Annotated in this window: 52 protein-coding genes (2 of these 52 running past the window's edge); 26 read left to right on the top strand and 26 right to left on the bottom strand. The window is 71.1% G+C overall.

All coding sequences use genetic code 11. From position 1 onward, the window contains the following. The 3 genes in view from ABD156_RS18705 to ABD156_RS18715 are tightly spaced (at most 24 nt apart) and all read right to left on the bottom strand, a layout consistent with a single transcriptional unit that may run on beyond the window. Nucleotides 1-856, bottom strand: partial view of a hydantoinase B/oxoprolinase family protein gene (locus ABD156_RS18705; protein ID WP_344274692.1) — the beginning only. Its footprint begins 1,118 nt before the window's first position; the window shows 856 of its 1,974 coding nt (coding positions 1-856); the start codon lies at nt 854-856; the stop codon falls past the left edge of the window. Next, entirely contained in the window at nt 856-2,967 is a 2,112-nt protein-coding gene (locus ABD156_RS18710) for a hydantoinase/oxoprolinase family protein (RefSeq protein WP_344274695.1), read from the bottom strand. The genes ABD156_RS18705 and ABD156_RS18710 overlap by 1 nt, the downstream gene beginning before the upstream one ends. Nucleotides 2,968-2,991: 24 nt before the next feature. Then, nucleotides 2,992-4,473: an aldehyde dehydrogenase family protein gene (locus ABD156_RS18715; RefSeq protein ID WP_344274698.1), complete on the bottom strand. Its 1,482-nt coding sequence runs from the start codon at nt 4,471-4,473 to the stop codon at nt 2,992-2,994. Nucleotides 4,474-4,656: 183 nt separating this feature from the next. On the opposite strand from ABD156_RS18715, the gene ABD156_RS18720 reads away from it, so the two are divergent. Continuing rightward, on the top strand, nt 4,657-5,448 hold the full coding sequence (locus tag ABD156_RS18720; RefSeq protein WP_344274702.1) for an IclR family transcriptional regulator: 792 nt from the start codon (nt 4,657-4,659) through the stop codon (nt 5,446-5,448). A 138-nt stretch (nt 5,449-5,586) separates the two neighbouring features. Further along, nucleotides 5,587-8,019 (top strand): FxSxx-COOH system tetratricopeptide repeat protein, encoded by a 2,433-nt coding sequence (gene fxsT / locus ABD156_RS18725; RefSeq protein ID WP_344274705.1) that lies wholly within the window; start codon nt 5,587-5,589, stop codon nt 8,017-8,019. 52 nt (nt 8,020-8,071) lie between these two features. Here fxsT and ABD156_RS18730 read toward each other — a convergent pair whose 3' ends face one another. Genes ABD156_RS18730 through ABD156_RS18745 form a run of 4 tightly spaced genes read right to left on the bottom strand, consistent with a single transcriptional unit; the run spans nt 8,072 to nt 11,912 of the window. Further along, nucleotides 8,072-9,331, bottom strand: a complete 1,260-nt coding sequence (locus tag ABD156_RS18730; RefSeq protein WP_344274708.1) for an FAD-dependent oxidoreductase — start codon at nt 9,329-9,331, stop codon at nt 8,072-8,074. Between the two features lie 9 nt (nt 9,332-9,340). Continuing rightward, the gene (locus ABD156_RS18735) at nt 9,341-9,943 is read right to left on the bottom strand and encodes a maleylpyruvate isomerase family mycothiol-dependent enzyme (RefSeq protein WP_344274711.1); all 603 of its coding nucleotides are present in this window, start codon (nt 9,941-9,943) and stop codon (nt 9,341-9,343) included. After that, nucleotides 9,943-10,773, bottom strand: coding sequence for a fumarylacetoacetate hydrolase family protein (locus ABD156_RS18740; protein WP_344274714.1), 831 nt, complete (start codon nt 10,771-10,773; stop codon nt 9,943-9,945). The genes ABD156_RS18735 and ABD156_RS18740 overlap by 1 nt, the downstream gene beginning before the upstream one ends. After that, nucleotides 10,770-11,912, bottom strand: a complete 1,143-nt coding sequence (locus tag ABD156_RS18745; RefSeq protein ID WP_344274718.1) for a cupin domain-containing protein — start codon at nt 11,910-11,912, stop codon at nt 10,770-10,772. Before ABD156_RS18745 ends, ABD156_RS18740 begins: the two co-directional genes overlap by 4 nt. Nucleotides 11,913-11,978: 66 nt before the next feature. On the opposite strand from ABD156_RS18745, the gene ABD156_RS18750 reads away from it, so the two are divergent. Further along, nucleotides 11,979-12,737: an IclR family transcriptional regulator gene (locus ABD156_RS18750; protein WP_344274721.1), complete on the top strand. Its 759-nt coding sequence runs from the start codon at nt 11,979-11,981 to the stop codon at nt 12,735-12,737. 3 nt (nt 12,738-12,740) lie between these two features. Here ABD156_RS18750 and ABD156_RS18755 read toward each other — a convergent pair whose 3' ends face one another. The 4 genes from ABD156_RS18755 to ABD156_RS18770 form a co-directional block, all read right to left on the bottom strand. Then, complete coding sequence (locus tag ABD156_RS18755) at nt 12,741-13,109, bottom strand: hypothetical protein (protein ID WP_344274724.1); 369 nt, start codon at nt 13,107-13,109, stop codon at nt 12,741-12,743. 21 nt (nt 13,110-13,130) lie between these two features. Further along, the gene (locus ABD156_RS18760) at nt 13,131-14,306 is read right to left on the bottom strand and encodes an AI-2E family transporter (protein WP_344274728.1); all 1,176 of its coding nucleotides are present in this window, start codon (nt 14,304-14,306) and stop codon (nt 13,131-13,133) included. Then, the gene (locus tag ABD156_RS18765) at nt 14,303-14,461 is read right to left on the bottom strand and encodes a hypothetical protein (protein ID WP_344274731.1); all 159 of its coding nucleotides are present in this window, start codon (nt 14,459-14,461) and stop codon (nt 14,303-14,305) included. Before ABD156_RS18765 ends, ABD156_RS18760 begins: the two co-directional genes overlap by 4 nt. Nucleotides 14,462-14,591: 130 nt before the next feature. Further along, entirely contained in the window at nt 14,592-15,230 is a 639-nt protein-coding gene (locus ABD156_RS18770; protein ID WP_344274734.1) for a TetR/AcrR family transcriptional regulator, read from the bottom strand. A gap of 132 nt (nt 15,231-15,362) precedes the next feature. On the opposite strand from ABD156_RS18770, the gene ABD156_RS18775 reads away from it, so the two are divergent. The 4 genes from ABD156_RS18775 (at nt 15,363) to ABD156_RS18790 (ending at nt 19,333) form a co-directional block, all read left to right on the top strand. Next, entirely contained in the window at nt 15,363-16,922 is a 1,560-nt protein-coding gene (locus tag ABD156_RS18775) for an FAD-dependent monooxygenase (protein ID WP_344274737.1), read from the top strand. Between the two features lie 11 nt (nt 16,923-16,933). After that, nucleotides 16,934-17,845, top strand: coding sequence for a VOC family protein (locus ABD156_RS18780; RefSeq protein ID WP_344274740.1), 912 nt, complete (start codon nt 16,934-16,936; stop codon nt 17,843-17,845). Then, a complete protein-coding gene (locus tag ABD156_RS18785; RefSeq protein WP_344274742.1) occupies nt 17,845-18,669 on the top strand; it encodes an alpha/beta fold hydrolase in 825 nt (274 codons plus the stop codon). Before ABD156_RS18780 ends, ABD156_RS18785 begins: the two co-directional genes overlap by 1 nt. A gap of 127 nt (nt 18,670-18,796) precedes the next feature. Beyond that, nucleotides 18,797-19,333 (top strand): PLL family lectin, encoded by a 537-nt coding sequence (locus tag ABD156_RS18790; RefSeq protein ID WP_344274745.1) that lies wholly within the window; start codon nt 18,797-18,799, stop codon nt 19,331-19,333. A gap of 23 nt (nt 19,334-19,356) precedes the next feature. On the opposite strand, the gene ABD156_RS18795 is transcribed toward ABD156_RS18790, so the two are convergent. Continuing rightward, nucleotides 19,357-19,695 carry a hypothetical protein gene (locus ABD156_RS18795; protein ID WP_344274748.1) on the bottom strand — a complete coding sequence of 113 codons (339 nt, stop codon included), beginning with the start codon at nt 19,693-19,695 and terminating at the stop codon, nt 19,357-19,359. Between the two features lie 397 nt (nt 19,696-20,092). On the opposite strand from ABD156_RS18795, the gene ABD156_RS18800 reads away from it, so the two are divergent. Next, complete coding sequence (locus tag ABD156_RS18800) at nt 20,093-20,809, top strand: GntR family transcriptional regulator (RefSeq protein WP_344274751.1); 717 nt, start codon at nt 20,093-20,095, stop codon at nt 20,807-20,809. Nucleotides 20,810-20,821: 12 nt separating this feature from the next. Here the strand turns inward: ABD156_RS18800 and ABD156_RS18805 are convergent, their stop codons facing one another. Next, entirely contained in the window at nt 20,822-21,823 is a 1,002-nt protein-coding gene (locus ABD156_RS18805; RefSeq protein WP_344274753.1) for an ArsR/SmtB family transcription factor, read from the bottom strand. A 689-nt stretch (nt 21,824-22,512) separates the two neighbouring features. Between ABD156_RS18805 and ABD156_RS18810 the strand changes: the two genes are divergently transcribed. From ABD156_RS18810 to ABD156_RS18860, 11 genes are all read left to right on the top strand, one after another. Further along, nucleotides 22,513-22,902 carry a hypothetical protein gene (locus ABD156_RS18810; protein ID WP_344274756.1) on the top strand — a complete coding sequence of 130 codons (390 nt, stop codon included), beginning with the start codon at nt 22,513-22,515 and terminating at the stop codon, nt 22,900-22,902. A gap of 85 nt (nt 22,903-22,987) precedes the next feature. Continuing rightward, nucleotides 22,988-24,340, top strand: a complete 1,353-nt coding sequence (locus ABD156_RS18815; RefSeq protein ID WP_344274759.1) for a B12-binding domain-containing radical SAM protein — start codon at nt 22,988-22,990, stop codon at nt 24,338-24,340. After that, a complete protein-coding gene (locus ABD156_RS18820) occupies nt 24,337-25,410 on the top strand; it encodes a TOMM precursor leader peptide-binding protein (RefSeq protein ID WP_344274762.1) in 1,074 nt (357 codons plus the stop codon). Before ABD156_RS18815 ends, ABD156_RS18820 begins: the two co-directional genes overlap by 4 nt. Continuing rightward, on the top strand, nt 25,410-26,744 hold the full coding sequence (locus tag ABD156_RS18825; protein WP_344274764.1) for a YcaO-like family protein: 1,335 nt from the start codon (nt 25,410-25,412) through the stop codon (nt 26,742-26,744). Before ABD156_RS18820 ends, ABD156_RS18825 begins: the two co-directional genes overlap by 1 nt. Before the next feature lie 9 nt (nt 26,745-26,753). After that, the gene (locus ABD156_RS18830) at nt 26,754-27,554 is read left to right on the top strand and encodes a SagB/ThcOx family dehydrogenase (RefSeq protein WP_344274767.1); all 801 of its coding nucleotides are present in this window, start codon (nt 26,754-26,756) and stop codon (nt 27,552-27,554) included. Next, nucleotides 27,547-29,613: a tetratricopeptide repeat protein gene (locus ABD156_RS18835; protein WP_344274769.1), complete on the top strand. Its 2,067-nt coding sequence runs from the start codon at nt 27,547-27,549 to the stop codon at nt 29,611-29,613. Before ABD156_RS18830 ends, ABD156_RS18835 begins: the two co-directional genes overlap by 8 nt. Continuing rightward, nucleotides 29,559-30,458 (top strand): Rieske 2Fe-2S domain-containing protein, encoded by a 900-nt coding sequence (locus ABD156_RS18840; protein WP_344274772.1) that lies wholly within the window; start codon nt 29,559-29,561, stop codon nt 30,456-30,458. Before ABD156_RS18835 ends, ABD156_RS18840 begins: the two co-directional genes overlap by 55 nt. Then, nucleotides 30,459-32,006 carry a S53 family peptidase gene (locus ABD156_RS18845; protein WP_344274775.1) on the top strand — a complete coding sequence of 516 codons (1,548 nt, stop codon included), beginning with the start codon at nt 30,459-30,461 and terminating at the stop codon, nt 32,004-32,006. Next, nucleotides 32,003-32,308, top strand: a complete 306-nt coding sequence (locus tag ABD156_RS18850) for a hypothetical protein (RefSeq protein WP_344274778.1) — start codon at nt 32,003-32,005, stop codon at nt 32,306-32,308. Before ABD156_RS18845 ends, ABD156_RS18850 begins: the two co-directional genes overlap by 4 nt. Nucleotides 32,309-32,336: 28 nt before the next feature. Further along, nucleotides 32,337-32,681 carry a hypothetical protein gene (locus tag ABD156_RS18855; protein ID WP_344274781.1) on the top strand — a complete coding sequence of 115 codons (345 nt, stop codon included), beginning with the start codon at nt 32,337-32,339 and terminating at the stop codon, nt 32,679-32,681. Nucleotides 32,682-32,699: 18 nt separating this feature from the next. Continuing rightward, entirely contained in the window at nt 32,700-33,413 is a 714-nt protein-coding gene (locus ABD156_RS18860; protein ID WP_344274784.1) for a class I SAM-dependent methyltransferase, read from the top strand. Between the two features lie 92 nt (nt 33,414-33,505). Here ABD156_RS18860 and ABD156_RS18865 read toward each other — a convergent pair whose 3' ends face one another. After that, nucleotides 33,506-34,684, bottom strand: coding sequence for an amidohydrolase family protein (locus tag ABD156_RS18865; RefSeq protein WP_344274786.1), 1,179 nt, complete (start codon nt 34,682-34,684; stop codon nt 33,506-33,508). A 105-nt stretch (nt 34,685-34,789) separates the two neighbouring features. On the opposite strand from ABD156_RS18865, the gene ABD156_RS18870 reads away from it, so the two are divergent. Then, the gene (locus ABD156_RS18870; protein WP_344274788.1) at nt 34,790-36,241 is read left to right on the top strand and encodes an amidase; all 1,452 of its coding nucleotides are present in this window, start codon (nt 34,790-34,792) and stop codon (nt 36,239-36,241) included. A 228-nt stretch (nt 36,242-36,469) separates the two neighbouring features. On the opposite strand, the gene ABD156_RS18875 is transcribed toward ABD156_RS18870, so the two are convergent. The 4 genes from ABD156_RS18875 to ABD156_RS18890 form a co-directional block, all read right to left on the bottom strand. Next, nucleotides 36,470-37,675 carry a cytochrome P450 gene (locus tag ABD156_RS18875; protein WP_344274791.1) on the bottom strand — a complete coding sequence of 402 codons (1,206 nt, stop codon included), beginning with the start codon at nt 37,673-37,675 and terminating at the stop codon, nt 36,470-36,472. Nucleotides 37,676-37,767: 92 nt separating this feature from the next. Then, entirely contained in the window at nt 37,768-40,830 is a 3,063-nt protein-coding gene (locus ABD156_RS18880) for an AfsR/SARP family transcriptional regulator (RefSeq protein WP_344274795.1), read from the bottom strand. A gap of 29 nt (nt 40,831-40,859) precedes the next feature. Continuing rightward, nucleotides 40,860-41,684 carry a DUF4097 family beta strand repeat-containing protein gene (locus tag ABD156_RS18885; protein ID WP_344274797.1) on the bottom strand — a complete coding sequence of 275 codons (825 nt, stop codon included), beginning with the start codon at nt 41,682-41,684 and terminating at the stop codon, nt 40,860-40,862. A gap of 112 nt (nt 41,685-41,796) precedes the next feature. Beyond that, nucleotides 41,797-42,357, bottom strand: coding sequence for a CGNR zinc finger domain-containing protein (locus ABD156_RS18890; RefSeq protein WP_344274800.1), 561 nt, complete (start codon nt 42,355-42,357; stop codon nt 41,797-41,799). 60 nt (nt 42,358-42,417) lie between these two features. On the opposite strand from ABD156_RS18890, the gene ABD156_RS18895 reads away from it, so the two are divergent. The 3 genes from ABD156_RS18895 (at nt 42,418) to ABD156_RS18905 (ending at nt 45,359) form a co-directional block, all read left to right on the top strand. Further along, entirely contained in the window at nt 42,418-43,248 is an 831-nt protein-coding gene (locus tag ABD156_RS18895) for an alpha/beta fold hydrolase (RefSeq protein ID WP_344274804.1), read from the top strand. A gap of 167 nt (nt 43,249-43,415) precedes the next feature. Next, a complete protein-coding gene (locus ABD156_RS18900; RefSeq protein ID WP_344274807.1) occupies nt 43,416-44,879 on the top strand; it encodes a hypothetical protein in 1,464 nt (487 codons plus the stop codon). A gap of 195 nt (nt 44,880-45,074) precedes the next feature. Further along, nucleotides 45,075-45,359 carry a hypothetical protein gene (locus ABD156_RS18905; protein ID WP_344274809.1) on the top strand — a complete coding sequence of 95 codons (285 nt, stop codon included), beginning with the start codon at nt 45,075-45,077 and terminating at the stop codon, nt 45,357-45,359. 184 nt (nt 45,360-45,543) lie between these two features. Here ABD156_RS18905 and ABD156_RS18910 read toward each other — a convergent pair whose 3' ends face one another. The 6 genes from ABD156_RS18910 to ABD156_RS18935 are packed head-to-tail and all read right to left on the bottom strand — an operon-like array spanning nt 45,544 to nt 50,418. Beyond that, on the bottom strand, nt 45,544-45,744 hold the full coding sequence (locus ABD156_RS18910) for a ferredoxin (protein ID WP_344274812.1): 201 nt from the start codon (nt 45,742-45,744) through the stop codon (nt 45,544-45,546). Nucleotides 45,745-45,755: 11 nt separating this feature from the next. Then, nucleotides 45,756-46,652 carry an acyl-CoA dehydrogenase family protein gene (locus ABD156_RS18915; RefSeq protein WP_344274815.1) on the bottom strand — a complete coding sequence of 299 codons (897 nt, stop codon included), beginning with the start codon at nt 46,650-46,652 and terminating at the stop codon, nt 45,756-45,758. Next, complete coding sequence (locus ABD156_RS18920; RefSeq protein ID WP_344274818.1) at nt 46,649-47,758, bottom strand: acyl-CoA dehydrogenase family protein; 1,110 nt, start codon at nt 47,756-47,758, stop codon at nt 46,649-46,651. The genes ABD156_RS18915 and ABD156_RS18920 overlap by 4 nt, the downstream gene beginning before the upstream one ends. After that, a complete protein-coding gene (locus ABD156_RS18925) occupies nt 47,755-48,732 on the bottom strand; it encodes a hypothetical protein (protein ID WP_344274820.1) in 978 nt (325 codons plus the stop codon). The genes ABD156_RS18920 and ABD156_RS18925 overlap by 4 nt, the downstream gene beginning before the upstream one ends. Next, nucleotides 48,726-49,790, bottom strand: a complete 1,065-nt coding sequence (locus tag ABD156_RS18930; protein ID WP_344274823.1) for a phosphotransferase family protein — start codon at nt 49,788-49,790, stop codon at nt 48,726-48,728. Before ABD156_RS18930 ends, ABD156_RS18925 begins: the two co-directional genes overlap by 7 nt. Continuing rightward, complete coding sequence (locus ABD156_RS18935) at nt 49,777-50,418, bottom strand: 4'-phosphopantetheinyl transferase family protein (protein ID WP_344274826.1); 642 nt, start codon at nt 50,416-50,418, stop codon at nt 49,777-49,779. The genes ABD156_RS18930 and ABD156_RS18935 overlap by 14 nt, the downstream gene beginning before the upstream one ends. Before the next feature lie 167 nt (nt 50,419-50,585). Between ABD156_RS18935 and ABD156_RS18940 the strand changes: the two genes are divergently transcribed. The 3 genes from ABD156_RS18940 to ABD156_RS18950 are packed head-to-tail and all read left to right on the top strand — an operon-like array spanning nt 50,586 to nt 53,718. Then, nucleotides 50,586-51,713 (top strand): LLM class flavin-dependent oxidoreductase, encoded by a 1,128-nt coding sequence (locus ABD156_RS18940; RefSeq protein WP_344274829.1) that lies wholly within the window; start codon nt 50,586-50,588, stop codon nt 51,711-51,713. Then, nucleotides 51,710-52,453, top strand: a complete 744-nt coding sequence (locus ABD156_RS18945) for a class II aldolase/adducin family protein (RefSeq protein WP_344274831.1) — start codon at nt 51,710-51,712, stop codon at nt 52,451-52,453. The genes ABD156_RS18940 and ABD156_RS18945 overlap by 4 nt, the downstream gene beginning before the upstream one ends. A 20-nt stretch (nt 52,454-52,473) precedes the next feature. Continuing rightward, nucleotides 52,474-53,718, top strand: coding sequence for a cytochrome P450 (locus tag ABD156_RS18950; protein ID WP_344274834.1), 1,245 nt, complete (start codon nt 52,474-52,476; stop codon nt 53,716-53,718). A 36-nt stretch (nt 53,719-53,754) separates the two neighbouring features. Here ABD156_RS18950 and ABD156_RS18955 read toward each other — a convergent pair whose 3' ends face one another. Further along, nucleotides 53,755-54,939: a cytochrome P450 gene (locus ABD156_RS18955; RefSeq protein WP_344274837.1), complete on the bottom strand. Its 1,185-nt coding sequence runs from the start codon at nt 54,937-54,939 to the stop codon at nt 53,755-53,757. Beyond that, on the bottom strand, nt 54,936-56,229 hold the 3' portion of the coding sequence (locus tag ABD156_RS18960; RefSeq protein WP_344274840.1) for a condensation domain-containing protein. Its footprint extends 26 nt past the window's final position; the window shows 1,294 of its 1,320 coding nt (coding positions 27-1,320); its start codon lies off the right edge, out of view — the gene reads right to left on this strand; its stop codon occupies nt 54,936-54,938. Before ABD156_RS18960 ends, ABD156_RS18955 begins: the two co-directional genes overlap by 4 nt.

The following is a 56,229-nucleotide window of genomic DNA, read 5'->3' on the forward strand; positions in this document are numbered from 1 at the left end:
CGCCCGCCCGCGCGCCGTCCTGGTGCGCCACCGCCGACCAGGTTCCGTCCGGCAGCGCACGCAGTTTCGTGCGCAGCTGGGATTCCGCGTCGCCCATCATCTTCTTCATCACGGCCTTGACGGTGTCCGGGCCGTACTTGTCGATGAGCGCGGTCAGCCGGTCCTGCGCGACGTTGTTCGCGCCGATCTTGGCGCGCAGGTCCAGCCCGACCAGCCGCGGCACGCGGGACCGCCGCAGGTACATGTCCTCCATGTCCGAACGCAGCCGGCCGCCTTCGACGATCTTGACCGGCGGGATCGGCAGCGCTTCCCAGAACACGTCGTGGCCTTCGACGGACCAGCTGCCCGGCGATACACCGCCGAGGTCGACCTGGTGCGCGACCGCGCCGGTCCAGCAGAAGAGCTGGCCGTCGTAGAACAGCGGCGCGAGGACGGTGACGTCGTTCTGGTGCAGACCGCCGCCGATCCACGGGTCGTTCAAGAGGAACTGGTCGCCCGGCGCGATTCCCGGGTTTTCGGCGCGATGCTCCAACGTCCAGCGCACCGCCATGTCCAAAGCGGACCCGAGCTGCATGTTGTACAAGCCGACCTGGACGGTTTCGCCGGTCTCGTCCATGATGCCCGCGCCGAAGTCGTTGCAGTCGGTCACGACGACCGAGCCGGACATCCGCTTGATCGCGTCGCCCATGTCGTCGGTGATCGCGACCAGACGGTGCCGGACTACCTCGTAGGTGAGCGCGTCGACGTTCTCGGAGCTGACCCGGTGCAGGTTCAGGTCGCCGAAACGGGCTTCGGGGTCGAGGGGAGCGCCGGACTGGACGAATCGCTCGGATCCGGCGACGGGGATGACGGCCATCAGGAGTGTTCCTTCCGTTCGGGGAAACGGATCACGAGGTTGCCCAGCCGGTCCACCGTGGCCTGGGTGCCCGGCGGCAGGGCGACAGTGGTGGTGGGCGCTTCGACGACGGCCGGGCCGTGAATCTCGTGGCCCGCGCCGAGTGCGCGGTAGTCGTAGATCGCGGCGGGCTGCCGTCCGGCGCGGACGTCGAGCAGGACGTCTCGCTCGCCGCTTGTGGCGGGCGCGCCGGACAACGTGCCGTGCTCGGGCAGTTCCGGCTGGATCTGCAGGATCCCGGTCGCGCGGACGCGGTAGGTGATCAGCTGCAGTCCGGCGTCGGGGAAGCCGGATCCCTTGCCGTACAACGCTTCGTAGCTCGCTTCGAAATCGTGGCCGAGCTGGTCCACCGACTCCTCGGTCAGCTCGCCGCCCGGCACTGGAGTCGCGACTTCGGCGAGTTGCATGGTGTAGCGGATGTCGGCTTCGCGTTCGTAGCTGATCGCGGAGAAGGTCAGGCCTTGTTCGGCCAACCGGCGTTCGAGTTCGCGTTCCAGGCCGGTGAAAACCTCGTTGGCGGTGTCTGCCGCGACCGGCATCGCAACTGGCTGCGACTGTTCGGCTGTCAGCACGATGTCCGAGGCGGCGAGGCCATAAGCGGAGAAGACTGCGGCGGTGGAACCCAGCGGGACCACGACTTCCTTCACGCCGAGGTCGGCCGAGTAGCTCGCGCAGTGCATCGGGCCCGCGCCGCCGAAGGCGTAGAGGGTGAAGTCGCGCGGGTCCTGGCCGGAGTTGACTACGACCTTGCGTACGAGGTCGGCGGTCTGGGCGTTCTGGATCGCGTAGATCGCCGCCGCCGCGTCCTCGACGGACATGCCGAGCGGCGTCGCCACCACCTTGTCGATGGCGTCGCGGGACAGCTGGACGTCCAGTTTCTTGCGCCCGCCGAGGAAATTGTCCGGGTTGATGATGCCGAGGACGAGGTCGGCGTCGGTGACCGTCGGCTCCCAGCCGCCCTCGCCGTAACAGGCGGGGCCGGGACGGGCGCCCGCGCTGCGCGGCCCGACGCGGAGATTGCCGCCCGGGTCTACCCAAGCGATCGCGCCGCCGCCCGCGCCGATGGTGTGCACGTCGACCATCGGCGTGCTGATCGTGTACTGGTTGAGGATCGTGCTCGTGGTGGTCACCGGTTTGCCGTCGACCACCAGTCCGACCAGGAACGTCGTGCCGCCCATGTCGGTGGAGATCACCTTGTCGTGCCCCAGCGACGCGGCCATCCGCGTGCAGCCGACAACGCCGCCGGTGAGCACCGAACCGATAGTGGTGATCGCGTGCGCCGGAGCGTCCGCGGCGGTGACACAACCGCCGGATCCCTGCATCACCAGCAGCGCGCCGGTGAGCCCGCGCGCCCGCAGTTCGGCTTCGAGCGGGCGCAGGTAGCTCCCGAGTCGAGGACCGACCTGGGTGTTCATGATCGTCGTGACATTGCGCGGGTACTCCCGGATGCGCGGGCTGACCTCGCTGGACAGCGCCACGTACACCTCCGGCGCTTCCTCTCGCACGATCTCGCGCACCCGCTGCTCGTGCGCGGGATTGCGGAACGACCACAGGAACGACACCGCGATCGCCTCCGCTCCGTCGGCGAGCAGGCCCCGGACCGCGGTCCGGACACCGTCCTCGTCAAGCGGGACGACGACGCGGCCCTGGTAGTCCACGCGCTCGTCGATCTCGCGGATCCGGTGCCGGGGCACCAAAGACGCGGGTTTCGCGGTGCGGGCCATGTGCTGGATGTCGTCGCTGCCGAGACCGGCGTAGCGGCCTTCGAGGTTCATGATGCTGATCGAGTCCGCGTGCCCGCGGGTGGTGAGGAAGCCGACCTGCGCGACGTCCCCGGTCACCAGCGCGTTCAACGTCGAGGTGGTGCCGTGCACGAGATAATCGGTGCCGGCGAGCAGTTCGCGGACCGGGATGCCGAGTTCCGCGGCGAGCTCGTCGATCGCGGTGAGGAAGCCGGCCGCGAAATCCGGGGGAGTGGACGGGGTTTTGGCCGCGGCGAGCCGGTTGTGCTGGTCGGCGACGAACGCGTCGGTGAACGTTCCGCCGGTGTCGATGCCGATGACGTACGCCATGAGGGCCCCTTTGCCTTCGGATCGTCAGAACATGACGTTGATGGATTTGGTTTCGGTGTAGCTGAGAAGTTCTTCGAGGCTTTCCTCGCGGCCGACGCCGGATCCCTTGACGCCGCCGAAGGGCACGTTGGGGAAATGCCGGGACGAGCCGTTGATCCAGACGAACCCGGCCTCGAACGCGCGGGCGACGCGGTGCGCACGCGTGACGTCGGCGGTCCAGACGCTCGCGGTGAGGCCGTAGTCGACGCTGTTGGCGATGCGGATCGCTTCCTCCTCGTCGGCGAACGGGATAACTGACAGCAGCGGCCCGAACACCTCCTCGCGGGCGATCCGCATGTCCGGGCGCACGCCGGTGAACACCGTCGGGGCCACGAAAAGCCCCTCGTCCACGCCCGCCGGACGACCGCCGCCGGTGGCGACCCGCGCGCCTTCGGAGACCGCGATGTCGATGTAGGACAACGACTTCTCGTACTGCGCCCGGTTGATCATCGTGCCCTGTTCGGTGCGCTCATCGAACGGATCGCCGATCCGGCGCGCCTCGATCAGCTCGACCACGCGGGCGACGAGCGCGTCGTGGACGTCCTGGTGCACAAGGAGCCGCGAGTTCGACCCGCAGGACTGGCCGGACCACGTGAAGTTCATGCCGAACACGGCGCCGGCGGCCGCGGCTTCGAGATCCGCGTCCGGGAACACCACCATTGCGTTCTTGCCGCCGAGTTCGAGGCTGACGTCCTTGACGCCGCTCTCGGCCGCCGCGCGCTGGATGGCGCGCCCAGTGGGTTCGGAGCCGATGAACCCGATCCGCCGCACTTGGCGGTGCCGCACCAGCGCATCGGGCACCGCCGGTCCGTCGCCGACGACCACCGAGAGCACACCGGGCGGGAAGATGTCCTTCGCCAGTTCGGCCAGCCGCAGCGCGGACAGCGGCGCGGCCTCCGGCGGCTTCAGGATCGTCGGATTGCCCGCGACCAGCGGGGCGGCGATCTTGCCCGCGAACATCAGCGGATGGTTGTAGGGCACGATCCTCGCGACAACGCCGACCGGCTCGCGCGTGGTCACGTGCAGGGCGGTGCTGGCGGGGATCGTGGTGCCTTTGAGTTCGAGTGCCTGCCCGGCGAACATGCGCAGCTGCGCCACCGTCACCCCGACGTCGAGGCGCGAGTTCGAGATCGGCGAACCGGCGTCCACCGTGTCGAGCAGAGCCAGTTCTTCGCCGTGGCGCTCGATCGCGTCGGCCAATTCGGCCACCAGCTTCGCCCGCTCTACGGGCAGGGTGTCTCGCCAGACCGCCCGGGCGTCGGCCGCCGCGCGTACGGCCTCGTCGACGTCGTCGGGGCCCGCGTCGGGAACCTCGGCGATCACGGTGCCGGTGTAGGGGGACACCCGGGAGAACGTGGCGCCGGACCGCGCCGGGACGAGCTTGCCGTCGATGAGCAGGCGCCACTCGCGGTCGAGAAGTTCGGCGGCCCGGGTCGGGATTCCCGGGCCGGAATGTGCTTCGAGCATCGTCGCTCCTGCGCTTCCTGAGTCCCGCGGGGACCTGGAGCCCCGCGTGCCGTCGGCTCATGCTAACCCCGCGACCCGGCGCGAAGTCTAGCCTGCGGACTTCAATTCTGTTCTCAAGAAACTGGTCCAACTCTTGTCCTGGAAAACCACCGTAAACGACCTGGTCCAGATACCATGTCTGCTATGCAGACATCCGCTGCCGAGGCCGGTCCCGCGCGGCCCGCTCCCCAGTACCCGATCGAATCCGTGGACCGCGCGCTGCGGCTGCTCCGGATGTTCAGCGCCACGCGAGAACTCCGGCTGTCCGACGCGAGGGACGCGTTGGGCGTGGGCCAGTCGACCGCGCACCGGCTGATGGCGATGCTGGTCCACCACGGGTTCGTCGACCAGGATCCGGCCAGCCGCGTCTATCGCGCCGGGCCCGCGCTGGTCGAGATCGGGCTGTCGGTGGTGAACCAGATGGACCTGCGCGCGGTCGCGCGGCCGGTGCTGCAGTGGCTGTCCGAGACCACCGGCGAGACCGTGCATCTCGGTTCTCTGGAAGGCAATCAGGTGCGCTTTCTCGACGTGATCGAGAGCGACCGGGCGCTGCGGGTGTCCGGCCGGGTAGGGCGCACCTTGCCCGCGCACGCGACGAGCCTCGGCAAGGCGATGCTGGCGCACCTGCCGGACGACCAGATCGCGCAGCGCTACCCGGACGACGTGCTCGGCCAGGTCACCACGAAGACCATGACGAGCCGCAGCGCGCTGCTGGCGGAGATCGAACGGATCCGGCGGCGCGGTTACGCCCTCAACGCGGGCGAAAGCGAGGACGGCGTCAGCTCGATCGGCTGCGCGGTCGCCCGCCCGGACGGTCCGCTGCTGGGCGGGCTGAGCGTCGCGGCCCCGACCGCGCGGATGACGAAAGCCCAGCGGGACGAACACGCGGTCGCGCTGGTGGAGGGCTGCCGGCGGCTGGCGGGGAAGCTGGTCTGACCGGGTACATCCGCGCGGTGGACCAGGTGCTGCTCGACGCTAATGACGAAGCGCGTCGCCGCGGCAGCAACGCCGGGCGGCTGCTCCGATCGGGTCGCTGTCGCCGGATGGCCGACGAGCCGCCGAGATAATCGGCGGGTGAGCCAGGGGCCTGAGCGTCATGCGGGGAGCGCGCGCAATGTCGTGCGGGGTGCGGTGTCCGGGGGCGTGGTGCAGGCAGGCACGGTCGAGGGCGGGGTGCATCTGCACGGGCCGTCCAGGCAAGCGGTCGCGTTGCCGTATCGGGCCGGGATCGCTCCGCCGCGCGCGGTGGCGTTCCAGCATCGGGTGTATTCGCCGCTGTTGGCGGAGATGCTGGATCGCGGCGGCGCGGCTGTGCCGTGCGCGGACGGGCCGGTGCGGGCGTGTGTGGTTTCCGGGTTGGGCGGGGTGGGCAAGACCCAGCTCGTGCTGGACTACGCCGAGCGGTTGTGGGCGGCGGGCGAGGTGGACGTATGGGTGTGGGGAGCGGGGTCGCGGGAGGCGATCGTGTCCGGCTACGCCCGCCTGGCCGCCGATTTGACCGGCATCGAGGACCACGACCCCGAACACGGTGCGCAGCGGCTGCTGGAATGGCTGGCCACGACGACGGCGCGATGGCTGGTGGTCATCGACGACGTGCAATCTCCCGGAGATCTGCGGGGATTGTGGCCGCCGGCCACCGCGGGCGGCCGGGTAGTGGTGACCACCCGGCGCCATGACGCCGCGCTGCGCGGCCCGGCACGTCGAGTGATCGAGGTCGGCGTGTTCACCCCGGAGGAAGCCGACGGCTACCTGCGGGGCGCGCTGGCCGGGCAGCCGCAGTTGCTCGGCGGCGACAGCGACGGGGTCGCGGGATTGGCTCGGGAGCTGGGGTATTTGCCGTTGGCGTTGGCCCAGGCCGCCGCGTACATGCTGGACCGGAACCTGACGTGCGCGGCGTATCGAGGGCGGCTGGCTGATCGCCGGCGCCGGTTGGCGACGCTGGTGCCCGAGGGCGAGGGCCTGCCGGACGAACATCGGGCGACAGTGGCGGTGACGTGGTCGCTGTCGTTCGAGCGGGCCGACCGGCTGGCCCCGGCCGGGCTGGCGGGTCCGTTGCTGGCCGTGGCCAGTGTGCTGGACGCCAACGGCATCCCGTGCGGGGTGTTCACCGCACCCGAGGTGCTCGCGTTGCTCGCCGCGGCCGCCCGCCGGGAGGTGTCCGGGGAGGACGCGGTGGACGGGTTGGGATGTCTGCAGCGGCTGAGCCTGATCACGCTGGATCCAGATTCGCGGAGCCGGAGGGTGCGGGTGCATGCCCTGGTGCAGCGCGCCACCCGCGACAGCCTGCCGCCTGATCGGCTCGCGGTGACGGTGCGGGTGGCCGCGGACGCCGTGTCGCGGGTGTGGCCGGACATCGACGGCAAAACCGCCGTGGGGCAGGTGTTGCGGGGCAACCTCGACGCCTTGGCCGAGGCCGGGAGCCAGCATTTGTGGGAGCCCGACGCCCACCCGGTGCTGTTTCGCGCCGGGCGCAGCCTGCGGGAAAGCGGCGCGCTCGCCCAAACTCGCGACTACTTGCACCGACTGCACACCACGGCGACCGAACGCCTGGGCCGCGACCACCCCGACACCCTGCTCGCTCGCACGAACGTCGCCCTGTGGCGCGGATACGCCGGGGACCCCACGGGAGCGGTCACCGCGTTCGAAGCGCTGCTCGCCGACTACCTGCGCGTGCTGGGCCGCGACCACCCCGATACCCTGATCATCCGCGACTACCTCGCCTACTGGCGCGGACACTTCGGCGACCTCCCCGGCGGGGCGGCCGCGTACGAGGAACTGCTCGCCGACGAGCTGCGGGCGCTGGGTCCTGACCACCCCGACACTCTGACCGCCCGCAACAACCTCGCCACCATCCGCGGGAAGGCCGGGGACGCCGCGGGCGCGACCGCCGCGTACGAGGAACTGCTCCCGGATTTGGTGCGGGTGCTGGGTCCGGACCACCCCAACACTCTGAACACGCGCGCCAACCTCGCCCGGTGGCGTGGACACGCCGGCGACCCCGTCGGCGCGACGGCGGCGATGGAAGAGGTGCTCGCCGACTACCTACGGGTGATGGGCGCCGACCACCCCAACACCCTGACCACCCGCCACTACCTCGCCTACTGGCACGGACATGCCGGCGACCCCACCGGTGCGGCGGCCGCGTACGAGGAGCTGCTCGCTGACGAGTTGCGGGTGCTGGGGCCCGACCATCCCGACACGTTGACCATCCGCCATTACCTCGCGTACTGGCGTGGACACGCCGGTGACGCCGCGGGTGCGGCGGCCGCCTTCGAGGAGTTGCTCGCCGATGAGGTGCGGGTGCTGGGGCCCGACCATCCGGACGCCCTGACCGCCCGCTGCTGCCTCGCCTACTGGCAGGAACGCGCCCGGGACCGCGCTGGCGCGGCGGCCGTATACGAGGAGGCGCTCGCCGAGCGGCTGCGGGTGTTCGGGCCCGACCACCCCGACCCGTTGCGCATCCGCGCCTATCGACGCGAACGGTCGACGGGAGACGCGCCCGCTTGACAGGCCGGAGGTGGTTGTCCCGCCCCGGCTTCTGCTTTGCCGCCGCGCTACGTCAGCTAGTCGCGCTTGTTGCTCGGCGCAGGTCTCCCGCGCGCCCGGAGACGCGGCCGGAGAGCGGCACCGGCTCGAACATCGCCGGTTCGTCCTCCGGGAACAGCGCGGTCGGGCCGTACAACCAGTCCGTGAACGCGTAGTCGTCGATCGCGCGGTCACGCAGCAGGACGTTGCGCTGTTCCCGCTCGACGCCGTCAAGGTGCCACAGGTTTCCCCAGGCACGGGCGGTGAGCACGACTCGGCGGCAGTGTTCCGTCCGGACTGCCTCGTATGCGGCCAGTGCGCCGTCCCAATTCCCGGTGCCCAACCGCTTCGCGTGTTCGGCCAGGACCCAGCCGTCTTCGATGGCCATGATCGCGCCCTGGGCGAGGTATTGCAGGGGCGGGTGCGCGGCGTCGCCGAGCAAGGCCAGCCTGCCGTCGACCCAGGTGGAGATCGGGTTGCGGTCGAACATGCGCCACCATTTGTCCCGCCACATCCGCGGGATCCCGGCCCGCACCTCGTCGCAGGTGGCGGCGAAGGCGGTGTCCAGCTCGTCCGGCGTGCCCCAGTCCTCCAGCCCGGCCACGGCCTTCGGGGATTCGAAAACGGCTACCTGATTGAGCAAATCGCCGCCACGGAGTCCATAGTGGACAAAGTGGCAGCGCGGGCCGACGTACACGACGACCTCGGACAGATCGACCGGGCGGCCGACCTCGGCGATCGGCACGGTGCCCCGGTAAGCGACGTACGCCGACGAAACCGGCTGGTCGTCCGCGAAATGCTTCCGCGCCGCGGAGTGCAGGCCGTCGGCGGCGATCACGACTGGTGCGGTGTGGACGGTGCCGTCGTCGGTCACCGCGGTCGCGGGGTCGTGGGTGTAGGACACGATCCGTTGCTCGGTAAGGAGTTCGACGCCGGCGTCGCGGCAGGCGTCGAGGAACAGCCGGTGCAGGTCGCTGCGGTGGATGACCAGGTACGGGAAGCCGTAGCGCCGTTCGAGGTCGCGCAGGTCGAGCGCGGTCAGGTCGCGGCCGTCGACGGCGTCGCGCATCACCATCCGGTCCGGGACGACGCCGCGCGCCTTCGCGGTGTCCAGCAGGCCGTAGGCGTCGAGGATCCGGGTGCAGTTGGGGGCGAGCTGGATGCCGGCGCCGACCTCGTCGAATTCCTTCGCCTGCTCCAGGACCCGGACCCGCAGGCCGAGCCGGGACAGCGCGAACGCGGTGCTCAGCCCGCCGATCCCGCCGCCGACGACGAGCACGTCAGGGGTGTCCATGGGCTCTCCTCACAACCAGGGGCCGAGGTCGGGGACCCCAGTGAGCGAATGCGGACGTCCGGCGAGGTACGCCGCGACGTCGGGCAGCGGCCCGTCCGGCACCGCGTCGAGACCGCGCTTGGCCCGGATTTCGGCGACCAGCGCGGACAGGAACGCCTCCGGCAGGTCGGCGAAGGTCAATCCGGTGCCGAGATCGACCGCGTGCACGCAGACCTCGCGCGCCCGCAGCCACGTGATCTCGGTGGCGGGAACCGTCCGGCCCTGTGCGGTGACCACTTCGGCTTGCCACTGTGACGGGGTCAGCGCCGCCATCCCGGATGCCAGGGAACGAGCCGAGCCCTGCAGCCAAGACGTGAGCCGGGCTTCGGACAGCTGGGAGCCTGTCGCGATATCGGCGTTGCGCTGGTCCATCGAGGCGTACATCGGGGTGCGTTCGCCGGTCCGGGCCCAGTGCACGAGGTTGCCGAGGGCGTCGGCGTTGGCGGCGACATGGGCGGCGAGGTGCTTGCGGGTCCAGCCGGGCAGCGCGCTCGGCTCGGACCGTTCTGTCGCGTGCGTCAGGAAAAGCTCGGTCCCGAACGCGACCCAGCCGCGCGAATCCTGGGGCGCCATCAGGATTCCTTCACGATCTGGTTCACGCACGCGCCGATCCCGGCGACCTCGGTGACGACGGTTTCGCCGCCGGTGAGATAGACCTTCGGGTCGCGCGCGTGGCCGACGCCCGCCGGAGTCCCGGTCGCGATCAGGTCGCCCGGGTTGAGCTGGACGATCGTGGAGATGTACCGCACCAGGTGCACCGGGTCGAACAGCAGCGTGCCGGTGTCGTCCTGCTGCATGACGCGACCGTCCACAGTGGTCTTCACCTCGAGCGCGGGACGGACGCCGCCGACCTCGTCCGGCGTGACGACGTACGGGCCGACCGGCGTCGAGGACTGCCAGATCTTGCCCTGCGTCCACTCGATGGTGCGGAATTGCCAGTCGCGGACCGAGACGTCGTTCATGACGGTGAACCCGGCGATGGCGGCCGCGGCCTCGTCCTCGCTCGCACGCCGGACGGTCTTGCCGACCACCACGACGAGTTCGACCTCCCAGTCGAGCGCGTCGGTCTCGGGCGGTTTGCCGATCGGGTCGGCCGGGCCGGTCAGGGTGTCCGCGAACTTGGGGAACAGCGTCGGGTACGCGGGCAGCTCGCGGCCCATTTCCTTGATGTGGTTGGTGTAGTTGTGCCCGACACAGACCACTTTGGACGGATTGGGCACGACCGGGGCGAGGTCCGCTCCGTCGGCGGGCCAGGTCTCGCCGGTCGCCTGTGCGGCGCGCGCTTCCCAGCCGTCCTGGGCGAACAACGCGCCGAGGTCGGGGTAGCCGAGGTCGACGAGCACGTTGCCGTCGAGGCGGACGGCGCGCGTGCCGCCGTCGACGCGGAGGGTGGCGAGCTTCATCGGATGGTCTCCTGACGGTTGAGGTGGAGCGCCTCGAAGACGGGCGCGTCCGAGAAACGGAACAGGTCGAGGGCACCGGAGTCGGAATCCGTGGCACCGGCCTCCGACTTCACCGAGAACGGCTGCCACGACGGGACGACGAACAGATCGCCGCGCGCGACCGCCCACGAGGTGTCGCCGACGGTCACCGTGCCGGAGCCGTCGAAGACCTGGCAGACCGACGAGCCGGTCTCGCGCACGGGCGCGGTCTCGGCGCCCCGGGCCACGCGGTGGAACTCGGCGCGGATGGTCGGGAGGACGTCGGAACCGTTGTGGGGATTGCAAAACCGGACCGCCGCGTGACCCGGTTCGACCGTTCCGCCGTAGCCTTCCTTCTCCAGTTGCAGCTGATCGCGCAATGCGGCGTCGGTGTGCTCCCACTTGTACGCCAGCAGCGGCGAACCCGGCGCGACAGTGCCGACGGACAACGGCCGGAGACCCGGATGCGCCCACAGCCGTTCGGATCGGGACCGCTCCGGCGTCGTCCGCTCAGCGTCGCTGATCGTCTCGCGGCCGAACTCGAAGAACTGGGCGTCGATGCCGTACTGGAACGGGATGTCGAGGCCGTCGATCCAGGCCATCGGCTCGCGGGTGGCGTTGTGGTGCGCGTGCCAGTTCCAGCCCGCCTGCGGCAGGAAGTCGCCGCGGCGCATCGGGACCGCGTCGCCGCCGACGACTGTCCACACCCCCGAACCCTCGACGACGAACCGGAACGCGTTCTGCGTGTGCCGGTGCTCCGGCGCGTCCTCGCCCGGCATCAGGTACTGGATCGCGGCCCACAGCGTCGGGGTCGCGAACGGACGGCCTCCGAGCCCCGGGTTGGCGAGCGCGATCGCCCGCCGTTCCCCGCCGCGCCCGACCGGCACGAGCTCGCCGGCCTGCTCGGCGAGCCGGAGCAGGTTCTCCCACTGCCATCGGTGCGGCACCGCCCGCGAGCGCGGGCGGGCGGGCATCAGGTCGCCGATCTCCGTCCACAACGGAACGAGCAGTTCCTGTTCGAAGCCGCGGTAGAGGTTCCGCAGGGCGGGCGTGACCGCGGGCTGGTCCGGTGCGTCGACCGCGGCGAGCTGAACGGGAGTTCGCGCTGGAGTGCTGGTCATGGGGTTATGGTGGGCGCGTCCCGGTCTGCGGAAAACGGGATTCTGGTGTGCGGAAAGGCGGCCCGGATGGACAAACGGTTCAAGGCACCGCCGCCGTATGCGGTGGCGAGCGTCGACAACGCGCTGCGGATCGCGGCGATGCTGCAGCTCGAAGGCCCGTTGACGGTCTCCGAGGTGGCCGAGCGGATCGGCGTCGCGGCCTCCACCGCGCACCGGCTGCTCGCCATGCTCGTGTACCGCGATTTCGCCGTCCAAGACGCGAACCGCGCCTATCGCGTAGGCCCGGTGCTGGAGCTGGCCGCACACTCACAGTCGGCGGCCTCGAAGCTGCGCGCCGCGGCGCTTCCGCATCTGCGGCGGCTGGTGGATCTGCTTGACGAGTCGGTGAATCTGACCGTCCGGACGGGGGACACGGCTCGGTTCATCGCGAGCGTGGAGTGCTCGCAGGCGTTGCGCGTCGGTTCACGCGAAGGGATGGTCTTTCCGGTCCATCAGACGACCGCGGGCCTGCTGCTGCTCGCCGAACTGCCGCCGGAACAGGTCGAGGAGCTGTACGCGGTGGACAAGCCCGGCGAGCGGCCGGACCCGGCAGAGCTTCGGGCGGACCTGGCGCGCGTGCGGCGCAGCGGTTTCGCGCTCAACCAGGGGCGTTCGGAACGAGGGGTGGTCGCGGTCGGAGTCCCGGTGCACGGCGCGGACGGGACGGTGGTCGCCGGGTTGTCGGTGTCGATGCCGAGCGTGCGCTACCAGAAGGATCGGCTGCCGACACTGGTGGCGGCGCTGCGCGCGACGGCGGCCGCGTTGGAAGCGGATCTGCGCAGCTGAGCGCTAATCGAGCGCTGCCGCGAAAGCCGCGTGCACGTTGAGAAATTGCTGCACCGGCAGTTCTGCCGCGATCCCGGGACGTTGCGGGGCCAGTCTCTTGGCCGCCCAAGCACTCCAACGCACGTGCGCCTCGGCGACGCTCAGGTGGGCCGCTTCGGCGGCATGGCGCGCGTTCACGCCGTCCAGAATCGCCTGGTGCATCAACGCGGGTGTCGAACGTTGTTCCCACGCACGCAAGGACGCCATCGAAGAAAGCCGGTGCAGCGTCGAGGACACTGTCGGCGGTGCTGAGCGGGGCAGCGGAAACCCGCGTTTGAGCGGTCCCCGCCGCGGTGTCGCGCCGTCGGCGTTGTCAGTGATCAAGCTCGTCATCAGAGTCCCTCCGACGTGCGGTTACCCGCGTCTGGACGGGCGAAACCTTGATCGTCCGGCGGTGCGGGCGTTGCCGGGCAGCAGCGGGTCGACGTCGCCCGGATCCAGGTGCGGGTCGCGCAGCAGGGAACCGACCGCGGCTTTCGCGACGGCCAGGATCGGCACCGCGAGCAGCGCCCCGGCGATCCCGGCGACCTCCAGCCCGAGCGCGATGCCCAGCACCACGGCCAGCGGGTGCAGCCGGACCGCGCGCCCGAGCAGCAACGGCTGCAGCACGTGGCTTTCCAGCTGCATCACCGCGACGACGATCGCGAGCACGATGCCCGCCGCGACGAATCCGTCGGCGACCAGGGCGATCAGCACCGCGACCGCGCCGGTCACCACCGCGCCGAGGATCGGCACGAACGCGCCGATGAAGATCAGCGCCGCCAGCGGCACCGCGAGCGGGACCCCGACCAGCCAGACGCCGACCCCGATGCAGACCGCGTCCACGCAGGCCACCGCCACGGTCGCGCGCACGTAGCTGACCAGCGAGGCGAACCCGCGGCGACCGGCGACGTCGATCTCGTCCCGGGTGGCGGCGGGCACGATCCGCAGCAGGAAGTGCCAGACCTGATTGCCGCTGTAGAGAAAGAAAACGAGCACGAACAGCGTCAGCAGCATCTCGGTCAGCACGCCGCCGACGGTCGCGGCGGTGGAGAGCACGCGGGCGGAGAGCTCGGCGGTGTTGCCCTGGATCGCGTTGACCGCCTTGTCGAGGAGCTGCTGCAGCTGAGGCAGGTGCAGCGGGCCGTGCTGCAGCCAGTTGTTGATGCGCCCGAGACTGGCCCCGACCTGGCTGCCCAGCTGCGGCAGGCTCGCGGTGACAGTGGTGATCACCAGCGTAAGCACCCCGCCGAGCACGGCGAGCCCGACGACGATCGCGACGAGCGTGGCCAGCGCGCGAGGCACGTGCCAGCGCACGAGCCGCTCCACCAGCGGCGCGAACAACGCCGACAGGAGAAGCGCGACTCCGATCGGCACGGTGACGCTCGCGAGGTAGCCGAGCGTCCACGCGAGGACCCCGAGCATGGTCAGCACGACGAGGAACCGCCAACTGGCCGCCGCCGCGACTCGCAACGACCAGGGCACCGCGTCGGCGGCTTCGCGACGTCGATGGCGGTTCGCGCCCGCGATCCGGCGGGCCGGGACGGTCATCTCGCCACTGCCTCGGCCTTGGCCGGCAGCGGGTCGGCGATCATGATGCCCGCTCCCGGGTGGTGGCCGGAGGCGATGGTGCCGACGAGCATCAGCCAGCGCCAGGACGACAAGGGCAGCCGGTCCATCCGCGCCGGTAAATCGGTTCGCACCACGTCGATCACCTCGCGCCGCGAATTCCCGGCGGAGATCACTCGCAAACGGCGCGGCCGTGACCAGTCGACGGCGCGCGGCACGAACGGAGCAGTCCGGTGCGGTCCATTGTGGATCTTTCGAGCCGTGCGGCTACCCCTCGGCGAGGACCCGTTCCGCGATCGCGACCATCGCCTCGGTCAGCAGCGCCATCTGGTCGCGCATGGACCGTTCCGGTTCCGCCTGCCACGCGACGAAAGCCCCGTCGAAGCCGGCGATGCCGAAGTAGTCCAGCGCCTCGCCCACCTTGTCCGCCGCTTCGGCGCCGGCGCCGGCCCACGACTGGGAGATCATCCGGCGCATGTGCCGCCGCCCGTCGGCGCGGACGCGTTCGATGATCTCCTTCACCTCGACGTCCGCGACCGCCTCGGTGCTCATCAGCAGGATCAGGTGCAGCCGCAGGAAGTCGGGCTTCGCGGCGAAGACCTCGCCGGTGCGCTGCAGGAACCAGCCGAGCAGTTCGGCGGGCGGCAGGTCCTCGGGCGGATTCGCCTGCGACTCGCGCAGGTGCCGGAAGAACTCGTACGCCCCGCGTTCCATGACGGCCGAGAGCAGCCCGCCCTTGGACTGGAAGTGGTGGTAGATCGCGCTTTTCGGCAGGCCGGTCTCGGTGCTCAGCACCGACATCGTCGTGGCGGAATAGCCGCGTTCGGCCATGATCCGCGACGCCGTGTCGAGGATTTCCTCCCGGGAACGCCGTCCCCGCCGGTTCCCGGCCCGCGCTGTGTCCACGCCGAGAGCATAGGGCCGCCGGTTTTCTGCACACCGGAATCGTGCGCGACGCGCTTGACGAACCCCCGGCCGAGGTGTGACCGTAGCCACTAATGAACCGAACGACCGGTCCAAAACTGTGGAGCCTGGGACATGAGTGAGCACTACGACGCCGACGTCGCCGTCGTCGGATACGGCCCGACGGGCCTGGCCGGGGCGCTGACGCTGGCCGCGAAAGGCGCGCGGGTGGCCGCGTTCGAGCGGGACCAGGACGTCTACGCCCGGGCGCGGGCGGTCACGATCAACGACTGGACTATGCGGATCCTGCAGGACCTCGGCGTCGACGACCGGGTCGAGCGCGTCGTCGAACCGCAGCGGGCGCTGCGCTGGGTGACCTACGACGGCCGCGAGGTGATGCGCGTCGAGCATCCGCCGAGCACGCTCGGCACCCGAGGAAGCAAGCCGCGGTTTTACAACATCTACCAGCCCGCCCTCGAAGCTGAACTGCGTCGCTGCGGCGAGGAGCACTCCGGTCTGGACGTGCGGTACGGCGTCGAAGTTGTCGGTGTGGAGCAGGACGCCGGCGGCGTGACCGTCACCGCGCGCGACCTCGCGACGGGGGAGGAGACCGCCACCCGCACCCGGTACGCGATCGCGGCCGACGGCGGCTCGTCCCCGGTGCGCAAGATGCTCGGCATCCCGATGCACGGCGACACCGGCGACACGCTCTGGATCGTCGTCGACTGCCGGGTCAAGCGCTGGTGGCCGGACCGCGATTTCCTCACGTTTTGGACCGACCGCGAACGCCCGGTCGTCGACATCGCGCTCTCGGCGGGCAACCATCGGTGGGAAATCCCGCTCAAAGCCGCTGAAACCGAGGCGGATTTCCCGAGCGGCGCTGAGGTGTGGCCGCTGCTGCGCGCCTTGGGCGTCACCGAGGACGACGTCGAAATCCACCAGTACGCGTTCTATCGCCACCACGTGCGGATGGCCGAAACCTACCGGCAGGGAAGGGTTTTCCTCGCCGGAGACGCCGCGCACCTGATGCCGCCCTGGGCGGGCGCGGGCATGCAGACCGGCATGCGCGACGCGCACAACCTGGGCTGGAAGATCGCCGGGATCGTCCGCGGCGAACTGGGCGAGGACTGGCTCGACACCTACGAGCCCGAGCGCCGTCCGTCGGCCGAGTTCTACACCGGGATGGCCGTCGCGCTGGGCCGCGTGATCAAACAGGAGGCGAGCCCGGCGGAGATCGAGGCGATGAACACCGTCCCGCCGAACCTGGTCACGCCCTGGGAACCGCCGCTCAACGCTCCGCCGACGCTCGCCGGCGGCTGGCTGCGCGGCGAGACCGGCGACGCGTCCGTCGTCGGCAGGTACCTCCCGCAGCCGCTCGCCTGCGACGCCGTCGGCCGAATCGACCGGCTGGACGCGTTGCTGCCCAAGGGTTTTATCCTGCTCGGCAACGACCTCGACCCGTCGAACCTGCTCACGCCCGAGGAGCAGGCGGACTGGGATGCCCTAGGCGCGTCCTACGTCGCCGTCCGCCCGCGGACCGGATACACCCGCGCCGCTTCTGACCTGGTGGACCTCGAGGACGCGTTGCTCCCGTGGTTCGACCGCTACGGCGTCCAGGCGATCGCCGTGCGTCCCGACAAGTTCGTCGCGGCGGCCGACAAGACCGGCCTCGCCGCCCCCGTTTCGCAGCGTTGAAAGGAATCTCCATGCCCGTGAAAGAGCTTGCCTACGTCGTCTACGAGGTCAGCGACCTCGCCGAATGGGAACGCTTCGCGGTGTCCCTGCTCGGCATGCAGCTGGGGGAGAAGTCCGCTGACGGCTTCACTCTGCGCACCGACGAGAAGGCGCACCGCTGGATCCTCACCGAAGGCCCCGCCGACGACCTGGTCCGCAGCGGCTACGAGGTTTCGTCCGCGGCTGAGCTGGATTCCCTCGTGGCCCAGCTGCGGAAAGCGGGCGTCGAGACGCTCGAAGGCGACGCCGAGCTGGCCGCCGCGCGGAAGGTCGACCGGATCGTGCTCGTCACGGACCCGCTGGGCAACGTGCTCGAACTCGTCACCGGCCTGGCCGACGCCGAAACCCCGTTCCACAGCGACCTTCTGCTCGGCGGCTTCGTCACCGGCACCGGCGGCGCGGGGCATCAGGTGCTGCTGGCCAAAGGCATCCCTCGCGAGACCTACCTGGCGTTTTACGAGGGACTGCTCGGCTTCAAGCTCAGCGACATCATCGTCGAGGAGGTCGCTCCCGGCGTCGTCGCGGATCTGGCGTTCCTGCATTGCAATCCGCGGCACCATTCCGTCGCGTTCGGCGACATGCCGCACCCGAAACGGACGCACCATTTCATGATCGAGGTCGCCGACATCCGCGACGTCGGCCTGGCCTACGACCGGTGCCTCGACGCGAAGCAGCCGTTCGAGATGACGCTCGGGATGCACCCGAACGACCACATGTTCAGCTTCTACGTCCGGACCCCGTCGGGCTTCTCCGTCGAATACGGCTGGGGCGGCCTGCTTATCGACGACGAGACCTGGGAAGTGCGGACGCTCGACCACCTGCACTGGTGGGGCCACCGCGCGCCGGAAGCCGTCGCGGAGCAGCTCGCCGGAGGTGCGCTCTGATGACTTCGCGTTACGTGCGAACCCGCGACTGGAAAATCCACTACCACGAAACCGGCGAAGGCCACCCCCTCGTCCTCCTGCACGGCGGCGGCCCCGGCGCGACCGGCTGGAGCAATTACGCGCCGAATATCGAGGCCCTGTCCCGCAATTTCCGCGTGATCGCCCCCGATATGCCAGGCTGGGGCGACTCCGACGGAGCGGACTTCGCCACGCTCGACCACGTCGAAGCCGCGACCCAGCTCCTGGACGCGCTGGGCATCGAAAAAGCCGCCTTCGTCGGGAACTCCATGGGCGGCCACACGTCGCTCCGGCTCGCCGTTGAGCGCCCGGAACGCGTGTCGCACCTGATCACGATGGGCCCGCCGATCCAGATGAAACCATTCTTGTTCGGCGCGGGCGGCGGCCCGACCGAGGGCCTGAAGATCATGTTCGAGACCTACTCCGACGCCACCCCCGAAGGGATGCGTCGCCTGGTAGAAATCATGGTCTACGACAAGGCCCGGTTCGCGACGCCGGAGCTGTGCCAGGAACGTTCCGACGCGGCCCTTGCCCGCCCCGAACACTTGCGCGCCATCGCCGCGGCGGCCCCGAAAGCTCCGATCCCGATCTGGCTGGACCTCGCGGCGGTCTCCGGGATCACCGCGCCGTCGCTGCTCATCCACGGCCGCGACGACCGCGTCGTGTCGTTCGAATCGACGCTTTTCCTGGCGGCGAATATTCCGAATTCCCGGGCGGTTTTGCTGAACCGGTGCGGGCATTGGGCACAACTGGAACATGCGGAGGAATTCAACCGGCTGGTGACGGACTTCGTACTGTACCAGTGATTCCCGGGGCCGTCTCGTTCAACGAGACGGCCCCTGTCGCTTCTGCCGGCGCAGCCGCATTCTCGATACCGCGCGGTCACTTCCGCGCGTACTCGGGTCAATGGAATCCCTGGCAGAGGGGAATATCATGACGAGATCGAGAACCCTGGCAACGCTCGCGGCTGCCGTGCTGGCGGGCGGCGCCCTGTTCGCCGCCCCCGCGGCATCCAGCGGCAGCGCGGCACCACACCGAGCCCAGGCGCCCGCGCTGGGCATGGCGTGGCGAGGAACGGGCACCGACAACCTCATCTGGTGGTCCAGCTTCGACGGCGGCACGTGGTCGCCGCAGCAGCCTTTGACCGACCGCCGGACGGAAACCGCCCCCGCGCTGGGCCGCACCGGAGACGGCCAGTTGGTGATGGCATGGCGCGGAGCCAGCGGCGACAACCTGATCTGGTGGTCGACCTACGACGGGAGCGGGTGGTCGCCGCAGCAGCCGCTGACCGATCGCCGGACGGAAGCGTCGCCCGCGCTGGGCCGGGCCGCGAACGGGCAGCTGTTCATGACCTGGCGGGGCGCGGGCACCGACAACCACATCTGGTGGTCGACGTACAACGGGAGCACCTGGTCGCCGCAACAGCCCTTGGTGGACCGCAGAACTGACCTCGGCCCGGCGATCGGGTGAGGAGCAGCTGACCGATCGCCCGGTCACTCCTGCAGCCGCCGACGCCACCAAGCGGCGGCCTGCCAAGGACTGATCGAACCAGCCCGCGGATCCGGCAAGGTCCGCCGTTCGAACTCGCCGTCGAGAGGAGCGACGAGACGCCGCAGTTCGGCACGAGCGCCGCGCGGCAACAGAATCAGCGCGCGCTCGAGTTCGTCCCGGGCATCGACCGGGTCGACCCACGTGAGCTCCGGTCCCGGAACGTACAGCCAACGGCCGGGCTGGTTGAGGAACTGCCGGTACCGCTCGAGTGCCAGCGCGACAGAACCGGGCCACAGCTGCGGGTCGACCCTCTCGATGGCCTTCTGCGCTCTGCCGCTCACCCCGCGGACCGACGGTGCCGACGAGCGGAAGCGGGCACGAAACTTATCAGCGCGAACAGCGCTCGGCCGCTTACGCGGCATCTGTCCTTAGCGTCGATGTCATGTCGGCATCCTGCCACACCGTGCCGGGTCGTTGGCCTGAATCACTGCGACCAGGGAGGGCGCGGCGGCGACAGCCTCCCAGTCCAGACTGCGGGAGTCACCGCTGCCGCCATGCCCCCAGACCGTCCGGTGAGAAAATACTTTATCAGCGATCATCGGACGACTCACGCCGTCGGCTGACCGCCGGGAGGAAGCAAAACTGCAGGTCGAGAGCAGGTTTGGACGGCGTCCGACGTGCCCTCCGGAGAGCGAAGGGGCCACCCGGGAGTGCCATGGTCGTGTAATACTTCATCCGATGCAGTCGTCGGCGCAGGGATGGGGGAAGGCCGTGGCGATGCCCGAAACCGCGAGTGCCGGACCGCGTCGCGCCGGGCCGGCGAATCTCAACGCGATGGCCGCGCAGGAGATCCGGCGGCGGGTCTTCTCCGGTCAGCTCCGGGCCGGGGCGAAGATCGATCAGGAGGCGCTCGCCGACGAACTCGGCATCAGCAAGCTGCCCGTCCGCGAAGCGTTGATCACCCTCGACCACGAGGGCGTGGTGGAGCACATCGCCCGCCGCGGCGCGTTCGTGGCCCGGATGACGCGCGACGACATCCGGGACCATTTCCGGGTGTTCGGCGTCGTGTCCGGATTGGCCGCGGAGCGCGCGGCGAAGAACCTGTCCCCGGAAAGCCTTCAGGCGATGCACGATCTGGCGGACCGGATGGAGTCCGCTGTGGACCGTGCCGAGCAGGAACGGCTGAACTTCGAGTTCCACCGGAGGATCAACTACGCGGCCGACTCGCGTCGGCTCCTCTCGCTGCTCGGCATCCTGGGCAAGACGGTGTCGCACGGGTTTTACGAGGCGCACGAGGACTGGCCGGACAAGGCGCGGGCCGACCACCGGCTGATCCTGGCCGCGTTGTCCGCCCGCTCGGCCGCCCGAGCCCGGACGCTCGTGGAGAAACATCTCGCCGACGCGGGCGAGCGGGCAGTGGCTTTGCTTGAGCAGCAAGGATTCTGGGACCACTGACCGGCTGAGGCTTCAGGTCGGTTTCTGGTCCATGCCGCCGGCGAGGAGAGCGTCGGAGACCGCAGTGCGCGCGTAGAGGACGTACAGGCCGTCGCGCCGGGCGGTGACCAGGCCCGCGTGATGGAGCGCAGTGAGGTGCTGGGACACGCATCCGGTGGTGAGCCGGGTGCGGAGCGCGAGTTCGGTGGTGGTCGCGGGGCCGGCCAGTTCGGACAGCAGGAGCGCGCGGGACCTGCCGAGGATTTTGGCGAGGGCGGTCAGCGGGTCGGGGCACGGATGCGGCCGGTCCCACAGCGCTGCGACGCAGCGCGTCGGGTAACACATCGTGGGAGGCCAGCACTGCGATGTGGTGTTGCCGGTGATGGCGAGGAACGCCGAGGGATGCAGCTGGATCCCGGCATTGCTCGTCGCGGCGGGCAGCGGCAGCGGGAAGTTCCATCTGAGGGTGCGGTCCTCGTCCCAGGAGAGGTCGGAATGGAGGTTGGCGAACAGCGTGGTCAGGCCGCCGTGCGCGAGCTGCCGGGTGCGGTGGGCGAGGTCGCCTTCGAGGGCGAGCCGCAGGGTGGGCCAGTGCGGTTCGATCGCGAGCCGCCAGTACGCCTCGACTGTTGTCGCCAGCTCGGCCAGCCCCGCCTCCGGCTCCGCGCGCAGCTGAGCCAGCCGCGGTGTCGGCGGGAGGCCGAAACGGAGGTGCAGGTCGAGTTCCTGGCGGACGGATTCGGCCGGCACGGCGCGCAGCCGCGCCAGCTCCGCGGTCATGACCGGCGTGTAGGGCGGCGGCGCCAGGAACGCGGGCACCGGCTGCCCGGGACGGACGAGTTCCGTCAGCAGCGTGAGGTCGACCCCGCGGTCGCGCACGATCTTCCGCACGCGCCGGGTCCACGGCTGATGCAGCGGAAATCGCGAGACCGGCGACAGCAATGTGCGGATACTGAATACGGTCTCGGTCAGCGGTGACGATGCGGCAAGGGTCGTCCGGGCGATCCCGCGGTGCGACAGCCTGATCTCAACCACGAATCCTCCCCTGATTCATGATCCTTTTTAGCCTGGGCTAAAAAGCTGGCGATTCACGCCCGCTACGGCGAATGTAGCAACGGACGACATCCGATGAAGCAGTTTTCTGGGGTGTGGATGTTCCGGTCGCGGCGCTGCTTCCGGGAGCGGGTGTCGCCGACGGTGACGCGTTTCTCGCCGCGGACTCGGATCATCGATCTGAAGGGGGGGCAAGGTGGGGACGGAGTTCTACGCTGGGCGACGGCCGCGGGGGCGGCCGGGTGACATTTCCTGCTTTCCGGTGGTTGCGCCGAGGGGCGTGGCGGCGGTGAAGATCGGGAGCGCCTTCCGGGGTTCGGTTCGTGCCGAGACCTGTTGCGCTGCTTGACGTTCCCGTGCTCACGACGGCGAAAAGCCGCGGACGGGGCACGTCGCGCGACAGTTCAGCCGTGCACACTCGAGCCCGTGTTGTCGGGCTTGAGTGCGTCCAAGCCCGAGCCGGGCTAATTGGCAGCCTGTCGTGCCGTGTCAATTAATCAGCGAATGACATCCGAAGCTGGCGGCGGAGCGCCCGGCGCCCGTTTCGATTAATCGCGCCCGCCGTCGAGGCGGCACGAAAGTTCCGGGGCGTCTTCTTCCCGGTTGTCTGTTTTCGAGGGAATCGCCGATTCGCGCGTTCCCGGTTTCGTATTCGAAGGAGTTGTTTCGGCATGTCCAATCTTCCCGACAGCGCGAGCATCGTCGATCTGGCCAAGGCCATGGGGGTCAGCGACGCCGACATCGCGAACTTGCCCAACGACGTCAAGCAGCTGACCAAGGGACAGTTGCTGGCGCTGTGGGGCGCTGGCGACACCGCGGCCGCCGCCAGCGCGTACAGCGGCGGCACCGCGCAGGCTCCGACCCGCAGCGCCGGGGGCGACCTGAACCTGAGCCTGCAGGACGTCACCGCGATCCAGAGCGTGTTCACTCCGGAACGGGTCAGCGCGGCAGTCGGTTCAGGACAGTCCTCGGGCGTCGCCGCAGCCGCGGACGACGGCATCTCGTGCTGCACCTGCACGCCGTGCTGCACCTCGGCCACCATGCTGGTCGAGGCAGGGTGAGGCGGCGGGCACCGGTCCGAGCGAACTGACCGCCAGCCCCCGGCCGCCGTGCCGGGGGCCTCCCGGCCCTTTTGGAGCATCCGCCGTGCGCATCCTGCTGATCTGGCCGCTGGCCAGCACCGAACCCGAATGGAACGCCGACCTCGGCGCGATCTCGGAGCCGTTGTCCCTGGAGTATCTCGCCTCCGCCGCCCGGCTGCGCGGCCACGAGGTGCGCATCCTCGACCTGCGGCTGCATCCCGACGATCTCGAAAGCGTGCTCGGCCAGTTCCGTCCGGACCTGGTCGGGGTCACCGCGTACACGATGCACGTGTTGGCCGCCTTGGCCGTGTGCCGGACCGTCCGGGCGAACCTGCCGAACGCGCGCACGGTGATCGGCGGACACCACGCCACCTTCCTGCCGGAGGACTTCTTCGCCGCCGAGATCGACTACGTGGTGTGCGGCGAGGGCGTCGGCCCGTTCCGGCAGTTGCTCCACCGGCTGGAAGCGGACGCGCCCGTGGCCGGGATCGGCGGGCTGTGGTCGCGGATCGACGGGAAGTTCGCCTCCGGCGGGCCGGAGGCCCCGTTCGAAGTGGACTCGCTCCCGCTGCCGGACCGCACGCTCACCGGCGCGGACCGCGCGTCCTACTTCATCGACTGGATGCGCCCGATCGCGTTGGTGCGCACCACGGTCGGCTGCCCGTTCCGCTGCAATTTCTGCTCGCTCTGGCAGCTCATGGGCGGGCGCTACTACATGCGCGCCATCGACGCGGTGGTCGCCGAACTGGCGGAGATCCCCGAGGAGTTCGTGTTCCTCGTGGACGACGAGGCGTTCATCAACGGGCACCGGATGCGCGAGCTCGCCGCCGCGATCGCCGCCGCCGGCGTGCGCAAAAGGCTGTTCGCCTACTGCCGGATCGACTCGCTGCTGCGCAACCGGGACGTTCTCGCCGCGTGGCGCGACATCGGGCTGGAACGGATCTTCGTCGGCATCGACGCGATCACCGAGAAGGACCTGGGCGAGTACCGGAAGAAGACCCGGCTGTCTCAAATCGAGGAGGGCATCCGGGCCGCCGAAGAACTCGGCATCGAGATCTTCGCCCAGTTCGTGGTGAACACCGACTACGAGCCGCGCGACTTCCGCAGGCTGGTGAAGTTCATCGAGCACCACCGCATCCGGTTCCCGACCTTCACGGTGCTCACTCCGCTGCCGGGCACCGAACTGCTGGCCGACTTCGAGTCCGTGCTGCCGAGGCAGGCGAACGGACGGCCCGACTGGGACCAGTTCGACTGCCAGCACGCGGTGACCCGGACCCGGATGCCGCTCCAGGAATTCCACGACGCCTACCGGGCGCTCTACCGGCGTTTCCGGGACCGTTCCGGCGAATTCCGCGCTCAGCACACCGCACCGGCGGAACCCGCGATCGAGACCACCCGGAAAGCGAGCTCGTGGTGACTGAAAGCCTGACCGAACAGACCCGCGGCACCACAACCGCCGCCCCGCCCCGGGATCGCCTGGTGGCACTGCCCGTGCAGCTGATCCCGCTGGACGATGCCGTGCTGCTGCGTCGCGGCGGTGCCGAACTGAAGATCGCCGGGGCGGGCGCGCAGGCCGCGCTTACCGCACTGCTGCAGGCTTTCCGCGCGCCCGGCGCCACCGTGGCGGAGGCGCTGGAGCGCTTCCCCGAGCCGGATCGGGCGGAGCTGGGCACCCTGGTGACCGAGCTGCGCAAGCGCAGGCTGCTGGTTGCCGCGGATGTGCCGTGGGAGGACGACCGTGCCGACGTTTTCTATTGGCACGTCGGCCAATCCGCGCGCACAGTCCGGCAGACGCTGGCTTCCCGCGCGATCACCGTGATCGGGGTCAACACCGTGTCGCAGCGGCTGGTGCCGGCGCTGACCGCGCTCGGGGCCGCCGACGTCCGGCTGCTGGATTTCCCCGAACTGCGCAATACCGCTCTCACCCCGCAGGACCTGCTGCGGGACGGCGTGGGCACGGCCGGTCCGGACTGGCTGGACCAGGCGGGTCCGGACACCGTGCACTGCGTGATCGCCGCGTCCGACTTCGGCCGGGTGCCGAGCCTGCGGCCGTGGAACCGGTTCTGCGCGCAGGCCCGGCTCCCGTTCCTGCCCGTGGTGCAGGACAACCTGGTCGGCACGATCGGGCCGCTGGCCGTCTTCGGCGAGACACCCTGCTACGAATGCCTTCGGGCGCGGGAGGCCTCGCAGCTGGACGACCCGGACGCGCACCGCGCGGTCGAACCGGAGGCGTGGGCGGGGCAGCGGTTCACCGCCGCGCACCCGGCCGCGTCTGCGGTGCTGGCGGAACTGGCCGCGGTCGAGGTGTCCAAATGGTTCGGCGGCGGACGTCCGCCCACCCGGCAGGCCGGAACGCTGATCGAGGTCAACGTGGCCGAGCCCGCGGTGCGCACCCGACGGGTGCTGCGGATTCCGCGCTGCCCGGTCTGCAGCCCGGCGAACGCGCACGCGGCCACCGCGATCCGGATGAACGGGTCGGATCTGTGATGACCGCGCCGTCGCAGATCCGGCCCGGGCTGGCCGACATCGTGGACCGTCTCGTCGATCCGAGGGTCGGGGTCGTCGCCTCGGTCAGCGAGGTGCACCGGGATCCCGGCGCGCCGGATTTCTTCCACTACGGCGCATTGGCCGCCAACACCGGTCCGCTGACCGGCCGGAACAACTTCCGCTCCACCGGCGGTGCCGCCGCGACGCGGCAGGACGCCGTGGCCAAGGCCGTCGGCGAGGCGGTGGAGCGGTACTGCTCGGCGTGGTACGAGCTGGACCAGCTGCCGCTGACTTCGGCGGCCTCGGCCGGATTCCCTTGCGTGGCACCGGAAGAGTTCGCGCTGTACGACCCGGCGCAGTTCGCCTGGCCGGATTTCGCGCCCGAGCCGTTCACCGAGGACACCGTGGTCCGGTGGACGCCGATGACCGACTTCCACACCGGGCGGCGGGTGCACGTGCCTGCGGCCCGGGTGTACATGCCGTACTTCTTCTACACCGGCAGCGGGGACGCGCCGATCTGCCAGCCGATCTCCACCGGCCTGGCCTGCCACGGCGGCTGGTCGCGGGCCGCGCTCGCCGCCGTGTGCGAGGTGGTCGAACGGGACGCGATCACGATCGCCTGGCAGGCGATGCTCTCCCCGCCGCAGATCATGATCGAGACGCTGCCCGACGAGCTGTACGACCTGGTGGCGCGGTTCGAGCGCGCGGCGGCCGAGGTGACGCTGTTCGACCTGACCCTCGACCACGGGGTGCCGGTGGTGCTGGCCGCGCTGCGCAGCCGCCACTCCGGCGGTCCGGCGCTGGTGGTGGCCGGTTCGGCGGCCGTGGACGCGCACACGGCCGTGCGCAAGGCCTTGGAGGAACTCGCGCACACGCGCCGCTACTCGCAGCTGATCTATACGAGGTTGCCGAGGCTGCGGCCGGATCCGCCGTTGCACCGCACCGTGACCGGGCAGCGGGAGCACCTGAATTTCTGGGCCGACCACGCGAACCTGCCGCTGGCGGACTTCCTCTTCGCCGGGAAGCAGCGGTCCGACTTCGAGGATCTGCCCGACCTGGGCACCGGCGACGCGGCGGGCGACCTCGACACCGTGTGCGCCCGCGTCGCCGCGGCCGGGGAGCGCGTCCTGCTCGCCGACCTGACCACGCCCGATGTCGGCGAGCTGGGTTTGTCCGTGGTGCGCGCCGTGGTGCCGGGGATGCATCCGCTGCAGCTGGGCCACGGGCTGCGCGCACTCGGCGGACACCGGCTGCGGACGGTTCCGCAGACCCTCGGCCACCCCGGCCTCGACCCGGCCGCCGGGGACAACCCCGCGCCGCACCCCTATCCGTGAGGACCTGATGTGACGACCCAGGAACTGTGGGACCAGCTGACCCATCCGCCCGCGCCCGAGGACGAGCTGTGGAGCGTGTTCCACGAGAATTCGAAGACCACGCGGCATTTCCTCGCGCTGCCGGACGCGGCGGTGCTGGCCAGGATGCGGCAGTTGCACGAGACGCTGGAGTACGCGCAGTACCCGGCGGTGCCGCTGCCGGAGCGGCCCCGGCCGCTGACCGCCGAACTGGGTCCGGTGCTGCGCGGCCGGACCAGCGTCCGCGAGTTCGCGCAGTCCACTGTGGACTTCGATGCGCTCGCCTCGGTGCTGCACCACGCGTACGCGGTGAACCGCCCGGCCGGTGGCGGCCAGCCCCGGTCGTTCCGCACGACGCCCTCGCCCGGCGGCCTGTATCCGCTGGAGGTGTACCTGCACGCGACCGGGGTGACCGGGCTGCGGTCGGGGCTCTACCACTACGACCCGGCGGGTGCGGTGCTGCGCCACCTGCACGACGGGGATCTCACGCGCGACCTCGCGGCCTGCTACGTGCAGCGCGAGATCGTCACCGGGGCCCGGATCCTGGTGTTCCTCACGGCCTGGTTCGAGCGGGCGACCTTCAAATACGGCGACCGCGGCTACCGGTTCGCGTTGCTGGAGGCCGGGCACGTGGCGCAGAACCTCGGCCTGGCCGCGGCGGCGCTCGGGCTCGGCGCGGTCAACCTCGGCGGCTACTTCGACCACGAACTCGACGATCTGCTGCGACTGGACGGTGTGACCGCCTCGACCGTGTACTCCCTGGCGCTAGGCCCGGTGACCGGCGATGACTGAACCGCCGCTGGTCGCCGACCTGACCCTGGGCTCGTGGCAGCCGCACGGCGCGGCCCGCCAGATCGCCGCCCAGCTCGCTATCCCGTTCGTCCCGCCGGCACTCGCTGCCTATGGCGAGGATCCGTTTGCCGCCCCGGGCGCGGCCGGGCACGGCGGCCGGATCAGCGGCGGCATCGACGTGGAGGCCGCGGGCGACGCGGGGGTGCTGGCGGCTGCGGGGTTCGCCGAAGCGGCGCTGGCCGTCTTGGGCGACCGCGCCGCGGAGACCACCCTGGTACTGCTGCCCGGCGATTCAGCGGAGCCCGAAGACTTGGCGTACTTGGATTTCCTCGCCGAGGGCCTGCGCGCCGCCGGTGGCCGCGTGGTCTCCGGCTCGGTCTGGGATGAGCCGGCCGCGCCGTCGGCCGCGCGGATTCTAGGGCTGGTGCCCGGTTTGCTCGATCCTGTGCTGGTGCTGGCGTTGCAAGTGGACGCGGCCGGACTGGACGGACTCGTGGCGCTGCGCGGCGGCCAGCTGCTGATACCGCCGGGCTGGCGCGCCGGGGGAGCCCAGCGGGACTACGACGAGCTGGCAGCCCGGTCGGCGGGCGTGCCGTGGCTGCACGCCTACGCCCGCTTCCATGGCAGCCCGGATCCCGCCGATGCGGGACGGCTGGCCGGAACCGCCTGGTCGGCGCTGCGTGCGGGCGCGGGCGGTCTGGCCGTCCGGCTTGCCGAGCGCGCGGCGGAACGCGCCCCGACCCCGCTCCGGCGCGCTGCCGTGGAAGCGGGGCTGCAGGCCATGCGGATCGCGTTGTGCCGCTACGCCGAAGCCGCTGCCGTGCCGGATCCCGATCCCGCGCTTCCCGCGCAGCTGTACGGATTCCTCGGGCAAGCCAAGGGTTGGGGACTCGCCATGACCGCGGAGGCGGCCGACGCGCTGAAGTACCTGACCCGAGCGGCCGAGCTGCGGCCGGACGCGCGAAAGCGGGAACGGCTGTACCTGAGCAACATCACGGCGCTGGCTCTGTTGCGCGGCGGGCAGCCTGCCGAGGCGCTGGCGGCCGAGCGCGACATCGAGCGCCGTGCCGCCTTGCTGCGGCCGCGTGACTTCGGGCTGGAGTACGTCAATCGCATCAACCAGGCCCGGCTGTACCGGCGGCAAGGCGATCACGTGCGGGCCCGGGAGTACTACGAGCGGGCTTTCGCGACGGTCGAGGGCGTTCGGACCGACAGCGATGCGGTGCATGCCAACGTATGCCTTGCCCGCGTCGCGGAGGCTGCGGGCGAACAGAAGCGGGCGCGGCGGTTGTGGCTGCGGGCGGCACTGCACTGGCTGGCGATGCCCGTACCGGAGGCGCTGGCCTGGCGGGTGGCGACCGCGATCCTCGGCTCCCGGCCCGGCATCGGCGACGATCTGGTGGAGCCGGTGGCACGCGCGCTGCTGGACCGGCTGCCCCCGGCCAGGCTTGCCAGCCCGGCGCGGTTCCTGCGGCGGCCCGAGTCTCCGGAATGGCTCGCTGCCGCGGACGGCTGGTGTGTGTACGGGCTGGCGAAAGCCGGCCGAGTTCGCCCGGTTCAGGACCGCCCGGCCGTACGCGAACTTCGGCAGACGGTGCACGCGCTGCTGCTGGCCGCGTGCCCGGACGAACGGCTGGCGCGGGCTGAATTCCTTGCCGTGCCGGACAATCAGGGCCGCGAACTGCCCGAGACCAAGGCAGGCGCGATCGGCATGGGCGTGCTGGACGGCGTGCGGACCTGGCTGCTCGTCGGGCAGGTCGTGGAACTCTCCGACGCCGAGTACTCGGGGCTGCGCGCTCGGATCCGGGTGTCGATGGGACCTGCGGTGGCCGCCGTCGAACCCCTTCCGTCCGGAGTTCGAGTGCATTTCCGCCGCTACCGGCCGCCGCTCGACCTCACGCCGGCTCAGGCCGCGGCGCTGCCTCGCGAGGGCAACGCACCGCCCGGTCCGGAGAGCGCCGCATTGCTCGCGGCACGAGTGCTGGTCGCCGATTTGGAGGACGCATGTACGCAGGGTGGTATCAAGCAGCCTTCGAACATGAGCTGCACCCCGGGCTGACCCCGGTCGATCTGGGACCGGCGCGGATCGTGCTGGCGCGCACGCCGGACGGGCTCCGCGCCGCCGATGCCGCCTGCCCGCACCGAGGGGCGCACCTGGGACACGGCGGGCAACTCGACGGGTCGGCGATCGTCTGTCCCTTCCACGGCAAGCGGATCGGGATCGGCGAGCAGGCTCCGGGCCGGTACCGGGTCCGCGAGCACGCGGTCCTCGGCTACGGCGGCCTGGTGTTCGCGGGCTGGGAGACCGGCGACGGCGGGCCGTTCGCCGAACTGCTGGACAAACTCGCGGTCACCCACCTGTTCCTGCCCGGGTTCACGCTTCCCGCGCGGGTGCGTGCGGACCTGGTGATCGAGAATGCCTTTGACGGCACGCATTTCCGCCCGGTGCACGGCATCGGCGAGGATCCCGGGCTCACGCTCGTCCCCGGCGATCGGGACAGCATCACCGCGCGTGGGGTGTTCGTGCTGCCCAAGTCCGAGTGGCAGCGCGGCGGCGAGAAGTCCGTCGCGGTCCCGTTCGAGGCGACGGCCTACAGCCCGCACGTGGTCGTGTCCCGGATGGGCGGCGACTATCCGTACGTGGCCATCACGGCGGCCACGCCTCGGCGCGAGGGCGGCTGCGTGATCCGGTTTTCCTTGGCGGTGCCGCTGTCCGCGCACGAAGCGATGCCCGCGCAACGCAGCGAGGAGCTGTACCGGTATCTGCTGGAGCGCAGCCGGGCCGGGGTGGAACAGGATCTGCCGATCTGGGAGAACCTGATCGACGTCGAGCCGGACTACGACAACGCCGACCGGACGGTGCTGGCCTTCCGCCGGTTCCGCGACCAGTTCCGGAGCGCCTGAGTGAACGTCACGCTGACCGGAAGCCGCCGCGCCGTCCCGCCCGGCGCGACCTTGGCCGGACGACCCGAGCCGACGCTCACCGCCGAGGTCACCGTGCTGCTCCGGAACCGCACGCCGCTGGCCCCGCGGCCGGGAACGCGGCTGTCGCGGGCGGAACTCACCGCGCGGCACGGCGCGGATCCGGCTGATGCCGAAGCGGTAACCGCATTCGCCGCTCGGCACGACCTCACCGTGCTCAGCACCGATCTCGCCCGGCGAACCATGACTCTCTCCGGCACGCTCGCCGCGCTGTCCGTCGCGTTCGGGGTGGAGTTCGGCTGGTACGACTCGCCCGCCGGACGGCATCGCGGCCGGGAGGGCGTGATCAGCCTGCCCGCCGACCTGGAACCGGTGATCGACGGCGTGTTCGGCTTGGACGAACGCCCGGCCGCCCGCCCGCACAGCAGCCTCGCCGACACCACGGATCCGGCGGTGCTCAGCGCGGCGGATATCGCGGCGCTGTACGGATTTCCGGCGAATTCCGACGGCACCGGCCAGACCATCGCGCTGATCGAGCTGGGCGGCGCACACCGTCCCGCCGACACCGCGGCCTACTGTGCCGGACTCGGCCTGCCGGTGCCCCGCATCGAGACCATCAGCGTGGACGGCGCACCGACCGACCCGGGCGCGGTTCCGCCGAACAGTTCGGACAGCGAGGTCGCGCTGGACATCCAGGTCACCGCGGCGGCGGCACCCGGAGCGGCGCTCGCGGTCTATTTCGCGCCGAACACCGAGCGCGGGTTCCTGGACGTCCTTTCCACCGCCATCCATGACGCTGCCCGCAACCCGTCGGTCCTGTCGATCAGCTGGGGAGCGGCCGAAGCGTTGTTCACCGCAGCGGCTCAGCAGGCCTTCGACCAACTGTTCGCCGAGGCGGCCTTGCTGGGTATCACCGTGTGCTGCTCGACGGGCGACGCCGGCTCCGGAGCTGGCCAGCGCGACGGCCGGGCACACGTTGAACTCCCCGCCAGCAGCCCTCATGCCTTGGCCTGCGGCGGCACTACCCTCACCGTCAGCAGCGGCGCCATCGCACGCGAAGTCGTGTGGCAGGGTCAATACGGTTCGAGCGGCGGCGGGATCAGCGAAGTGTTCGGCCCGCCCGGCTGGCAGCGCGACGCCAGCGTGCCCGCGTGCGCGAATCCGGGTGGCGCGGCCGGACGCGGCCTGCCCGATCTCGCGGGCAACGCCGATCACGCCACCGCGTACCGGATCGTGGTGGCTGGCCGTTCGCGGGCCGTCGGCGGGACCAGCGCCGTAGCCCCGTTGCTCGCGGCGCTGACCGCGCGGATCAACCAGACGCTCGGCCGCCGGGCGGGCTGGATCGCCCCGTTGCTTTACAACTCGGCCGTCCGGTCCGTGTTCCGGCCGGTCCGGGAAGGCAGCAACGGGGCCTATCGGGCGGGCGAGGGCTGGAATCCGTGCACCGGCCTCGGGGTTCCCGACGGCAGCGCGCTGCTCGCCGCGCTCACCGACCTCATTCCCACGACGACCGAGGAGCAGCCAGGATGAGTTTCAGCCTTTTCGGCGGCAGCCGGCCCGCCTTGCCCGCCGGGTGGCGGCAGGAATCCGTCACGACGATCATCGGCGGAACCGATCTGGTCGCCGCCGAACCCGGGGACGGCGCAACGCTCAAGCTCACCTCGGTCATCGGCAAGATCCGGGTCGCCGTGCCCGCCGGAACCCCGGTGACGCTGCGCGGCTGGAGCCTCCTCGGCGAGCGCCGCAACCAAGCCGCCGAGGGCGGCGGCAAGCCGGTCACCGTCGTCGCCTCGACGGTCATCGGCGAGGTGGAGATCGTCGAGTCGGCCTGAAAACCGTCCGCAGCACCAGGAGGAAACCATGTCCGCAGACCAGACCGGAGCAGCCACCGCGCGGTACGCGATCGTGGCCGTGCTGGCCGGGATCGTGGTGCTCGCGCTGCTGGACGTCGTCGTGATCTGGAAATTCCACGGCGACACCGCGAGCACCGTCGGCCTCATCGGGGCGGTCGACACCCCGATCGGCGTACTCGTCTCGGCCTATTTCGGCTTCAAGACCGGTTCCGACGCCGGAGCCGCGGGCCGGGCCGCCGCCGAGCAGGCCCGGCAGACCGCGACCGAACACCTGGTGTCACTGGCCGGGCAGATGGCCCCCGAAACGGCGGGTCCCGCGCTGCGTGCCTTGGGTATACCGTCGGGAACCTGACTGAGACGAGGCGAAGACATGCGGCAGGACAAGCCGTTCTTCGGACTGGACGCCCCGCCGATCGTGGCGGCCTATGCCGCGCTCGCTCTCGCGGGCGCGGCGCTGATCGTGGTCGAACTGGCCGGGGTCGTGCACCTCGGCGGTGTCGGATACTGGCTGGCCGCGGTCGGCGTGCTGGTCGCCGGCGCGATGGTCTACAGCTCGCTGCGCGGAAAACTGACGGTCCGCGACCGGCTGCTGCGGCGGCTGCGGATCCGGCCGGACGACGACGTGCTCGACCTCGGCTGCGGGAGCGGCCTGATGCTGCTGGGCGCGGCGAAGATCGCGACCGGGGGAGAGGCGGTCGGCATCGACCTGTGGCGCGGCGCGGACCAGGCGGGCTCCACCCGCGAACGCTGCATGGCCAACGCGCGCATCCTCGGCGTGGCCGAGCGGGTGCGCCTGATCGACGGCGACATGAGCGAGCTGCCCTTGCCGGACGGGTCGGTGGACGTCGTGCTGGCCTGCGTGTCGATCCACAACATCCACGACAAGTCCTTGCGGCAGAAGACAATCCGCGAAGCCGCCCGCGTGCTGCGCCCCGGCGGCAAGCTCGGCGTGATCGACTTCAGCCGGACCAAGGAACACGCGCACACCGCGACCGCCGCCGGGCTGGCCGACGTCGACCGGTCGGGATGGACGTTCGCCATGTACCCGCCGGTGCGCACGGTGACCGCGACCAAACCTGCCTGAATCGGGCGGTCAGGACAGCTCGGCCCGGTATGGGTCGCGATCGAATCGCTGGCTGCGTCGCCACACTGCCAGCACCGGCCTAATCCGGGCGGTCAGGAGAGCCCGGCCCGATACGCGTCGCGATCGAACCGCTCGCCACGCCGCCACACTGCGCGCACCGACCGGGTGGCCGTGATGTCGCTGGTCGGATCACCGTCGACCAGCAGCAGGTCCGCCTGCTGCCCCGGCGCGATCCGGCCCCGTCCGGCCAGCCCGAACACCCGGGCGGGCTCGCTGGTCGCCGCGGCGAGGGCGGCCAGCGGGGAGAGCCCGGCCCGCACCAGGAACTCCAGTTCGCGGTGCACGCTGGCACCCGCCGTGGTTCCGGGATTGGGCGTGTCGGTGCCCGCCAGCAGCGTGCCGCCGTGGCGGTGGATGAGCCGCGTCGTCGCGAGTGCGTTCTCGAGCCGGCCCTGATCGCGGTCGGCGGCGAGGCCCGGCAGGCTCGCCGGATGCAAGTACGGGCGGATCCGGGGATCTTCGGCCAGCCCGCCGCCGTCCCGGCCCTCGAACTGGACCAGCGTCGGCACCACCGTCGTACCGGATTCGGCAATGGCCGCAGCGATTTTCGCGTCGCCGGGCACGTCGGTGAACACGTGCGCCAGCACATCGACGCCCGCTTCCAGCGCCGTGACCGTGGCGGCCCGGGTGCTCACGTGCGCCACGGCAAGCAAACCGTGCTCGTGCGCGGCGAGCGTCAGCGCCGCGACTACCTCCGGCCGCAGACACGGCAGGTTCTGGCCGTACGCCTGCCCGTCCTCGATGATGATCTTGAGGTAATCGGACCCCTCGGCGACCCGATCCCGCACGAACGCCGCCGCCTCTTCCGGCTCGGTGAGCGTGGGATACGGCGGGTAGACGCCGCTTTCGACCAGCATCGCCGGATACCCGCCCGGCGCGCCGGCCCCGGTGCCCGCCGACCGCACCTCAGCCATCCCGGCGCGCCGCGCGGACGACGCCCGCAGCGTCGCCGCGATTTCCGGCGAGGAGAACATGTCCAGCTCCGTCGTCACGCCCAGCGCCAAGGCCTGAATCGGCGAGCCGGGAAAGGAATGGGTGTGGCAATCGACGAGACCGGGCAGCAGCGTGCCGCCGGATGCCTCGACCACCCGCGCGTCAGGCGGCACCAGCACTCGCGACCCGACCTCCGTGATCCGCTCCCCGTCAATCACCACCTCGCCCCGGCCGCCCTCGCCGTCGACGAGCCACGCTCCGCGGATGACCGTGATCACCTTCGCCCCCCCGTCCAGTGTGGACGCTCACTGGCAAATGAGCCTCTCCCTGTTGTGCGAATTCATATTTTATGGCTCCTCCGGGTACCCGTTACGGTCAAATTCATGGAGCGGAACTTTCAGTCGGCCGAAGAACTCACGGCTGCTTTGCGTGCTGGTGAAGTGACGTCGGCGGAGCTGGCCGAGGAGGCAATCGCCCGCATCGAGCGGGAAGACAAGGCGCTCAACGCGATCTGCGTGCCGGACTTCGACCGTGCCCGCGCCGCCGCGCGGGAGGCCGACCAGGCGCGCGCCCGCGGCGAGGACCGGCCGCTGCTCGGCATCCCGGTGACGGTCAAGGAGTGCTACAACGTCACCGGACTTCCCACGACCTGGGGCATGCCGCAGCACCGGGACTTCATGCCCGCCGAGGACGCGGTCCAGGTGTCGCGGCTCAAGGCGGCGGGCGCGGTGATCCTGGGCAAAACCAACGTGCCCTTGGGCTTGCAAGGTTTGCAGAGCTCCAACCCGGTCTACGGCACGACCAACAACCCGTGGAACCACGACCGCACCCCCGGCGGCTCCTCCGGCGGTTCGTCGGCCGCACTGGCGGCCGGCTTCGGCGCACTGTCCATCGGCTCCGACATCGGCGGCTCGCTGCGCACCCCCGCGCATTTCTGCGGCGTCTACGGGCACAAGCCGTCCCTCGGACTGGTAGCGAACCGCGGCATGGTCGCTCCGCCCGGGCCGGCGTTGCCGGTCGACCTGGACCTCGCCGTCGTCGGCCCGATGGCGCGCACCGCCCGCGACCTCGCGCTCCTGCTGGACGTCATGGCCGGACCGGACCCGCTGACGTACGGCGTGGCACACGAGTTAGCCCTGCCACCCGCACGCCACGAACAGTTGAGCGACTTCAGGGTCCTGATCCTCGAAGACCATCCGCTCATCCCGACCAGCGCCGCGGTCCGGGCAGGCGTGAACCGGGTAGCCGACGCCCTGGCCGACGGCGGGGCCAGCGTCGAACGCCACAGCGCGCTGCTGCCCGACCTGACCGAAGCCGCGGCCCTCTACACACAGTTGCTGTTTTCAGGCTCCGTCGCGCGTTTCCCCGTCGACGCGTACGAACAACTGCAGACCCGCGCCGCCGGACTGAGCGCCGACGACCAGTCCCTCGACGCGTCGCGGTTGCGCGGAATGGTGCTCACCCACCGCGATTGGCTGGAGGTCAACAACCGCCGAGAACTGCATCGCCACGCCTGGCGGCAATTCTTCGCCCAGTTCGACGCGGTGGTGTGCCCGGTGACGCCGACGCCCGCGTTCCCGCACGACCACAATCCCGATCTGCTGGCCTGCCGGCTCGACATCGACGGGGTCGAATACCCGTTCTTCGACCAGCTCGTCTGGGCCGGCGTGGCCACCATGCCCGGCCTGCCCGCGACGGCGATGCCCGCGGGCCTGTCCGCCGAGGGGCTGCCGGTGGGGGTGCAGGTGGTCGGGCCGATGTTCGAGGACCGGACGCCGTTGAAGCTGGCCGAGCTGCTGGAGGAGCGGATCGGCGGGTTCCAGGCCCCGGCGTAGGGGGATCGGTGTTCGCCTCGAAGGCGAGGGGTTCGAGGCGAACACCGACGGGCGCTTCCGGTTTCCAGTCCAACATTCCGTTGCGGGCGAAGGCGATCTCGGAGCGGATCAGCGCCAGCAGCCGTCCCGTCCGGAGTTCTCGGCGATCTCCCGCGCGGAGCCCGTGGTGTCGGGCTGAAGGATCGCCTCCCGGTGCCGTCTCGTTCGTCTAAGCTCCTCAGTGGACAGTCAGGACCAGGTGACCGGAAGTTCGTGCACCCCATAGATGTTCATGTTCGTCCGCAACGGCACTTCAGCCGCCGGAACCGCGAGCCGCAGGCCGGAGAAGCGGCGCAGCAATCCCTCGAACCCGGCCCGCATCTCGATCCGAGCCAGCTGCTGCCCGAGGCACTGATGGATCCCGTGCCCGAACGCCACTTGCCCCCGGACCTTCCGGTGCAGGTCGAGCACATCGGGGTTCTCGAAGTGAGCCGGATCGCGGTTGGCCGCGAGCAGCGACACGACCACAGTCGACCCAGCCGGAATCGTCTCGCCGGCGATCTCGACGTCCTCGGTCGCATAGCGGTAGAAGATGTCAGCCACCGACAGGTAGCGCATCAACTCCTCCACCGCATTCGGGAACAGCGTCGGGTCGGCGCGCAGTTCATCCAGCCGCGCAGGGTTCTCCAGCAGCGCGAATGCCCCCAGCGACAGCATGTTCGCGGTCGTCTCGTGCCCGGCCAGCAACAGCAGGAACGCCATGCCGGTCAGCTCTTCGATGCTGAGATCCGAGTCGCGGGCCAGGTCGGACAGGATGTCCTCGCCCGGCTCAGCGCGCTTGTCCGCGCACAGCTGGCCGAGGTAGCCCATCATCCCGCCGAACGCGGCCATCTTGTCTTCGAGGTTCACGTCCCGTTCCATGAACTTCGACGAGTTCGCCTGGAAGGTCTCGCGGTCGGCATACGGAACGCCGAGCAGCTCGCAGATCACCAGCGACGGCACCGGCAGCGCGAACTCCCGCACGAGGTCCACCGGCGGCGCCAGCTGCGCGACCGCGTCCAGTTGCTGTTCGGTGATCTTGATGATGCCTTCTTCGAGCTGCTTCATCCGCTTGACGGTGAACGCGCCGGTGAGCTTGCGCCGCAGCCGGGTGTGGTCGGGGGTGTCCATGCTGATGAACAGGCCGGGGATCTGCGGCGACGGCTCGGTGGCGACCGGCATTCCCGGCGTCTCGTACGGCACGTGGACCACGCCGAGGTCCAGGCGGTTAGAGAACCGCGCGTCGGACATCACCTGCCGGACCGCGTCGTAACCGGTGATCAGCCAGCCCTCGTGGCCGTCCGGGAACAGCATCGGGCTGACCGGGCGGGTTTCGCGCAGCGCGGCGGGCGGGTCGAACGGGCCGGCGTCGCGGTCCATCGGCAGGCCCTTGACCGGGGAAAGCTGCTGGCTCATCGGGAATCCTCTCGTGGTGGCTTGATGTCACCACGATCGCCGAGAGCCCAGACACCGGGCGGTCACGGCGCTGACACGAGCCGGGAGCCGCGTCAGGGTGTGAGGGGTGCCGTGACCAGTTCGGTCCACGGCACTGCCGTGCCCTCGCGGGTGGCCTGGTCGAAGGCTTCTTCGCTGAGGTGGTTGCGCGCCTCCTGCTCGATCCGCGTCACGTCCGGGTTCGACAGGTCTTTCCGGCCCAGCACCTGCGAGCTCGCCGCCAGCAGGCGCGCGGCGTGGTCGTACTGCGCTCGCCGCAGTGCCAGGTCAGCGACTCCGACGACCATCTGCGCGATCACTGGCGCGCGCCCGGTTTCGGCTGCCGCGTCGCAGGCCGCGGCACGGTGTTCGCGTGCCTCGTCGAGGTCGGCGGTGAACCAGGCGCGCAGGTCGTGGTTCGCGGCCCGCAGATGCGGTTGCCGCGCCTCGTCTCCCAGCAGGCTCATCGCCTGGCCGAACTGCTCGAAGGCGTCCTGCTCGTTGCCGTTCCACCGGGCCAGTTCGGTCCGGACCAGTGCGAGCGAAGCCAGGGTCCCGGGCCAGGTGACGCCTTCCGCGAGGCTTTCCGCCTCCGCCAGCGCGGCGGCGCTGGCGTCTTTGTCGCCCGCGAGCCAGTGCAGCCGGGCCTGTCGCATGCGCATCTGGACGACGTCGTCCAGCGCGGCCAATTCGGTGACGACGGCGATCGCCTGGTCGAAATGCTCGCTGGCCTCGGCGAATTCGCCGCGCATGGCCAGGCAGTCGGCGAGTTCGGTCTGCGCGAACGAAATGCCGAACCGTTCGCCGAGCACCCGGAACTCGACCAGCGATTCGTCGAACCAGGATTCGCAGTCCTGGCCGAGCATCATCCGCAGCTTCCCGATGTGCAGCCGGGACAACGCACGCACCCACGGATCCTCGTCGTTCAGCAGCGACTCCCAGGAAGGCAGGAGCGCGTCCAGGTCGCGCAACATCATTTCGAGCGGCACCACCAGCCGCAGCGCCGCGTGGACGTGCCTGCCGTGCCGGCCGAACTCGTACGCCTGGTGGATCCATTCCGCGGCTTCCGGCACGTCGCCGGGTCCGGACGTGACGAACATCGAGGTCAGGGCGTACACCACGGCCCTGGTCTCGTCGGGGACCTCGCCGGGGACCGCGATCGCGGCGCTGATCAGCTCCATGCCCTCGGCCTTGCGGCCCACGAGCCACCAGTACCAGCCGCAGGCGGCGGCGAGCCGCATCGCCGCGTGGGCGTCGCCGGTCGCGAGCGCGCCGCGCATCGCCGAGACGAGATTGTCGTGCTCTGCGTTGAGAATGGCGAGCCACTCAAGTTGCTCGCCGCGGCGGAGGTGGGGTTCGGCGGTCTCGGCCAGTTCGGTGAAGTACACGAGATGAGCTTGCCGGGCGAGTTCGGTTTCCCCGGCCTCGGCAAGCCGTGCGGCGCTGTACTCCTTGATGGTGCCGAGCATCCGGTACCGCGGCTCGCCTTCGCCGAACGCGACGAGCAGGGACTTGTCGCTGAGCGCGGTGAGCAGATCCAGCACCTCGTACTCGTCGACCAGTTCGCCCGCGCAGACCCGTTCGGCCGCCTCCAAGCTCGCGCCGCCGGCGAACACCGACAGCCTGCTCAGCACAAGCCGTTCGCCGTCGCTGAGCAGTTCCCAGCTCCAGTCGACCATCGCGCGCAGCGTCCGGTGCCGGGGGAGAGCGGTGCGGCTGCCGCCGGTCAGCAGCCGGAACCGGTCGTCGAGGCGATCCGCGAGCTGCTCGGCGGACAACGTGCGGAGCCGGACCGCGGCCAGTTCGATCGCGAGCGGCATCCCGTCCAGCGCGGCGCAGATGCGCGACAGCGTCTGGTCGTCGACGAGGTCCGGGCGGCGCGTCGTCGCGCGGTCCCGCAGCAGCTGGACGGCCTCGGCCTGGGCGAGTGGTTCGACCGGCCACAATGCCTCGCCGGTGATGCCCAGCGGTTCCCGGCTCGTCGCGAGGATCCGCAACCCGCGGCACTCGCCGAGCAGCCGATGCGCGAGGGCGGCCGCGGACTCGATGACGTGCTCGCAGTTGTCCAGCACCAGCACCATTTCGCGGTCGCGGATGGCGGAAACCAGCCGATCGACCGGCTGCGCGGAGGACGCTTCGCCGAGCAGCGCGTCGCGCAGACCGAGCCCGGACAGCGTGGCCTGCGCGACGTCGTCGCCGGTCCCGATGGCGGCCAGCTCCACCAGCCAGGCGCCGTGGTGCAGGCCGTCGACCAACGTGCGGGCGGTTTCCGTTGCCAGCCTGGTTTTTCCGGATCCGCCGGGGCCGGTCAGGGTGGTGAGCCGGTGTCGCGACACCAGGTCCCGGACGGCGGCTACGTCGGCTTCTTTGCCGACGTAGCTGGTGAACTCGGCGCGCAGGTTGGTCTTGCGGCTTTCCTCGCGCCGTCCGACCTCGCCGCGCAGCAACGCGACGTGCAACGCGGACAGCTCGGGTGACGGGTCCGCGCCCAGCTCGTCGGCCAGCGTTTCCCGGAGGTGCTGAAACGCTTGCAACGCTTCGGTGTTGCGGCCCGCGGCGGCGAGCGCGCGCATCAGCGCGGCGACAAGCTTCTCCCGTACCGGATGCGCGGCGACCAGGTCGGTCAGTTCGGCGACGAGGTCCGCGCCGCGGCCGAGATCGAGTTCTGCTTCGAACCGGTCTTCCATGGCCGCCAGGCGCAGGGCTTCGAGCCGGGTGGCCGCCGCGTCGAACGCCTCGCTGTCCTGCAAGCCGACGTCCTGCATCGCCGGGCCGCGCCACAACTCCAGCGCTTCGCGCAGCCGCCCTGGCCCGTGGTCCCGGGCCTGGGCGACGAGCCGCTCGAAGCGCATCGCGTCGACCGCGTCCGGGTCGAGCGCCAGCCGGTAGCCGTCGGTCAGTCCTTCGACGACGGCTCCCGGCAATGCCTTGCGCAGCCGGGAAACCAGGCGTTGCAAGGCATTCGCGGCCTCGGCGGGCGGCTGCTCGCCCCAGATCCAGTCGATCAGCGTCGCCTTCGGGACGACCTGGCCCGGCCGGAGCGCGAGGGCGACGAGCAGCCCGCGCAGCCGCGCGCCAGGAACGTCGGCTGCCTGCCCGTCGAGGACCTCGAACGGACCCAGGATCTTGATCTGCACCTGCTCGATCCTGCCATCCGATCGGGTGGTCAGGCAGCGGGATAGAGAACGATGTCGTCGAGCCGCGTGCGGGCGTGGACCTTGAGCGCGGCGCCGGAGCTGTCGGGCGTGCCGAGCGTGCTGCGGACCAGGCCTTTCGTGCTCTTCGCGTCGACGTCGGCGGCGATGCCAGCGCTGACGCCGACCTCAATCCCGCCGGCCGCGTTCGACAGTTCCACCTGGCCGCGCGTGACCCGCCCGATCCGGATCGGGCAGTGGGCCGCCTTGGCGACGACGCTGCCGTCGGCCGTCCCGATGTCGAAGCTGCCGTTCGCGCCGCCGAGGTCGATGTCGGCCCGGGCGTGGCCGATCCAGACCTTGCCGCTCGTGCCCTGGTAGCGGATCTCGCCGTCGGCCTCGCCGATTCGCAGGCCCGCGGTGCTGCCCTCGATGACCGCTTCGCCGGCGACGTGGCCGACCGCGAGCCCGCCCGCGCCGAGGTTGCCGCGCAGCGCGGCGACCCGGTCGAGCTGAACCTGGCCCGAGCCGATGTTGACCTCGCAGTCGCCGAGGATGCCGTCCGCCCGCACCTCGGTCCAGGCGGTGTTCAGGACGAGCTTGGACCCGGCGGGCAGTTCGATCGCGATGTCGACGGAGCCGGTCCGGCTGCCGGATTTGGTCGTCTTGACCGAGAGCACGCCGTCGGCGAACTCGACCTTGGTCTTCTCGGCGACCTTCACGTCGGTGGAGTTCGCCGCGTTGACGGGCTGAACCCGCACGACGGTGTCGGTGCGCTCGCTGGCCGCGATCCGGACGCGGGCGCCAGCGGCGGTGAGGGTGGCGGTGATGGGGTTCGGGGTGGTGAACGTGGACATTTTCGGTCTCCCTGGTTGGGCTTGGCGGTTCGTTGTGACCACATTCGCCCGCTGGGGAGACACGCGGCTGTCACGGCTCAGACGCGGAGGATCGCCGGTGTCAGCGGCGGTGTCAGCTCCGTTCGCGGCTGCGAGCCCGGTGGTTGGCGACGCTGACGCGGTTGCCGCAGAGGTCGGGCATGCAGTAGCGACGGCGTCCGGCACGGCTGGTGTCGACGAAGACGCCGTCGCAGTCCGGTGCGGCGCAGTGCCGGAACCGGTCGTGACCGAGAGCCTGCAGTGCGCCGAGCAGGCCGGTCCCGAATACCGCCGCCAGTTCGTCGGCCAGCGACGCGTGCGGTGCGGTTTCGGCGTGCCACTGCCAGCGGCCGTCGGCGTCGCGGTGCAGCCGGGGCCCGGTTCCGGCGCGGGCGACCAGTTCGCCTGCCCGGCGGGCGGCCTCGTCCTCGTCCGCCTCCAGCACGGCGCGGATCTCGTCGCGGAGGCCGTGCACCCGCGCCAGGTCGTCGCTCTTCCTCGGCGCGTCCGGGCGGAGGCTGTGCTCGGCGAGAAACCGGTCCAGGGAGGCGGAATCCGGGAGCGCGTCACCCGCGCTGCGCACCCGGGGAGACGTGTTGACCAGGTCCGTCGCCGCGGCAGCCCCGGCTACGTAACCCTTAAAAGCTATCTGCACACCTTACTCCCTGCTAGGGTAACCGTTGCAAGATGACTTTACCCCTTACGGAGGAGTGTTATGACCACGTGCACCTCGACCTGGCCGCTGACCGACCGGATCCGGGTGTCCGGCGGTGAGGTCGCGGCCGGTGTCTTCGGCGAAGGGCCGCCGGTGATCCTGACCCACGGCACCCCGGCGTCGTCCTATCTGTGGCGCGAAGTGGTTCCGGTGCTGGCCCGCCGGCACACGGTGCACGTCTGGGACCTGCTCGGCTTCGGCGATTCCCGTCCCGGCCCCGGCATCGCCCCGTCGATCGCCCGGCAGTCCAGGACCCTCGCCGAGCTGGTGGCGCATTGGGGGCTCGATTCGCCCGCGCTGGTCGGCCATGACATCGGCGGCGGGATCGTGCTGCGGGCGCATCTGGCCGACAACGTGGCCGTCAGCAGGCTGGCGCTGGTCGACGCGGCCGTCCTCGGTCCGTGGAACACGCCGTTCACCGAGCACATGCAGCGGCACGCGGACGCTTACCGCACCATGCCGCCGCACGTTTTCGCCGACATCATCGCGCCCCGGCTGCGCACCGCCACCCACCGGGCGATGCCGGACCAGGTCGCCGCCGCGTATCTCGCGCCGTGGGCCGGAGCCGAGGGACAGCAGCGCTGGATCGACCAGGTCGCCGCCGTCCGCTTCGACGACGTGCGCGAAGTGGCGCACCGGCTGGACCGGGTCGCGGTGCCGACCTTGGTGCTCTGGGGCGAGCGCGACCAGTGGCTCGACCTCGCGACAGCCGACCGGCTCGCCGCGGCGATCCCCGGCGCGCGGCGGGAGAACCTCCCCGGCGCGGGGCATTTCGCGCCCGAGGACAATCCCGCCGATACCGCCGAGGCGCTCCTGCGCTTTTTCGGCTGACCGGGGCCGCCGATAAGAAATGGTGATCGGGAACAATGCGAACGCAAGCGAAAAGGAACGGATTTCCTGCGCCACTCGGCCCAATTCGTCGCGGAATCGCTTTCGGTGATCTCCGGTTGTGGTGCACTCGGCCGCCGGAAGGTCTTCGCGAGCAAAGGGGATAAGTCGTGGTGATGCGTTCCTTGCTGGGTTCGAGTGTGCTGGCGGTCGGAGTGCTGTCGACGCCAGGGACGGCCGCCGCGCCGGTCCCGTGCGACGCGGCCGGCCTCAGTTCCGCCATCGCGGCCGCCAACGCGCATCCGGGCAGTTCGCTCGATCTGGCGGAGAATTGCACTTACCAGCTCACCGCGGCGCTGCCCGCGATTACCGCGCCGACGACTGTCAACGGTCATCACGCCACTCTCGCCCGCACGCAGACGGCCGCGCCGTTCCGCATTCTCCGCACTGACGCGGCGGGAGTGTCGATTTCCGATCTTTCGGTCACCGGCGGCCGCACCGCGCCGGGCGAAGACGGCGGCGGCATTCTGAACACCGGTGCGCTGGCGCTGATCCGGGTGACGATCCGCGGCAATTCCACCGGCGACGGCGCGCCCGCGGCGGACGGCGGGTCCGGGGGCGGCGTGTTCAGTTCGGGCGGCACGCTGTCGATCACCGACAGCACCGTCACCGGCAACGGCACGGGAAACGGCGGCCCCTGGGCCAGGGTGGGCACGGGAGGTTTCCCCGGTTCGGGCGGCAACGGCGGCGGAATCGCGGTCCGCCAGGGCGCCTTGACGGTCGAGCACAGTTCGGTCGGCGGAAACCGGACCGGGAACGGCGGAGACGGTTCGGCTGCTCCCGGCACCGAGGGGGACACCTGGGCGCACGGCGGACACGGCGGCGGGATCTGGAGCACCCAGCGCACCACGGTCACCGACAGTTCCGTGTGCGACAACAAGGCCGGGGTCGGCGGGGTCGGCGGGCCGGTCGGGAGTTCGCCCAGCGGATCCGCCGGTCATGGCGGACCCGGCGGGAACGGCGGCGGAGCTTACGTCGCGGGCGAAACGACGTTTGCCCGCAGCACGGTGTGCCGCAACACTTCCGGCGACGGGGGCGCCGGAGGCGCTGGGACGACTCGGGGCTACGACGGAAACGCCGGCGACGGGGGCGGAATCTGGACCGGCGCGGGCGCGGCGACCCTTGACGGCACGACGATCGCCGACAACCGCACCGGCTCGCCCGGCACCGTCCGGCCGGGAACCCCCGGCTCCGGCGGCGGGGTCTACGACCACACCGGCGAGCTGACCGTCACCGGCGGCCAGCTCGCCCGCAACCGCGCCGGGCAAGACGGCGGAGGAGCCGCGCTGCACAGCATTCGGAAGCGCCCGGTCGCGCAATTCCGGATAACCGGAGCGAGGATCGCCGACAACCTCGCGGGCGGCAGCGGCGGCGGCATCGCGATCTCCAGTGTCCACGGCGGCGCGACCCAGGTTCTGGCCGACAGCGTCGTCACCGGGAACACCGCCGCAGCCCGGGGCGGCGGGATGCACGTCGGATCCGGCAACACGGTGAAACTGGACCACGCCGCCATCACCGGCAACCATCCCGACGACTGTGACCCGGTTGGCTGCCAGGGGGCCGCTTCTGCCTGACTGCCGAGCATCGGATTGCGGTCGGCGCCGCCGGTAGTGCGCATTGCAAGCCCCATAAATCACGCGGGTGCACGGGAGTTCTCAATCGCACTCGTTCGGGGCGCGATTTCGGCGGCGTCACGCTGATGCCGGTTGATTCCCGAGTGCGGCCCGGTCGGTGGCAATGACCGCCTTCGCGTGTCTTCAGTCCGGGCGGTGGCTGTTGAGGTGCCGTTCGGTGCGGGCAGCGTGGTCGTGGCGTCCGCGCCGGTGAAGGGGCTCGCGGACGGCACCGAGATCGGGAAGAGCCAGCTCTGCCGCGACACCGCGTACCACTACTGGGCGTTCGTGCGCTTCTACTCGCCCCTCAACTCCAGTACGTGGGGACAAGCCACCCTGGACGGCATGTCCGGGAGCTACACCCTCCAGGCGGTCGGCGAGGTCACCAGCAGCCACACCGGCAATGTCTACGCCCAAGGCTGGACACCGATCACCCGCTGAGAACGGCGGGGCGCGGCCCGGCCCCGCACGGTCGCGCCCCGGCACCATCTCTCCACTGTGGACTGTGTGCGCTATTTCCGGCCCAGCTCGGCAAAACCGCTCCCTGCTCGCCCCGCGAGCGCCGGAACGGAAGCAGGCGCGAAGGGGAGCGACGACAAGCCCCCCCATCCGAACCAGGTCGCGCTCAGCTGTCCTCGGTGACCGTGATGACCATGCCCGGGCACGATTCCGCCGCGTCGCGCACCGCATTCTGGTGCTCGGCAGGCGGATTCGGGTTCAGCAGCACCACCGTCCCGGTGTCTTCGCGCTGGTCGAAGACATCCGGGGCGAGCACCGCGCACTGGCCTGCCGAACAGCACCGGCGTTCGTCGATCTCCACCTTCATCTCGGTTCTCCTCAGTGTCGACTGTTCTCGTCTAGGACCAGGCCGGCCAGTTCGTCGTGCAGCCCCGGCTCGGCGAAGGACTGGGCACGCCGGTACAGCGCCGCGATCGGGTGGTCGGCGAGGAATCCCTGCGCGCCCAGCGTCTGGACGGCCGTCTCGGTCGCGTGCGCCGCGGCCGACGCGGCGGCCAGCAGGGCGGTCAGCGGCGGTTCGCCCGCGCTTTCCCCGTCGAGCGCGGGGAGCGCGCGGGGGACCAGCGCGGCCGCGGTTTCGATCTCGGCGTAGACGTCGGACAACCGATGCGACACCGCCTGGAACCCGCCGATCGCGCGGCCGAACTGGATCCGGTTTTTCGCGTGTTCCGTCGCGAGCCGCAACGCGGCGCGCGCGACCCCGAGTGCTTCGCAAGCGGCCAGTGTCCGGTAGCGGCGGCGCAGTCCGGGCAGCAAGTCGAGTCCGGCGACGCGTTCGGCGGGCGTGTCTTCGAGGGTCACCTCGGCGAGCGGTCTTGTGGGGTCCATTGTGGACAGGAAGCGCGGGTCCGCGTCGCGGCAGCGGACAGCGAACAGCGCGGAGCCCGGGACGAGGAGCACGCCGTCGGGACCTGGCCACGGAACCCGGACCCGCCCGTGCAGCCGGGCCGAACCGGTGGCGGTGCCGCTGACCACGAGGGCAGCGGGGGAGCCGCGGTGCCACGGCGCGACCGCGGCGGTGACCAGCCAGGGCTGCGGGAGCAGCACGGCGCCGCTTTCCTCGGCGAGCAGGGCCAGCGCGGCCGGGCTCAGGTTCTCGTCGAGCCAGCCTTGCCGGACCAGAGCGGGCCAGTCCGGGCCGCTGGAGAGCAGGTCGCGCGCGGCCTCGGCAAGCGCGCGATGTTCGGCGGCGAGCACGCTCACGGGGCGGTTCACCGGGCCCTCGGCAGGCCGAGCACCCGCTCGGCGAGGACGTCGCGCAGCACCTCGGAGGTGCCGCCTTCCAAGGTGGCGCCGCGGCTGCGCAGCCGGGCGTGCCGCCACCGGGCGTGATCGGCGGAATCGCCGTCGCCGAGCAGATCGAAGGCCAGCGCCGCCAGCCGTTGCTCGGCCCGCGACCAGCGAAGCTTGACGATCGAGGCCTCCGGGCCCGGTTCCGCGCCCGCGACCCGATGCGCCGCCGCACGCACCCCGGCGACCTCGATCCACACCCGCGCGACCCGGTCCCGCGCCACCGGGTCGCGGTCGAGGCCGCGCCGCCGCAGCATGGCCGTGAACTCGGCGAATTCGGCCGAAAGCGCCGCGGCGAGCCGGACGCCGAAGGTGCCGCGTTCGTGCGCGAGGGTGGTCATGGCGACTCGCCAGCCGCCGCCGACCGGCCCGAGCACCGCGTCGGCGGGCACCGGCACCTGGTCGAACAGCAGCTCGCCGAACCGGGTTTCGCCGGACAGCTGGCGCAGCGGCCGGACGGTGACGCCTTCGGTGCGCAGGTCCACCAGCAGGCAGCTGAGGCCGCGATGCCCGCGGGAGCCCGGTTCGGTGCGGGCGAGCAGCAGGCAGTGGTCGGCGACCGGAGCGCCGGTCGACCAGAGCTTGTGCCCGTCTACCACGAACATTCCGTCGGCCTCCGCCGCGCTGGTGCGCAGCGCGGCCAGGTCCGAACCCGCCTCCGGTTCGGAGAACCCTTGGCAGAACAGGGTTTCCCCGGACAGGATCCGCGGCAGGAAACGGTTTCGCTGGTCGGCGGTGCCGACAGCGAGAATGGCCGGGCCCACCATGCCGAGCCCGATGATCCCCACGTGGTCGCCCCGCCCGGCCCGCACGAGTTCCTCGGCGGCGATGGCGTCGAACGCCGCGGGCAGCCCGCGCCCGCCGTGCTCGACGGGCCAGCTGACCCCGGCGAATCCCGCCGCGTGCAGCGCCGAGCTGAACTCGCGGATCTCCTCCCGGGCGGGGAACCCGTCGGGCCGCGCGGCGGGCGCGGGCCGCGCGGCGAGCCAACGGCGCACCTCGTCGCGGAACGCGGATTCGGCGGGGATCACGAACTCTCCTCCGGGAAGAAATGGTGGTGGGCGCACCCGGTGACCTCGTAGATCGCGGTGCCGGTGCGGCCGTCGGACGTGTGCACGGAAACCTGGTGCAGGCCGCCGCCCCGGCGGCCGTACGGCGCGATCCACTGCCCGCGTCCGTCGACGGTGACCGAGCGGCCGTCGGAGAGCACGAAGACGACCCGGCCGCCGAGCCCGTCCGCGCGCTGGGCGGCGCCGGCGCCGCGCACCGGCGCTCCCGCCGGATCCAGCCAGTCGAGGTCGTACCGGAGATCCGCGAGCGGCACCGGCTCCCCGCCGCCGTCGGGGGCCCAGCAGCCGTCGAGGTAGTGCCTGCGGCCGTCGGCGTGCTCCCACAGCCAGGCGCTGAGCATTCCGTCCGGCAGCTGCACGGCCAGCCAGATCCACAATGGACACCGCGGATGGCGGCGGATGCCCCAGGAATGGTCGCGCTGCCCCCACCACCGCTCTACCGCGACGGTGCGGCCGGAGCTGACGTATTCGCCGTCGAACCAGCCGGATTGCATGACCTGGCGCTGGTCCCACACCGGCGCGCCGTCGACGACGAGGGTGCCGCGGCGGGTCAGGTACGGCCGGGTCCGCGCGGTCCAGGTCAGCTCCATCCCGCCGAAACCCCGCGCGCCGGGGCCCGCGCGCAGCACGATCCGCTCGTACGGGCGGACGATCTCCACCGAAACCGGGCCGGCGACCGGGGTGTGCGGATCGTCGCCGAACGGCCGCGACGCGCGGGAGAAGAACAACTGCCCGCCGAGCCTGCCCATCTGGTAGCTGTCCATCGCGCGCCGGGCCGGGTTGGCCGCCATCGTCAGCACCAGCGCGTCCTCGAGCCGCCGCGGATGGTGCGCGGCGAAAAAGTAGCTTTCCCGCCAGTGCCGGTCCGGGCCGGCCACCGCCGAGAGCGGTTCCGGGATCTGGTGTGCGAGGCGTTCGTCGGCGTCGGTCAGCACATCGACTCCAGCAGTCGCAGGGCGTCGTGGTCGGCGGCGTGCGCGGCGTGCCGTTCGGCCATCGCCGCGAACATGCGGTCGGCGTCCGTGCCGGATTCCACCAGCATCGAGCCGACGACGGTCATGTGCATCCCGGACAGCGTGCCCAGCCGCAGGGTCCGGTGCAGCCAGCCGTCCGGCACGGCGGTCCCGTGCGCCCGCAGCGTGCGGACGTAGCGGTCCACCAGCGCGGCTTCGTGGCTGCGGCGCAGGTCCGGGTCGAGGCTGCCGCCGAGCAGGTAGGCGAGGTCCTTGGGGCCGGGGCCCGCGGACAGCGTCTGCCAGTCGAGCACAGTGACGCGACGGTGCCCGCGAACGGTCCGGAACAGCAGGTTGTCGAGCCGGTAATCCCCGTGCAGCAGGGTGAACGGCGGTTCCCACAGCGCGGTCCATCCGCGCACCGAACGCTTGAACCGGGCCACCGTCGCCGCGGCCGCGGCGCTGAGCCGGTCTCCGAAGCGGTCCAGGAACCGGTCGCACAGCAACTGGTAGAGCGCCGCGGTGCGCCGGTGCTCGGCGGCGCCCGGGGGAGGCGGCAGCTCGGCGGACCCGCTGAACTGGGCGTGCAACCGGGCCAGCGCGTCGACCGCGGTCTCGGCCTCCGGCAGCGTCGCGCCCGCGGCCTGGTCGCCGACAGCTCCGTCCACCCAGTCCAGGATCAGCACGAATCCGCCGTCGTCGTGTGCCTCGGCGGCGTGGCACCGGGGCACGTCGACGCACACCCGCTCGCCGAGCGTGCGGTAGAACTCGACCTCGGTGGCGTACTGGTTGCCGATCGTCCCCGTTTGCCTGCTCACCGGTCCGGCCGCGGGGAATTTGCCGACCACCGCCGCCGGACCGCCCGGCCCGTCCCACGACAGTCCGAACCGGACACAGCGGCCGAGCCTGCCGCGGGTGAGCTCAGTGCGGGTGATCCCGGTCAGCACGCTCTCCGGCTCGGCGCGGTGCAGGACCGCGCCGAGCCATTCCGGCGTGACGTCTTCCGGGCCGGTCACCCGGCGCGTCTCAGCGGAGGCCATCGGCGGGCACGGCAACGGCGGTGACGATCCGGCCGCGGTCGACCGCGTAACGCCCGCGCACGGGCGCGAACGGCGCGGGCAGCTCGACCACGAAGCGGCGCCGAATCGGGTCGAGGCTCAGATGCACATCGGTGAACCCCAGGTCGGATCCGGTCATCGGGAACCACGCCTTGTAGACGCTCTCCTTGGCGGAGAACACAATCCGGTCGACGTGCACGCGCGTCGCGGGCAGGGCGGCCAGTTCGCGCCGTTCGGCCGCGGAGGTGATCCGGGCGAACATCCGGGGCGAGAGGGGGCGGTGCGGTTCCGCGTCGATCCCGACCGCGCGCACCCGGCACGCGCGCGCCACCGCGGCCGCGCGATAGCCGGGGCAATGCGTGATGCTGCCGACGATCCCGGGCGGCCAGCGAGGTTCCCGGTGCGGTCCGCGGCCGACCGGTCCGGCGGGCGCGCCCAGTGCCCGCAGCGCCGCCCTGGCACAGCTGCGGCCGGTCGCGAATTCGGCGAGCCGGGGCCGCCGCGTCCGCGGCTCCAGCGCCCCGAGCTCCGGGAAGTCCGAAGTGGACGGATCGACGTCGGCCGTCGTCTCCGCGCCGGCCACGGCGGCGGGAAGAACGTGCTCGATCAACGGGGCTCCCTCCCAGCGCTTGCGGCCCAAGTGAAGGCGAGCCGCCCGCGCGCTGTCAATCCGTGCAACCCGTTGCCGCACAGGGGAACCGGCTTGACCGGGCTGCCCCGGCGATGGTCGACTGACCGCCGCGGCAGGCACTTTTTCCTTCACCGGGACGGTTTTCCATGGCCTTGCACCTGTACTGGTTCATCCCCGGACACGGCGACGGACGGGACGTCGCCCGCGACGGCGCGGCGAATGTCCGGCGCGATCCCGACGCCGGCTATCTCGCGCAGGTGGCGCGCGCCGCCGAACAAGCGGGCTTCACCGGCGCGCTGGTTCCCTTCGGGCTGTTCTGCGAGGACCCGTGGCTCGTCGCGGCCGCGCTGAGCCGGGAAACCGCGCGGCTGCGGTTCATGGTCGCGTTCCGGCCGGGCACGGCGAGCCCGACGCTGACCGCGCAGATGGCCGCCACCTGCCAGCGCCTGACCGGCGGCAGGCTGCTGCTGAACGTGGTCTCCGGCGGCGATCCGGAGGAACTGCGCCGCTACGGCGACCACCTCGGCCACGACGAACGCTACGCGCGGGCCGGGGAATTCCTCAGCGTGCTGCGCGGGGCGTGGACCGGTTCGGTGGACCACGAGGGCGAGCACTACCGGGTTTCGGGCGCCACGGTGATCCGGCGCCCGGACCCGCTGCCGCCGATTTTCCTCGGCGGCAGCTCGGAACCCGCGCTGCGCACCGCGATCCGGCACGCGGACGTGTACCTCGCCTGGGGCGAACCGCCGGACCGGATGGCCGCGCAGGTCGCCCGGGTGCGGGCGGAAGCGGCGGCGGCCGGCCGGGCGCTGCCGTTCGGCACCCGGATGCACGTCATCTCCCGGGACACCTCGGACGAGGCGTGGGCCGAGGCCGACCGGATCGTGGCCGGGATGAGCGACGGCCTGGTCGAGCGCAGCCAGCGGAGGTTCGCCGCGAGCGATTCCGAAGGGCAGCGGCGGATGGCCGCGCTGCACGGCGGCAGCCGCGACGGACTGGAGGTGCACCCGAACGTCTGGACCGGCTACGGACTCGGCAGGCAGGGGCCTGCGCTGGCGCTGGTCGGTTCGCACGAGGAGGTCGCCGACAGGATCGCGGAGTACCACGAACTCGGCGTCGACCACCTGATCCTGTCCGCGCAGCCGCATCTGGAGGAGGCGTACCGGCTCGGCGAAGGCCTCGTGCCGCAGCTGCGCCGCCGGGGACTGCTCGCCGCGCCCGAGGACGACATCGCCCCGGCCCGGCCGCCGCTCGCGGCCGGAACGCTCCGATGACCGCGGCGAAAACCCGGACCGCGGAGCAGGAATTGCTGCACCGCAAGCAGCGGCTCGCGGCGACGCTGCGGCTTTTCGCCCGGTTCGGCCTCGCCGAGGGAATAGGCGGGCACGTGACCGCGCGCGACCCGCGGCGTCCGGACCGCTTCTGGATCAACCCGTTCGGCAAGAACTTCGGGCACGTGCGGGTCAGCGATCTGCTGCTGGTCGACGAGGACGGCGCGGTGGTGGAGGGCGAGGGCCGGGTGAACCCGGCCGGGTACACCATCCATGCGGCGATCCACCGGGCGCGGCCCGAAACGGTCGCCGCCGCGCACACGCACTCCCTGCACGGGCGGGCGTTCGCCAGTCTCGGCCGTCCGCTGCTGCCGATCTGCCAGGACGCGTGCGCGTTTTTCGAGGACCACACCGTGTTCGATGGCTATTCCGGAGTCGTGCTCGCCGAAGAGGAAGGCACGCGGATCGCCGAGACACTCGGCGACCGCAAGGCGGTGATCCTCCGCAACCACGGCCTGGTCACCGTCGGGGGCTCGGTCGAAGAGGCCGCGTGGTGGTTCATCGCGATGGACCGGGCGTGCCAGGTGCAGTTGCTCGCCGAGGCAGCCGGGACTCCCACGACCGTCAGCCGCGAAGCGGCGTTGAGCGCGCGAGCCGACATCGGGGCGCCGTGGCTCGCGAGGGCGAGTTTCCGGTCGCTGTACGCGGACCTCGTCCGCACCGAACCCGATTTCCTGGACTGACCCGACTCGAAGGGGGAGCGGTGCACGTGCCCGAACGGTGCGGGATCGCGGATCCGGCGACTTACCGCAGCGGTCCGCCGCACGCCGAGTTCGCGCGGCTGCGCGCGGAAGAACCGGTGAGCTGGGTCGAGGAGGCCAGCCTGCTCCGCCGCGGCCGCACCGGCGAGGTCGTGCAGCGCGGCGACGGGTTCTGGGCGGTCACTCGGCACGCGACAGTGGTCGAGGCGTCGCGCTCGCCCGAGGTGTTCTCCTCGGCGGCGGGCGGACCGTTCCTGACCGACGCGAAATCGCCCGCGGACCTCGACCGGACGCGCCAGCTGCTGGTCGGGATGGACGCGCCGGAACACGCGAAGCTGCGCAAAGCGGCCACCGGCGCGTTCACGCCGAGAGCGGTGCGCGCGCTGGAGTCGTCGATCGCCGCGCACGCGAAACGCCTGGTGGCGGACGCGGTCGCGGCAGGCGGGGCGGACGCGGTGGCCGATCTGGCCGCCGAACTGCCGCTGCTGGTGCTGGCCGACCTGCTCGGCATGCCGAGGCAGGACCGCGGCCTGCTCTACCGGTGGAGCAACAACCTGGTCGGCTTCGACGACCCGGAGTACGGCGGCGGGGACATCGAGGCGTTCCAGCGGACTTTCTTCGAAGCGTTCGCGTACGCGATGGAGGCGGCGCGGGAGCGCAAGCGGCGGCCGGGCGAGGACCTGGTGAGCCGGCTCGTCGCCGCGGACGTGGACGGCCGGAAGCTCACCGAGAAGGAGTTCTGCCACCTGTGGCTGCTCCTCGTGGTGGCGGGCAACGAGACGACCCGGCACCTGCTGTCCGGCACGCTGGAGCTGTGCGCGGACGACCCGGTGCTGCCGCACGCCCTGCGCGACGGCGCCGACCCGGCGCTCGCGGTGGAGGAACTGCTGCGCTGGATCACGCCGATCATGCAGTTCCGCCGGACCGCGACGCGCGACACCGAACTCGACGGCCGCCGGATCGCGGCCGGGGACAAGGTCGTCCTCTACTACATCTCCGCCAATCGCGACGAGCGCGCGTTCGCCGGACCGGACCGGTTCGACCCGGCCCGCCCCGACGTCCGGCACCTGGCCTTCGGGGCGGGGCCGCACTACTGCCTCGGCGCGCACCTGGCCCGCGCCGAGGGCGTCGCGTTCCTGCGGGAGCTGGCCCCGCATCTGCCGCGGCTGCGCCGGGCGGGCGCGACGGTGCGGCTCGAATCGAACTTCATGAACGGCATCAAGGCGCTCCCGCTCGAGTTCGGGTGAGCAAACGCGGAAATGTGGCAGTTGCACGTGGTCCGGTCAGCGGAAGCGCACCGGAAGCCGGGCGAAACCGCGGAAGCTGGGGTGGTCCCGGCGCCGCGGCGGGCCGGCCGGGACGAACCCGTCGCGCCGGGCGGCCACCTGCGCGAACACCGCGGCCCCCTCGATCCGGGCCAGCGTCGCGCCGAGGCAGTGGTGCACGCCCGAGCTGAACGACAAGTGCGGATTGGGCGAACGCGCCAGGTCGATCCGGTCCGGATCGGCGAAGCGCCGCTCGTCGCGGTTGGCCGAAGCCAGCAGCAGCAGGACGAGCCTGCGGGCGCGCAGCACCCGCCCGCCGATCTCGACCGGCTCCCGGACGATCCGCGCCGTCGCCTGGATCGGGGCCTCGAACCGGAGGAACTCCTCGACCGCGGACTCGGCCAGCGCCGGGTCCCCGCGCAGCGTCTCCAGCAGCGCGGGGCGCTCCAGCAGCTCCGCGCAGCCGTTGGCGATCAGGTTCGTGGTCGTGTCGAACCCGGCGAAGAACAGGAAGATCACGTTGTCCACGACCTCCTCGGCCGCCAGTCCGGCGTCCCGGCTCGCGGCCAGCACACCGGACAGCGGCCCGTCGCTCGCGCGTTCCAGCAGTTCCCGCACATAGCCGCGCAGCCAGTGCACGGCGGCGATCGCCGCGTCCCGGTCGCCGGCGGGCTGGATGCCCGCCCCGAAGGCGCGGCCGAGCGCGACGGCGTGCGGGCGCAGCCGGTCGCGGTCGGCCGCCGGGATGCCGAGCAGCTCCGAGGAGACGATCACCGGCAGCGGGTAGGCGAGCCCTTCGACCAGGTCGCCGGTCCCCGCCTCGGCCAGGTCCGCGAGCAGCCGCGCGACGAGCTCGTCGATCCGGGTCCGAAGGCGCGCGACGACGCGCGGGGCGAGCAGCGCGGCCATCGCCCGCCGCAGCACGGGGTGGCTCGGCGCGTCCCGGTTGAGCACGGTGGCGCGGAAGAACTCGGTCAGTACGTCGGGCTCGCCGGAAAGCCGGTACATGGCGTCCGGGAACTCGTGTCCGAGCCGCGGGTCGCGCAGCAGCGCGGCCACGTCCTCGTAGCGCGGGACGGCCCAGGCGCCCGGGCCCGCGGGCAGCAGCCGCCCGCGGGCCCGGAACGCGGCGTAGGCCGGGTACGGGTCGGCCATCGCCGCGACCCGGGCGGCGTCGTAGCGCTCGATGCCGGGTGCGCTCATCGGGCGGTCGCAGTCGCCGCCGCGACCACGGCTGAGGGATCAGCCGCCGCGGCGGCGGCCATGGCGGCGTAGTCGGCGAGGAAGTCCTTCGCCCACTGCGGGCTGATCCGGTCGGTGGTGTAGAAGAGCATCGCCTGGCAGTCGCCGGTGTGCTGCGGGATCAGGCCGAGTTCGAGCCCGAACCGGCTGCCCAGCACGTCCGGCGTGTACAGCTCGAAGTCCACGCCCCTGGCGTGCACCTTCGTGCCCGGCGGCGGGGTCAGCAGCATCTGGAAGACGACGTCGTCCACGCGGCCGCCGTTGTCCTGGAACGACAGCGGGAGCATCTGGTACGGGATGCTCTCGTGCAGGAAGCCGTCGATGACAGTGGGCCGCACCGACCGCACGACCTCGGAGAACGGGGCGTCCGGGTCGACCTGGCTGCGCAGCACCACCATGTTCGCGAAGAAGCCGACGGTGGACTGGACCTCTCGTCCGGACCGGTTCGCGAACAGCGACGCGACCGGCAGGTCGGTCTGGCCGGTGGTGCGGGCCAGCAGCAGGTAGTAAAGCGAAAGCATCACGGTGAACAGCGTGGTGCGTTCGGCGCGGGCCACTTCGCGCAGTTTCCCGAAGACTTCCGGGGGCAGTACCGCGGTTTCGATGCCGCTCGCCCGGCCTTCTCCCGGCGTCTGCCGCCCGGTCTCGGGAAGCCGCACCAAGCGCATGTCGCGGAGCTTGCCGACCCAGTAGTCCTGATGGGCCTTCAGCTCCCCGTTTTTCGCCTGCTCGTGCTGGCGCTGCGCGAAGGCGGAATACGGGAATGCGACCGGCGGCAGCTCCGGAACGGTTTCCGGGCCCGCGTCCAGCAGTTTGATCAGGTCCTGCAGAATGATTCCGCAGGACCAGGCGTCGGACACCAGGTGGTGCATGGTCAGGCACAGCGCGTGCTCGTCCGGGCCGAGCCGCCAGAGCGTGCAGCGCAGCGGCCACGTGCCGACGTCGACCGGGACCTGCAGTTCTGCCTCCAGCGCGCGCTCGAAGGCGGTCTCCGGGGCCGAGCCGTCCTCCGCGGCGAGGTTCTCCTCCCGCAGCGGCGGTTCGCCGTCGCGGTGAATGCGCTGAACCAGTTTCCGGCCGTCGCGGACCAGAGTGGTGCGCAATGCCTCGTGCCGTTCGGTCAACCGGCGCAATGCGATTTTCAATTCGTCGACGTCAAGCGGCCCGTGCAGTTTGCAGACCACCGGGCAATTGAGCGATGCGGTATCCGGTCGGTAATGTTCGAGAAACCACAGAAGCCGTTGTCCGATA

Origin of the sequence: Amycolatopsis albidoflavus (genome assembly GCF_039525725.1) — a bacterium.
Classification (GTDB): Bacteria; Actinomycetota; Actinomycetes; order Mycobacteriales; family Pseudonocardiaceae; genus Amycolatopsis; species Amycolatopsis albidoflava.

What these genes read in the sequence shown, in the direction of transcription:
- ABD156_RS18710 (WP_344274695.1), bottom strand. Translation starts at nt 2,967, where the DNA reads ATGGCGTACGTCATCGGCATCGACACCGGCGGAACGTTCACCGACGCG.
- ABD156_RS18715 (WP_344274698.1), bottom strand. Translation starts at nt 4,473, where the DNA reads ATGCTCGAAGCACATTCCGGCCCGGGAATCCCGACCCGGGCCGCCGAA.
- ABD156_RS18720 (WP_344274702.1), top strand. Translation starts at nt 4,657, where the DNA reads ATGCAGACATCCGCTGCCGAGGCCGGTCCCGCGCGGCCCGCTCCCCAG.
- ABD156_RS18730 (WP_344274708.1), bottom strand. Translation starts at nt 9,331, where the DNA reads ATGGACACCCCTGACGTGCTCGTCGTCGGCGGCGGGATCGGCGGGCTG.
- ABD156_RS18735 (WP_344274711.1), bottom strand. Translation starts at nt 9,943, where the DNA reads ATGGCGCCCCAGGATTCGCGCGGCTGGGTCGCGTTCGGGACCGAGCTT.
- ABD156_RS18740 (WP_344274714.1), bottom strand. Translation starts at nt 10,773, where the DNA reads ATGAAGCTCGCCACCCTCCGCGTCGACGGCGGCACGCGCGCCGTCCGC.
- ABD156_RS18745 (WP_344274718.1), bottom strand. Translation starts at nt 11,912, where the DNA reads ATGACCAGCACTCCAGCGCGAACTCCCGTTCAGCTCGCCGCGGTCGAC.
- ABD156_RS18750 (WP_344274721.1), top strand. Translation starts at nt 11,979, where the DNA reads ATGGACAAACGGTTCAAGGCACCGCCGCCGTATGCGGTGGCGAGCGTC.
- ABD156_RS18755 (WP_344274724.1), bottom strand. Translation starts at nt 13,109, where the DNA reads ATGACGAGCTTGATCACTGACAACGCCGACGGCGCGACACCGCGGCGG.
- ABD156_RS18760 (WP_344274728.1), bottom strand. Translation starts at nt 14,306, where the DNA reads ATGACCGTCCCGGCCCGCCGGATCGCGGGCGCGAACCGCCATCGACGT.
- ABD156_RS18775 (WP_344274737.1), top strand. Translation starts at nt 15,363, where the DNA reads ATGAGTGAGCACTACGACGCCGACGTCGCCGTCGTCGGATACGGCCCG.
- ABD156_RS18780 (WP_344274740.1), top strand. Translation starts at nt 16,934, where the DNA reads ATGCCCGTGAAAGAGCTTGCCTACGTCGTCTACGAGGTCAGCGACCTC.
- ABD156_RS18785 (WP_344274742.1), top strand. Translation starts at nt 17,845, where the DNA reads ATGACTTCGCGTTACGTGCGAACCCGCGACTGGAAAATCCACTACCAC.
- ABD156_RS18790 (WP_344274745.1), top strand. Translation starts at nt 18,797, where the DNA reads ATGACGAGATCGAGAACCCTGGCAACGCTCGCGGCTGCCGTGCTGGCG.
- ABD156_RS18800 (WP_344274751.1), top strand. Translation starts at nt 20,093, where the DNA reads ATGCAGTCGTCGGCGCAGGGATGGGGGAAGGCCGTGGCGATGCCCGAA.
- ABD156_RS18810 (WP_344274756.1), top strand. Translation starts at nt 22,513, where the DNA reads ATGTCCAATCTTCCCGACAGCGCGAGCATCGTCGATCTGGCCAAGGCC.
- ABD156_RS18825 (WP_344274764.1), top strand. Translation starts at nt 25,410, where the DNA reads ATGACCGCGCCGTCGCAGATCCGGCCCGGGCTGGCCGACATCGTGGAC.
- ABD156_RS18835 (WP_344274769.1), top strand. Translation starts at nt 27,547, where the DNA reads ATGACTGAACCGCCGCTGGTCGCCGACCTGACCCTGGGCTCGTGGCAG.
- ABD156_RS18840 (WP_344274772.1), top strand. Translation starts at nt 29,559, where the DNA reads ATGTACGCAGGGTGGTATCAAGCAGCCTTCGAACATGAGCTGCACCCC.
- ABD156_RS18850 (WP_344274778.1), top strand. Translation starts at nt 32,003, where the DNA reads ATGAGTTTCAGCCTTTTCGGCGGCAGCCGGCCCGCCTTGCCCGCCGGG.
- ABD156_RS18855 (WP_344274781.1), top strand. Translation starts at nt 32,337, where the DNA reads ATGTCCGCAGACCAGACCGGAGCAGCCACCGCGCGGTACGCGATCGTG.
- ABD156_RS18860 (WP_344274784.1), top strand. Translation starts at nt 32,700, where the DNA reads ATGCGGCAGGACAAGCCGTTCTTCGGACTGGACGCCCCGCCGATCGTG.
- ABD156_RS18870 (WP_344274788.1), top strand. Translation starts at nt 34,790, where the DNA reads ATGGAGCGGAACTTTCAGTCGGCCGAAGAACTCACGGCTGCTTTGCGT.
- ABD156_RS18875 (WP_344274791.1), bottom strand. Translation starts at nt 37,675, where the DNA reads ATGAGCCAGCAGCTTTCCCCGGTCAAGGGCCTGCCGATGGACCGCGAC.
- ABD156_RS18885 (WP_344274797.1), bottom strand. Translation starts at nt 41,684, where the DNA reads ATGTCCACGTTCACCACCCCGAACCCCATCACCGCCACCCTCACCGCC.
- ABD156_RS18895 (WP_344274804.1), top strand. Translation starts at nt 42,418, where the DNA reads ATGACCACGTGCACCTCGACCTGGCCGCTGACCGACCGGATCCGGGTG.
- ABD156_RS18910 (WP_344274812.1), bottom strand. Translation starts at nt 45,744, where the DNA reads ATGAAGGTGGAGATCGACGAACGCCGGTGCTGTTCGGCAGGCCAGTGC.
- ABD156_RS18930 (WP_344274823.1), bottom strand. Translation starts at nt 49,790, where the DNA reads ATGGCCTCCGCTGAGACGCGCCGGGTGACCGGCCCGGAAGACGTCACG.
- ABD156_RS18940 (WP_344274829.1), top strand. Translation starts at nt 50,586, where the DNA reads ATGGCCTTGCACCTGTACTGGTTCATCCCCGGACACGGCGACGGACGG.
- ABD156_RS18945 (WP_344274831.1), top strand. Translation starts at nt 51,710, where the DNA reads ATGACCGCGGCGAAAACCCGGACCGCGGAGCAGGAATTGCTGCACCGC.
- ABD156_RS18955 (WP_344274837.1), bottom strand. Translation starts at nt 54,939, where the DNA reads ATGAGCGCACCCGGCATCGAGCGCTACGACGCCGCCCGGGTCGCGGCG.